At 29.8% G+C, this 40,801-nt stretch carries 36 protein-coding genes and 1 pseudogene; 33 read left to right on the top strand and 4 right to left on the bottom strand.

Features of this window, described 5'->3' with window-relative positions; translation table 11 throughout:
- The coding region (locus IAA47_09645) for a reactive intermediate/imine deaminase (protein ID MBU3843224.1) at positions 1-165 on the top strand (165 nt) is incomplete at its 5' end.
- Positions 166-264: 99 nt separating this feature from the next.
- Here the strand turns inward: IAA47_09645 and IAA47_09640 are convergent.
- Positions 265-2,229 (bottom strand): isoamylase, encoded by a 1,965-nt coding sequence (locus IAA47_09640; GenBank protein MBU3843223.1) that lies wholly within the window; start codon positions 2,227-2,229, stop codon positions 265-267.
- A 130-nt stretch (positions 2,230-2,359) separates the two neighbouring features.
- Here IAA47_09640 and IAA47_09635 point away from each other — a divergent pair, with 130 nt between their 5' ends.
- The 21 genes and pseudogenes from IAA47_09635 to IAA47_09535 all read left to right on the top strand — a co-directional run bounded on the left by IAA47_09635 (position 2,360) and on the right by IAA47_09535 (position 25,545).
- A complete protein-coding gene (locus tag IAA47_09635) occupies positions 2,360-2,809 on the top strand; it encodes a CAP domain-containing protein (GenBank protein MBU3843222.1) in 450 nt (149 codons plus the stop codon).
- A gap of 87 nt (positions 2,810-2,896) precedes the next feature.
- Positions 2,897-3,217, top strand: coding sequence for an HU family DNA-binding protein (locus IAA47_09630; GenBank protein ID MBU3843221.1), 321 nt, complete (start codon positions 2,897-2,899; stop codon positions 3,215-3,217).
- Positions 3,218-3,441: 224 nt separating this feature from the next.
- Positions 3,442-4,992 carry a putative glycoside hydrolase gene (locus tag IAA47_09625; GenBank protein ID MBU3843220.1) on the top strand — a complete coding sequence of 517 codons (1,551 nt, stop codon included), beginning with the start codon at positions 3,442-3,444 and terminating at the stop codon, positions 4,990-4,992.
- Between the two features lie 79 nt (positions 4,993-5,071).
- Positions 5,072-5,929 (top strand): tRNA pseudouridine(55) synthase TruB, encoded by an 858-nt coding sequence (gene truB, locus IAA47_09620; protein MBU3843219.1) that lies wholly within the window; start codon positions 5,072-5,074, stop codon positions 5,927-5,929.
- Positions 5,930-5,949: 20 nt separating this feature from the next.
- Positions 5,950-7,767 (top strand): translational GTPase TypA, encoded by a 1,818-nt coding sequence (typA, locus tag IAA47_09615; protein ID MBU3843218.1) that lies wholly within the window; start codon positions 5,950-5,952, stop codon positions 7,765-7,767.
- Positions 7,745-8,620, top strand: coding sequence for an ankyrin repeat domain-containing protein (locus tag IAA47_09610; GenBank protein MBU3843217.1), 876 nt, complete (start codon positions 7,745-7,747; stop codon positions 8,618-8,620). The genes typA and IAA47_09610 overlap by 23 nt, the downstream gene beginning before the upstream one ends.
- A 55-nt stretch (positions 8,621-8,675) precedes the next feature.
- A complete protein-coding gene (locus tag IAA47_09605) occupies positions 8,676-9,026 on the top strand; it encodes a hypothetical protein (protein MBU3843216.1) in 351 nt (116 codons plus the stop codon).
- A 48-nt stretch (positions 9,027-9,074) separates the two neighbouring features.
- Positions 9,075-9,278: a hypothetical protein gene (locus IAA47_09600; GenBank protein ID MBU3843215.1), complete on the top strand. Its 204-nt coding sequence runs from the start codon at positions 9,075-9,077 to the stop codon at positions 9,276-9,278.
- Between the two features lie 195 nt (positions 9,279-9,473).
- Positions 9,474-10,259, top strand: a complete 786-nt coding sequence (locus IAA47_09595) for a TrmB family transcriptional regulator (GenBank protein ID MBU3843214.1) — start codon at positions 9,474-9,476, stop codon at positions 10,257-10,259.
- Between the two features lie 9 nt (positions 10,260-10,268).
- Positions 10,269-11,780, top strand: coding sequence for a 4-alpha-glucanotransferase (malQ, locus tag IAA47_09590; protein MBU3843213.1), 1,512 nt, complete (start codon positions 10,269-10,271; stop codon positions 11,778-11,780).
- 22 nt (positions 11,781-11,802) lie between these two features.
- A complete protein-coding gene (locus IAA47_09585) occupies positions 11,803-14,184 on the top strand; it encodes a glycogen/starch/alpha-glucan phosphorylase (GenBank protein MBU3843212.1) in 2,382 nt (793 codons plus the stop codon).
- Positions 14,185-14,212: 28 nt separating this feature from the next.
- Positions 14,213-16,060, top strand: a pseudogene (gene glgB / locus IAA47_09580) (1,4-alpha-glucan branching protein GlgB).
- A 125-nt stretch (positions 16,061-16,185) separates the two neighbouring features.
- Positions 16,186-17,331: a glucose-1-phosphate adenylyltransferase gene (locus IAA47_09575; GenBank protein ID MBU3843211.1), complete on the top strand. Its 1,146-nt coding sequence runs from the start codon at positions 16,186-16,188 to the stop codon at positions 17,329-17,331.
- Positions 17,332-17,353: 22 nt separating this feature from the next.
- The gene (gene glgD / locus IAA47_09570) at positions 17,354-18,520 is read left to right on the top strand and encodes a glucose-1-phosphate adenylyltransferase subunit GlgD (protein ID MBU3843210.1); all 1,167 of its coding nucleotides are present in this window, start codon (positions 17,354-17,356) and stop codon (positions 18,518-18,520) included.
- Positions 18,521-18,533: 13 nt separating this feature from the next.
- Positions 18,534-19,913, top strand: a complete 1,380-nt coding sequence (locus IAA47_09565; GenBank protein MBU3843209.1) for a glycogen synthase — start codon at positions 18,534-18,536, stop codon at positions 19,911-19,913.
- 195 nt (positions 19,914-20,108) lie between these two features.
- On the top strand, positions 20,109-20,987 hold the full coding sequence (locus tag IAA47_09560) for a mechanosensitive ion channel (GenBank protein MBU3843208.1): 879 nt from the start codon (positions 20,109-20,111) through the stop codon (positions 20,985-20,987).
- Positions 20,988-21,004: 17 nt separating this feature from the next.
- On the top strand, positions 21,005-21,475 hold the full coding sequence (locus IAA47_09555) for a thermonuclease family protein (GenBank protein ID MBU3843207.1): 471 nt from the start codon (positions 21,005-21,007) through the stop codon (positions 21,473-21,475).
- 11 nt (positions 21,476-21,486) lie between these two features.
- Positions 21,487-22,977, top strand: a complete 1,491-nt coding sequence (locus tag IAA47_09550) for a carboxypeptidase M32 (GenBank protein ID MBU3843206.1) — start codon at positions 21,487-21,489, stop codon at positions 22,975-22,977.
- A gap of 11 nt (positions 22,978-22,988) precedes the next feature.
- On the top strand, positions 22,989-24,806 hold the full coding sequence (locus IAA47_09545; GenBank protein ID MBU3843205.1) for a DUF2207 domain-containing protein: 1,818 nt from the start codon (positions 22,989-22,991) through the stop codon (positions 24,804-24,806).
- A 22-nt stretch (positions 24,807-24,828) separates the two neighbouring features.
- Positions 24,829-25,380, top strand: coding sequence for a LemA family protein (locus tag IAA47_09540; GenBank protein MBU3843204.1), 552 nt, complete (start codon positions 24,829-24,831; stop codon positions 25,378-25,380).
- A 12-nt stretch (positions 25,381-25,392) separates the two neighbouring features.
- A complete protein-coding gene (locus IAA47_09535) occupies positions 25,393-25,545 on the top strand; it encodes a hypothetical protein (GenBank protein MBU3843203.1) in 153 nt (50 codons plus the stop codon).
- A 59-nt stretch (positions 25,546-25,604) separates the two neighbouring features.
- Here IAA47_09535 and IAA47_09530 read toward each other — a convergent pair whose 3' ends face one another.
- The 3 genes from IAA47_09530 to IAA47_09520 all read right to left on the bottom strand — a co-directional run bounded on the left by IAA47_09530 (position 25,605) and on the right by IAA47_09520 (position 28,094).
- Positions 25,605-26,546 (bottom strand): TDT family transporter, encoded by a 942-nt coding sequence (locus IAA47_09530; protein MBU3843202.1) that lies wholly within the window; start codon positions 26,544-26,546, stop codon positions 25,605-25,607.
- Between the two features lie 221 nt (positions 26,547-26,767).
- Positions 26,768-27,457: a TIGR02206 family membrane protein gene (locus tag IAA47_09525; protein MBU3843201.1), complete on the bottom strand. Its 690-nt coding sequence runs from the start codon at positions 27,455-27,457 to the stop codon at positions 26,768-26,770.
- 13 nt (positions 27,458-27,470) lie between these two features.
- Positions 27,471-28,094, bottom strand: a complete 624-nt coding sequence (locus tag IAA47_09520; protein ID MBU3843200.1) for a ribonuclease H family protein — start codon at positions 28,092-28,094, stop codon at positions 27,471-27,473.
- A gap of 154 nt (positions 28,095-28,248) precedes the next feature.
- Between IAA47_09520 and rpmE the strand changes: the two genes are divergently transcribed.
- The 11 genes from rpmE to IAA47_09465 all read left to right on the top strand — a co-directional run bounded on the left by rpmE (position 28,249) and on the right by IAA47_09465 (position 40,694).
- Positions 28,249-28,461, top strand: a complete 213-nt coding sequence (gene rpmE / locus IAA47_09515) for a 50S ribosomal protein L31 (GenBank protein MBU3843199.1) — start codon at positions 28,249-28,251, stop codon at positions 28,459-28,461.
- A gap of 127 nt (positions 28,462-28,588) precedes the next feature.
- Positions 28,589-29,212, top strand: coding sequence for a uracil phosphoribosyltransferase (gene upp / locus IAA47_09510; protein ID MBU3843198.1), 624 nt, complete (start codon positions 28,589-28,591; stop codon positions 29,210-29,212).
- A 107-nt stretch (positions 29,213-29,319) separates the two neighbouring features.
- Positions 29,320-29,958: a CoA pyrophosphatase gene (locus IAA47_09505; protein ID MBU3843197.1), complete on the top strand. Its 639-nt coding sequence runs from the start codon at positions 29,320-29,322 to the stop codon at positions 29,956-29,958.
- A gap of 73 nt (positions 29,959-30,031) precedes the next feature.
- Positions 30,032-30,523 (top strand): D-glycero-beta-D-manno-heptose 1-phosphate adenylyltransferase, encoded by a 492-nt coding sequence (gene rfaE2 / locus IAA47_09500; GenBank protein ID MBU3843196.1) that lies wholly within the window; start codon positions 30,032-30,034, stop codon positions 30,521-30,523.
- Positions 30,516-30,980 (top strand): tRNA (adenosine(37)-N6)-threonylcarbamoyltransferase complex ATPase subunit type 1 TsaE, encoded by a 465-nt coding sequence (gene tsaE, locus IAA47_09495; protein MBU3843195.1) that lies wholly within the window; start codon positions 30,516-30,518, stop codon positions 30,978-30,980. Before rfaE2 ends, tsaE begins: the two co-directional genes overlap by 8 nt.
- Complete coding sequence (tsaB, locus tag IAA47_09490; protein ID MBU3843194.1) at positions 30,961-31,662, top strand: tRNA (adenosine(37)-N6)-threonylcarbamoyltransferase complex dimerization subunit type 1 TsaB; 702 nt, start codon at positions 30,961-30,963, stop codon at positions 31,660-31,662. The genes tsaE and tsaB overlap by 20 nt, the downstream gene beginning before the upstream one ends.
- Before the next feature lie 58 nt (positions 31,663-31,720).
- Positions 31,721-33,046 carry an FAD-dependent oxidoreductase gene (locus IAA47_09485; GenBank protein MBU3843193.1) on the top strand — a complete coding sequence of 442 codons (1,326 nt, stop codon included), beginning with the start codon at positions 31,721-31,723 and terminating at the stop codon, positions 33,044-33,046.
- Positions 33,047-33,136: 90 nt separating this feature from the next.
- Positions 33,137-33,454, top strand: coding sequence for a conjugal transfer protein TraF (traF, locus tag IAA47_09480; protein MBU3843192.1), 318 nt, complete (start codon positions 33,137-33,139; stop codon positions 33,452-33,454).
- Positions 33,455-33,597: 143 nt separating this feature from the next.
- On the top strand, positions 33,598-37,356 hold the full coding sequence (locus IAA47_09475; GenBank protein ID MBU3843191.1) for a hypothetical protein: 3,759 nt from the start codon (positions 33,598-33,600) through the stop codon (positions 37,354-37,356).
- A 37-nt stretch (positions 37,357-37,393) separates the two neighbouring features.
- Complete coding sequence (gene thrS, locus IAA47_09470; protein MBU3843190.1) at positions 37,394-39,307, top strand: threonine--tRNA ligase; 1,914 nt, start codon at positions 37,394-37,396, stop codon at positions 39,305-39,307.
- Between the two features lie 106 nt (positions 39,308-39,413).
- Positions 39,414-40,694: a CCA tRNA nucleotidyltransferase gene (locus tag IAA47_09465; GenBank protein ID MBU3843189.1), complete on the top strand. Its 1,281-nt coding sequence runs from the start codon at positions 39,414-39,416 to the stop codon at positions 40,692-40,694.
- The last annotated feature ends 107 nt before the right edge of the window (positions 40,695-40,801 follow it).

Genomic DNA, 40,801 nt, shown 5'->3' with positions numbered 1-40,801 from the left:
GTAGTAAAAGCAGGAGTATTTATAAAAGATATGAATGATTTTGCAGCAATAAACGAAGTATACAATGAGTATTTAGGGGATGTAAAACCAGCAAGAGCTTGTGTAGAAGTAGCAAGATTACCAAAAGATGTAAAAGTTGAAATAGAAGTTATAGCTGTAAAATAGTTATAAAAATAAAAAACTCAAGAGTTCACACTCTTGAGTTTTTTTAACTACTCAGCTATAATTTTAGTAGCTGAGTAGTTAAATTTGGTAATTAAATAATTATTTACTTATTAAAATGATAGAACTTCTTGATTTAACAAGATATGTATTTTTTTCTAAAGGAGGAGTTTCCGTTGAAAAATTCTCTTTATCTTCTTTAAATGTATCAACTAATGGATACCATTTTTTACCTTTTTCTAATTTAGGAAGTTCAAACTGTAAGTCACCAAAATATGAGTTTAGAGCAATATAAAATTTAGTATCAGTTTGAATATCTTTTAATTCAAAAGCAATGCTTAAAGAGTGATACGAAAAATCAGGGGAATTTAGTTTAATTCCATGAAGAATAACATCGCTAGTTTTACAATCATCACATTCCCAATATGTATCTTTTTTAAAAATAGAGTAATTTTTTCTTAATTTAATCATATTTTTAACAAACACTATAATATCTTCAAATTCTTTTGCCCTTTCCCAGTCAAACCAAGTAGTTTCATTATCTTGGCAGTAAGCATTATTGTTACCGCTTTGGGTTCTTCCACATTCATCTCCCATTAAGAACATAGGTACACCTTGGGAAATCATTAAAATAAGAAAGAAATTTTTTATTTGTCTTTTTCTTAAAGATAAGATATCTAAACTTTTAGATTCTCCTTCCTCTCCCCAGTTATATGAATTATTATGATTTTCACCATCTCTGTTATTTTCCCCATTACTAATATTGTGTTTTGTATTATAACTTACTAAATCATAGAGAGTGAAACCATCATGACAACTTATAAAATTTATACTACTATATGGTGAACGATTATCTCTTTTAAAAATATCAGGACTTCCAAATATTCTTTTTAAAAGTTCTGGAATCTGCCCAAAATCTCCTTTAATAAATTTTCTCACAACATCTCTATACTTTCCATTCCATTCGCTCCAGCCAGCAGGCATATCTCCAACATAGTATCCACCTAAATCCCAACTTTCAGAAATGAGTTTACAATGAGAAAGGATAGGGTCTTGAGCTATATCACTGAGTACCGAATGAGCTCCCCATTGTCCATTTTCATCTCTTCCAAGTATAGGAGCTAAGTCAAATCTAAATCCATCTACTCCCATATCTAAATACCAATATCTCAATGAGTTTATTATGATATCTTTTCCTATAACACTATTACAATTAAAAGTATTTCCGCAACCAGAATAGTTTTTGTAATTAATACCATCATCTTCTAAAATATAAAAATCTTTATTGCTCATAGCTTTAAAGTTATAAAGATATCCTCCTACTCCACTTTCAGCAGTATGATTATAAACGACATCAAGTATAACTTCAATTCCGTTGTTATGAAGCTCTTTTATTAATTCTTTTAATTCAATAATTTCACTAATGCTATCTAAATTTTTACTAGTGGCAAATTTTTTAGTAGGAGCAAAAAAACTTATTGGATTATAACCCCAGATATTTTCTAACGGCTTATTATTTCCGTCAAATCTTCCAGTATATTCATCCCATTCATAGATAGGTAAAAGCTCTACAGCTGTAATTCCTAAATCTTTTAAATAGGGTATCTTTTCTAAAAAGCCTTTATATTTACCAGGAAATTTAACATAGGAATTTAGATTTTGTGTGAATAATTTAACATGAACTTCATATATTATAGTTTCACTTAAAGGGGTGTTTAGATGTCTTTCTTTGAAAAGTTCTTGTTTAACAGCAATAGATTTTTTCTTAGAACAATTTTTATGGTTTGTATAAGATAGAGCATAGGGATCTAAAAGTTCAGGAGAATCCTCTATATTCCATGTATAGATAAGTCCTTCTTTAGCTTTTCTCAAGAAAATATGCCAAATATCACCGGTCTTATTTAAATTTTCATCCAATTTTAATGAAAAAGTAGGCTCTGTATTATGAGCAAAATCATATATATTTAAAGTTACATTTTTTTTATTTTTACAATAGATACCAAAATTAATTCCAGTTTCAAGTACAGTAGCACCTAATACGGGAAATCCTAAATCAACACTAAACATAATCTCTCCTTTTCAAGCAATATTTTATAGTTAAATTATATAATGTAAGGAATTAAAAGTCAATTAAAGAGGTGGGCATTAAAGTAAAAAAATGGTATAATTTAGTTAAAAATAGAAAGAGGTGAAAAAAATGAGAAAGTTATTGGGTATATTTATAGTTTTTATTTTGTTTATAGCAGAAGCAAAGGGAGCAGAGTATCAAGAGATAATATTAAAATTGGTAAATGAAGCAAGAATAGAGAATGGGCTAACTCCTTTAAAAATAAATGAAGAGCTAAATAATATTGCTATAATGAAGGCAAAAGATATGGCTGAAGAGGAGATTTTATCCCATAATAGCAAGAGATATGGAATGACATTTAATATTATAAAGAAAAAAGGAATAAAATTTAGTGCTGCTGGGGAAAATATAGCTAGATGGCATGATACACCTGAATTTGTAGTGGAGAGATGGTTAAATTCAAAAGGTCATAGAGATAATATTTTAAATTCAAATTATGATGAAACTGGAATAGGAATGGCTAAAGATAAAGATGGAAAAAATTATTGGGTAGAGTTATTTATAAAAAAGAAAAATTAAAAAAATAATAAAAACTATTGTTTTTATTACAAAAACATGCTATTTTAATAGTAAGGGTAATAAATCAATAACTGGGAGTGATTTCAGATGACAAAAAAGGAATTTGTAGAATTATTTGGAGCTAAGGCAGAACTAAAAACAAAGGCTGAAGCAGAGAGATTAACAAAGGTATTCTTAGATACATTAGAAGAGGTGTTAGTAAAGGGAGATAGCATTTCATTCATAGGGTTTGGAAAGTTTGAAACAAGTGAAAGAGCAGAGAGAACTTGTATAAATCCACAAACTAAAAAACCAATGAAAGTTGCTGCAAGAAAGGTTGCAAAATTTAAAGCGGGTAAAAATCTTTTAGAAAAAATGAATCCAGTAGTAGAGAAAAAAGCAACAAAAGGAAAGAAAAAATCTAAATAAGAATATATAGTTAAAGGAGAAAAACTTACTGTGTAAAGGTATTAAAAATCAATACCTAAAAGTAAATTTTTCTCCTTTTATTATATTTTATATAAAAAATCTCTCTTTGTTTAAAAAATATATAAGTTAAATTTGCTATATTATAAATTCAAACTAGATATTTTTTATAAAATAGTATAAAATATTCAAGTATGAATGAAAAATAACAGAACAAGGGAGGTAGTATGAACGGAAATAATAAATTTATAGTAAGTATATTGGGAATAATAGCTCTGTATATAATTACTATTACAACAACAGTAGGAATTACTAAAGAGATTGGAAAAACAAATGTAACTTCGGAGATTAAAGTTAAAGAGGTGGCAATTGAGAGAGAAAAAGAACAGGAACAAGTATTGCCGTTAAAAGAGATAAAGGTAGCTGAAAAACCATCGAAAAAAAATTATGCATATACAATAAATTATAAAACTCCAATATATTCAGAGCCAAACTCTAATACACAGAAGGATAGTTTGAAAAAAGCTGTTAGAGTAGAGGTTTTAGAGGAAAAAGTTATTGAAACACCTAAAGAGGTAAAAGTAAAAAAAGATGATGGTACTTATGAAGTAGAAACAAATATAGAGAAAAGTTTTTGGAAAAGAGTAGTATACGGAAAGAATAATGAAAATAGAGAGGGATGGATTAGAACAGGAAGTTTAACTGAAGATATTCATAAGGTTATTCCAAGTAATTTAAAAAATATAGATTTTACACCAGTTCCTAAGAAAGAGTATCCAAATAATCCAAAAGTTGATGTAAAAGGAATATATCTTACTGTTAATACTGCTGCTTCAAGTAAAAGAATGGATGAATTGATTGATTTAGCTAAGAGAACAGGTATTAACGCCTTTGTTATAGATGTAAAAGAGGACTTTGGAAAGATGTTATTTAGAACAGATGCTGAATTAAAGTATCTAGGAAAGAATGATAAAAAATATCCAATAGCAGATATCAATGCTTTTATGAAAAAACTTAAGGATAATAATATATATACGATAGCAAGAATAGTATCTTTTAAAGACCCAACATATGCAGGAAAGCACCCAGATAAAGCTATTATAAAAAGAGCAACTGGTAAGCCATTTACAAATAGTGATGGGGTAATTTGGGTTTCACCACACGACAGATATCTTTGGGAATACAATGTGGCTGTAGCAAAGGAAGCAGCTAAGGTTGGATTCAATGAGATACAGTTTGATTATGTAAGATTCCCAGCTTCAAATGGAGGAAAATTAGATAAAGAATTAGACTATAGAAATTTTAATGGAGAGTCAAAACCAGAGACAATTCAAAAGTATTTAAAGTATGCTAGAAAAGAGTTAGAGCCATTAGAGGTATACATATCAGCAGATATTTATGGACAAGTAGCTAGCTCTGGAGATGATATGGGGCTTGGACAGTACTGGGAAGTGATAAGCAATGAAGTAGATATGATATCACCAATGGCATATCCAAGTCATTATGGAAAAGGTGTATATGGAATAGCTGTACCAGATGCTGAACCATATAAAACTATATATTATACAACACTAGATGGAGTAAATAGAAACCATAACTTAACTTACCCATCACAAATAAGACCATGGTTACAAGCATTTACAGCTAAATGGGTAAAAGGATATATTCCATATGGTAAAAAAGAGATAGAAGCTCAAGTAAAGGCTTTAGAGGATTTAGGAATACATGAGTATCTACTTTGGAGTCCAAGCAACAGATATGGAATTGTGGAAAAATAGTTGGAAGTAGAAAAAACTATTTAAAAAATTAGGATTATATGATACAATATACAATAGTTCTAATATGGGAGTTGAGATCTTGGAAGGAATTATTAATGTAAATAAACCTAGTGGAATTACATCTTTTGATGTAATAAGAGTACTGAGAAAAGTATTGAAAGAGAAAAGAATAGGACATACAGGAACTTTAGATCCTCTAGCCGAAGGTGTTTTAGTAGTTTGTTTAGGTAGGGCAACAAGACTAGTTCAAGATATAGAGGGGTATTCAAAAGTTTATGTAGCAGGATTTGAACTGGGATATAGAACAGATACTTATGACATAGAGGGAAAAACTGTAGAGAGTTCAGATAAAAAAAGTGCTACAAAAGAGGAGCTAGAAGAGGTTTTAAAATGTTTTATAGGGGATATAAAACAGATTCCACCTATGTATTCTGCACTTAAAGTAGATGGACAGAAACTCTATGATTTAGCAAGAAAAGGGATCGAGATAGAGAGAGAGGCAAGAGATATACATATTGACTTTATTGAGATTTTAGATTTTGATGGAGTAAAGGGAAAAATTAGATGTGGTGTATCTAAAGGAACATATATTCGTTCTCTAATAAATGATATGGGAAGAGAGTTGGGGACTTTTGCAACTATGAACTCATTAGTTAGAGAGAGAGTTGGAGATTCAAAGATAGAAGATGCTTTCTCACTCGAAAATATAGAAAAATTATACAATGAAGGAAAGTTAGATTTTCTTCAAAGTGTTGAAGAGTTTTTCTTATATCCTGATATAGAGATAGACAGTGGAAAAAATCTTACTCTATTTTTAAATGGAAATACTATCAGACAACAAGCTGATAATGGAAGATATAGAATTTACTGTGAAGGTAAGTTCTTAGGTTTAGCAAATGTAAATAACAACTTATTAAAAGGGTATAAATATTTTTAACCCTGAAGGAAGGAAGAATAATGAAAATAAAAAACATAGCAATTATTGCCCATGTTGACCACGGTAAGACAACACTTGTGGACTGTCTTTTAAGACAAGGGGGAGCATTTGGTTCTCATGAGTTAGAGAAAGTTGAAGAGAGAGTAATGGACTCTAACGACATTGAAAGAGAAAGAGGAATAACTATTTTCTCTAAGAATGCTTCTGTAAGATACAAGGATTATAAAATCAATATTGTAGACACTCCAGGACATGCTGACTTTGGAGGAGAAGTACAAAGAATTATGAAAATGGTTGACTCAGTTGTACTTCTAGTAGATGCTTTTGAGGGACCAATGCCTCAAACTAAATACGTTTTAAAGAAAGCTTTAGAACAAGGACATAGACCAATAGTAGTTGTAAATAAAGTAGATAAACCAAATGCAAGACCAGAAGATGTATTATATATGGTTTATGAGTTATTTATTGAGTTAAATGCAAATGATTTACAACTTGAATTCCCAGTTGTATATGCTTCAGGAAAAGGTGGATTTGCTAAGAGAAGTCTAGAAGAGGAAAGTAATGATATGACTCCACTATTTGAAACTATTCTTGAGCATGTTGAGGATCCAGAAGGAGACGACAACAAGCCTATGCAATTCTTAATAACAAATATTGCATATGATAATTATGTTGGTAAGTTAGCTGTTGGAAGAATTCATAACGGTATAGTTAGAAGAAATCAAGAAGTTATGCTTATAAAAAGAGATGGAAAAATGATAAAAGGAAAGATCTCTGTACTTTATGGGTATGAAGGATTAAAAAGAGTAGAGATTCAAGAGGCTCACGCTGGAGATATAGTGTGTATAGCTGGAATAGACAATATAGATATCGGAGAAACTTTAGCAGATGTAAACGAGCCAATAGCTCTTCCATTAATAGATATTGACGAGCCAACACTAGCTATGACATTTATGGTAAATGACTCTCCATTTGCAGGAAAAGAGGGTAAATTTGTAACGTCTAGACATATTTGGGAAAGACTTCAAAAAGAGTTACAAACAAACGTAAGTATGAAGGTAGAAGCAACAGACACTCCAGATGCCTTTGTTGTAAAAGGAAGAGGAGAACTTCAACTTTCTATATTACTTGAAAATATGAGAAGAGAAGGATTTGAAATTCAAGTTTCAAAACCAAGAGTTCTTATGAAAGAGGAAGATGGAAAGAAACTTGAGCCAATTGAAATGGCTTTAATAGATGTTGATGATAGCTATACAGGTGTAGTTATTGAAAAAATGGGTATCAGAAAGGGAGAAATGGTATCTATGATACCAGGTACTGATGGATATACTCGTTTAGAGTTTAAAGTACCAGCAAGAGGACTTATAGGATTTAGAAATGAGTTCTTAACAGATACTAAAGGAACAGGAATATTAAACCACTCATTCTACGATTATGAGCCACATAAAGGTGAGATACCTACAAGAAGTAGAGGAGTATTAATTGCAACAGAGCCAGGAGTAACTGTAGCTTATGCATTAAATAACATTCAAGATAGAGGAACACTGTTCTTAGATCCGGGAATACCTGTATACGAAGGAATGATAGTTGGAGAACACAGTAGAGAAAATGACTTAGTAGTAAATGTATGTAAGACTAAAAAACTTACAAATATGAGAGCTGCAGGAAGTGATGATGCTGTAAAATTAGCTCCACCTAGAAGATTTACTCTAGAGCAAGCCCTTGATTATATAGCAGATGATGAGCTTGTAGAAGTAACTCCTGAAAATATCAGATTAAGAAAGAAATATCTGAAAGAGGGAGAGAGAAGAAAATATGAAAAGAGAAATGAAGAGTAATATTTTTAGAATAATAAGTTTAATAGTTATAGTATCAGTATTTAGTGGGTGCACTCTTTTTCAGAAGAAGGAGAGTGCATCTCCTACAATAGAGCAAGTTTATAGTAGTATTTTAATGGATGATAACTATAGATTGAATAAATATTTGATTGATGGATTTCCAGTAGATTATGAAGATGATATGGGAAGAAATTTGTTAACAGTAGCATTAATGAATAATAGTGTAAACTCTGTACAAGTTCTTTTAAATAGAGGAGTAAATACTGAAAAGAGGGATATACTAGGAAAAACTCCTATATTTTATGTAAGAAGTTTGGAAACACTAAAAAAATTGTGTGAAGATGGAGCTAACTTAAATGTCTATGATAATCAAAATGAGCCATTGTTAGTGTATTTTATAAAAAATAAACCTCTTGCATATTCAAAATATGTTGTAACACAAAAGGTTGATTTTTATTTAAAAGATAAAAATGGTTGGGATGCATTGTTTTGGGCTGGAATTAATGGTGATTCAGCTCTTATAGAAAGAATGAGTGAAAGAGGGGCAAATTTTTTAGAAGTTGATGAAAGAGGAAATTATCCTATTTACTATACATATGATGATAAAAAGATTTTAGAACTTTTGAAAATAAAGGGATATGAGCTAAAGAGAGTAAATAAGGAAAAGGAAAATATTTTAGGTGAGGTATATTTAAGAGCTGTAGCTAATGGATTTATCCCAGTTGTTCAGAAACTTTTAGAGTTAGGAGTAAATCCTAATTATATGTCATATGGAGACTCAGCTATCTCTATAGCTAAAGATAATGAAAATCAAGAGATGTTAGAGTTTCTAAATAGTAAAGGAATAAAATAGGAATTGACAAAATTCTAAAAGATTGTAAAATATAAAAATAAGGGGGGATGCTAGAATGAGATTGAAGAAAGTATCTTTATTATTAATTTTTATATTTTCAATAGTATTAACTAATATATTTTATTCTAGAAATTTACCACCTTTATTTGAGCACAGAAATAATCAAAATATTATTATTTTGGCTGATACTGCTTCTAATTCTCCTGAGATAGTTCCTTTTGAAATTTCAATAAATGATAATACTCATATAGTAGAACAACTGAGAGATGTTATACCAAATTTTATTGGAGTAGTTTCAATTGTTATGCTGAGTATTAAAAATGAAAAAAAGAGTTTTAGTTTCAAGAAGGAGCGAGGCTTAACAGGAATTATAATTTGGGATAGAAAAAGAGTGTTGTTAAATTGAAAAAACTTCATTTTATAGAGAATGAAAATTATAAAATGGAGGATAAAGATGTTAACAGCAAAAGAAAAATTAGAGCTAGAAGAATTAGAAAAAATAAATAAAAGTTTTAATATAAAAGATAATAGGGAGCTAGAGGATAACTATGAGTATGATAATAGATTAGGTGCTTTATTAGTACTAGTCTCTTATTGTGGTATAGGAGTTTTTATCCTGTATAAAGTGGCAGAATTATTACTTAAGAATTTGATTTAAATAAAAAACCATATTTGATATTTTTAATATCAGATGTGGTTTTTTTTAAAATTTATTTTGACTATACTTTTGATTGTAAAATAAAAAAAATGTTTGTAAAAAATATAAATAAACTTGAAATTAAACGATATAAGGAGTATAATTGTAGCTAAGAAATAGTAGTTCGATAAAAAACTACTAACGTGGGGGATAAAAGTGGAGAAAATTATAAATAGATTAATGGAGGTAGGTTTTCTAAAAACAGAAGCGATTATCTATATTACTCTTTTAAAATTAGGAAGGACTAATGGTTATAAATTGGCTAAGGAATTAGAGTTATCAAAATCTACAATATATCAAACTTTAGAAAATATGTATAAAAATGGATATATTTTGATGATTCCAAATAGTAGTAAGGAGTATGAGGCAAAAAATCCGGAGCTCTTATTTGAAGAGTTAGAAAAGAGATACTTTGAAAATTCTATAAACTTAAAAAAAGATTTGAGTAGAGTTACTAATACTAATAAAAAGGAGTATTTCTATAAATTAGAGGGAGAGGAAAATATAAAAACAACTTTATTAAATATAATTTCCAATACCAAGAAAGAACTTTATATAAATACAGATTTTAATTTAGAAGAGATAAGAGAAGAGTTAAAAATTGCAATAGATAGAGGGGTAAGAATAATAGTCTTCTGTTTTAATAAATTGGATAATATGGGATTGAGAATGGAGATCTACCATAAGAGTAACAAAATAGAAAGCTTCAAAAATTCAAGTAGGATAATGTTAGTTTCCGATTTAAATAAAGGATTGATTGTAACAAAAATAGGGGATAAAGTAAGTGGTATATTAACAGATAATCAGATTTTTATAAATATAATATCAGAGCATATACATAGTGATATATATATGGCAAAATTAGCTAAAATTTATGAAGATACTTTTGAAGAAAAAATAAGAATAAATACATTTCATGAAAAAAGGAATCTAATAAAATAGGGAGGAACAATGGGAGAAAGAAAAAGTGGGATACTGATGCATATATCATCATTACCTAGTGAGTATGGAATAGGGGATTTTGGAAAGAAGGCCTATGAGTTTGTAGATTTTTTAAATGAAACTGGACAAAAGTTATGGCAGATACTTCCAATGGGACCAACTGGATATGGAGATTCTCCATATCAATCTTATTCAGCTTTTGCTGGAAACTATCTTTTTATAGATATGGAAGAATTTGTAAGAGATGAATATATAAAAGATAGTGATTTGGATAAACTTAGAGGTCTAAATTATGATGATAATTTGGATTATGGACAGGTAAAAATTGAAAAAGAAAGATTATTAGAAGAGATTTTAGAAAAATTTTTAATAAAAATTGAAAATGATAAAGAATTAGAGGAAGATTATAGAAAATTTGTATTAAAAAATAGATATTGGTTGGAAAATTATGCTCTATATATGGTATTAAAAGATCATTTTAATGGATTACCATGGCAAAAATGGAGTAAAATATATAAAAACAAAATAGAAAATAAATTTGAAAAAAATGTGATTAATGAAAAAAAACTTGAATATTATAGATTTTTACAATATACTTTCTATAAGCAATGGAAAAAATTAAAGGATTATGCAAATGGAAAGGGTATAAAGATAATAGGGGACATACCAATCTTTGCTGCTACAGATAGTGCAGATACTTGGAGCAATTCAGAGATATTCCAATATACAAAATCAAAGACGCCAAAAAGGGTTGCTGGATGTCCACCAGATTATTTCAGTAAGACAGGACAACTTTGGGGAAATATTCTATACGATTGGAAAGTGTTAAAGAAACAAAATTATAAATGGTGGGTTGATAGAGTAAAGTTTTGCTTTGAAATCTATGATATAGTAAGAATAGATCATTTCAGAGGCTTTGAATCATATTGGAGTATAAAATATGGAGCTAAAACCGCCATAAAGGGTAAATGGGAAAAAGGACCCGGAATAGAGTTATTTAGAACAATAGAAAGAAAGATAGGGAAACTTCCCATAATAGCTGAGGATTTAGGATTATTAACACCTCAAGTCAAGAGGTTATTAAGAAAAAGTGAGTACCCTGGAATGAAAATTTTGGAATTTGCTTTTGGAGAGAAGGAGAATGATTATCAACCTCATAGATATGATGAAAATTGTGTAGCATATACAGGAACACATGATAATGATACTATTGTTGGATGGTATGAGAAATTAGATATGGAAACAAAAAATAGATGTGATGAGTATCTAAAAAAATGGTTGATAGAAAAGGGAAGAAATTTTTGGAATCCGATTGAGTGGAGATGTATAGATACCTTGTGGAGTTCGAAGGCTGATATGGTTCTAATACAGATGCAAGATCTATTAGGACAAGGCAGTGAAGCTAGAATGAATACACCATCAACAGTTGGAATAAATTGGAAGTGGAGACTGAAAGAAAAAGATATAACTGAAGATATAAAAAATAGATTAAAAGAAGTAACAACAACATTCAATAGATAAAAAATATTAAGAGGTAAGAAAGATGAGAGTAGAAAAAGAGGTATTAAGAAAACAAATTGAAAAAAATTTGAAGGTAAGTTTTGGGAAAGAGTTGAATGAAGCTAAAGATTTTGAAATCTATAGAGCTTTAGGGCAAGCTATAATGGAGAATATAGCTGATAACTGGTATGACACAGGAAAGCTTTATGAGAAGCAAAAACAAGCTTTTTATCTATCAGCTGAGTTTTTAATGGGAAGAGCTTTAGGAAATAACTTAATTAACTTAGGAATGTTAGGAGAGGTAAGAGAGTTATTTGAGGAGTTAGGAATAGATTACAATAAGGTAGAGGATGCAGAAGAGGATTCAGCTTTAGGAAATGGAGGATTAGGAAGACTAGCTGCTTGTTTCTTAGATTCATTAGCTACACTTAATTTACCAGGAAAAGGATATGGAATAAGATATAGAAATGGAATCTTTAATCAAGAGTTCAGAGATGGATATCAAATAGAAAAGCCAGAAACTTGGTTAAAATATGGAGATGTATGGTCAGTAATGAGACCAGATGATGAGGTAATAGTAGCATTTGGAGATGGAAGTGTTAGAGCTGTACCATATGATATGCCGATAATTGGTTATGGAACAAATAATATAAATACTTTAAGACTTTGGGAAGCACATTCATTAGTAGATTTAGATTTAGCAAAATTTAATCAACAAGATTATCTACATGCAACTCAACAAAAGACTTTAGCTGAAGATATTTCAAGAGTATTATATCCAAATGACTCTACAGATGAGGGGAAAAAATTAAGATTAAAACAACAATACTTCTTTGTATCTGCTTCTTTACAAGATATAGTTAAAAGATATAAGAAAGTTCATGGAAATGATTTTGATAAATTTGAAGAATTTACAGCTATTCAATTAAATGATACACATCCAGTAATTGCAATTCCTGAATTAATGAGAATATTTGTAGATATAGAGGGGATATCTTGGGAAAAAGCATGGAGCATAGTAGAAAAAACATTTGCATATACTAACCATACAATATTAGCAGAAGCTCTAGAAAAATGGTGGGTAGGATTATATGAGCAAGTAGTACCAAGAATTTATCAAATAACTCAAGGAATAGATAATCAATTAAAAGGATTATTAGAAGAGAGATTTCCTAATGATGTAAATAGACAAAATAGAATGAGAATAATAAACGGAAATATGATACATATGGCTTGGTTAGCTATTTATGGAAGTCATAAAGTAAATGGAGTTGCTGCACTTCATACAGAGATATTAAAAAATAAAGAGTTAAAAGATTGGTATGAACTATATCCAGAAAAATTCTTAAATAAAACAAATGGTATCACTCAAAGAAGATGGTTATTACAATCAAATCCACAATTAGCAAACTTAATTACAGAGTTGATAGGAGATTCTTGGATAACAGATCTTAGTGAATTAAAAAAATTAGAGGCATATTTAGACGATGAAAAAGTTTTAAAAAGAATTTTGGATATTAAACATGAGAAAAAGGTAGAATTGGCAGAATTTTTGAAGAAAACTCAAGGAATAGAGATAGATCCAGATTCAATATTTGATGTACAGATTAAAAGACTACATGAGTATAAGAGACAGCTATTAAATATATTCCAAATAATAGGGTTATATAATAAGTTAAAATTAAATCCAAATATGAATTTTACACCTGTTACTTATATATTTGGTGCTAAAGCTGCCCCAGGATATTTCATAGCTAAAGGAATAATAAGACTTATAAATGAAGTAGCTCAAATGATAAATAAAGATCCAGATGTAAATTCAAAGTTAAAAGTTGTATTTGTTGAAAACTATAGAGTTTCTGTAGCTCAAAAATTATTCCCAGCAGCAGATATATCTGAGCAAATATCTACAGCAGGGAAGGAAGCTTCTGGAACAGGAAATATGAAATTTATGTTAAATGGAGCACTTACATTAGGAACAATGGATGGAGCAAACGTAGAGATAGTTGAAGAAGCTGGAAAAGAGAATAACTATATATTTGGTTTAACTGTAAAAGAAGTTGAGGAAATGAGAAATAGCGGATATGATCCTCATGTTCCATATAATTCAGTAGAAGGACTTAAAAAGATTGTAGATTCTCTAGTAGATGGAACATTTAGTGATTTAGGAAATGGAGTTTATGGCAACATTCATAGATCACTTATGGAGACTGCTCCATGGCATCAGGCAGATCAATACTTTGTATTAGAAGATTATGAAGCGTATAGAAGAACTCAACAAATAATTAATAAAGAGTATACTTTTAGAATGGATTGGGCAAGAAAACAGTTAAAAAATATAGCTAATGCTGGAAAATTCTCATCGGATAGAACAATAAAAGAGTATGCAGAGGAGATTTGGAATATCACTCCAGTAAAACTATAAGAGTTTTTTATATGAGGAGGGGAAACGATTGGAAAAAGAGTTGGATAGATATCTCTTCCATAAAGGGGAGAGCAGAGAAGCTTATAAATATATGGGAGCACACTTTGAAGATGATGGAGTTATCTTCAGGGTGTGGGCACCTAATGCTAGAGCTATTTCAGTAGTAGGGGATTTTAATAATTGGACTGGAGATAATTACTTTATGAAGAAGATTAATCCAGAAGGAATTTGGGAGTTAAAAATATCTGGATTAAAGAAGATGGACCTATATAAATTTAGAGTTGAACAAGCAGATGGAAATGTAGTTTTTAAAGCTGATCCATATGCCTTTTATTCAGAGCTAAGACCGAATACAGCTTCAGTTATATATGATATACCACAGTTCAAATGGACAGATACTAGATGGATGAACAAGAGAATAACAGGTTTAAATAAACCTATGAATATTTATGAAGTTCATCTAGGTTCATGGAAAAAAGGTGAAAATGGAGAATTTCTAAACTATAAAGAGATTGCAGAGAAATTGTGTGAGTATGTGAAGGATATGAATTATACTCATATTGAGATTATGCCAATAACAGAGCATCCCTTAGATGCTTCTTGGGGATATCAAAGTACTGGATATTATTCTGTAACTAGTAGATATGGAACCCCTGAAGATTTTATGTATTTTGTAAATCATATGCACAGGCACAATATAGGGGTAATTCTAGATTGGGTACCTGGTCATTTCTGTAAGGATAGTCATGGACTATATAGATTTGATGGAACAGCTACTTATGAGTATGCAGATGAAAGAATAGGAGAGAATAAGGAGTGGGGAACTTGTAACTTTGATTTAACGAGATATGAAGTTCAAAGTTTTCTGATCTCTAATGTGAATTTTTGGTTTAAGGAATTTCATCTAGATGGAATAAGGATAGATGCTGTGGCTAATATGTTATATCTTCCTAATGTAGATGGACTTACAAATGCTTATGGAGGAAAGGAAAATCTTGGAGCGGTAAATTTCTTCAAGAAATTCAACAGTGTAATTCATGAAGATTATCCGAATTGTTTAATTATGGCAGAGGACTCTACAGCTTGGCCAAATGTAACAAAACATGCAGTAGATGGTGGTTTGGGATTTGATAACAAATGGAATATGGGCTGGATGAATGATACTTTAAAATATTTTGAAGAGGATCCTCTTTATAGAAAGGATCATCATGGAAAGCTTACGTTTTCTTTTATGTATGCTTTTTCAGAGAACTATGTGTTACCACTTTCACATGATGAGGTAGTTCACGGAAAAAAATCAATAGTTAATAAGATGCCAGGATTTTTTGGAGCACAGTTAGCTAATGTAAGAGCTTTATACTCATATCAGATGCTACATCCCGGAAAAAAACTGAATTTTATGGGGAATGAATTTGCACAAGGATTGGAATGGAGATTCTATGAGCAATTGGAATGGCAACTCTTGAATAGTGAAGAAAATAAAAAAATACAAGATTATTGTAGGGCTCTAAATAAGCTGTATTTAAAGGAGAATGCTCTTTGGGAAGATAGTTGGGATACATTTGAATGGATAGAGCACGAAAATAATAATGGAAATACAATATCTTTTTTAAGAAAAACAAAAGATGGAAGTGAAAAAGTAATAGGGCTATTTAATTTTTCTGGAGAGAATAAAATAGGTTATAGAATAGGAGTTCCAGAAAATAAAATATATAGAGTGATTCTTAACAGCGATGATGAAAAATATGGAGGAACTAACTTTAGTAAGAGAAAGAGATATAAACCAGTTATAGAGGTATGGAATGGAAGGCCTCAACATATTCAGGTGGATATAGGAGCAAACTCTGTAATTTTTCTTAAAGCTGAAGAGAGAAAAGTAAAAGAGGGGAGTGAAGATAAAAAAGAAGCGGAAGCTTTAAAAGTAGGTAATAACAAAGGGAAAAAAGAAAAAGCAAAAGAGAGATCTTAAGATAAAATAGTAATATATTTGGGAGGATAGGTATGAAGAAGAAACATATAATAGCCATGTTATTGGCAGGAGGACAAGGAAGTCGTTTAAAAAAACTTACAGAAAAAATAGCTAAACCAGCAGTTTCTTTTGGAGGTAAGTATAGAATAATAGACTTTACGTTGAGCAACTGCTCTAACTCAGGAATAGATACAGTTGGAGTATTAACTCAGTATGAACCTCATATTTTAAATGAACATATTGGAAATGGATCACCATGGGATTTAGATAGAATGAATGGTGGAGTAACAGTATTACAACCTCATACGAAGAAAAATGATGAAGGTGGTTGGTATAAAGGGACAGCAAATGCTATATACCAAAATATTTCATTCATAGACAAGTATGATCCAGACCATGTATTAATCTTATCAGGAGATCATATCTATAAAATGGATTATGATAAGATGTTGAAATTCCATGAGGAAAAAGATGCAGATGTAACAATTGGAGTATTTAACGTACCTTTAAAAGATGCACCAAGTTTTGGAATAATGAATACTAATGAAGATTTTTCAATATATGAATTTGAAGAAAAACCAAAAAATCCAAAAAGTACACTAGCTTCAATGGGAATATATATATTTAAATGGAGTGTTTTAAAGAAATATCTAATAGAAGATGAGTTAGATCCTAATTCAAGTAATGATTTTGGAAAAAATATTATACCAAACCTATTAAATGATAAAATGAAACTTTATGCATACCCATTTGAAGGATATTGGAAAGATGTTGGAACAATAGAAAGCTTCTGGGATGCTCATATGGATCTATTAAAAGACGATAATGAATTAAATCTATTTGATAAAAGTTGGAGAATCAATACACGTCAAGGGGTTTATCCACCTTTATATGTAAGTGATGATGCAAAAGTAATAACTTCTCTTGTAGAAAAAGGATGTGAAATAGAGGGAGAAGTTAAGAATTCAGTTATTTTTCCAGGGGTAAAAATAGGAAAAAATAGTAAAGTCTATAACTCTGTAATAATGGCGGATACAGTAATCGAAGAAAATGTAATTATCAACAAAGCTATTTTAGCTAATGATGTAAGAATAGAGAAAAATACTGTAGTTAGGGATAATGAGGAGATTGTTGTAATCGGACAGGGAGAAATAATAAAGAGTAATGCTATAAAATAGGTTTAATAAAGGGGAGGAAAATATGCTAAATAATTACATGGCTATAATATTTTTAGATGAAAATTTAGATAATATAAGATCACTTACAAAGATGAGACCACTTGCATCAGTTCCAGTAGGAGGGACATATAGAATAATAGATTTTCCATTGTCAAATCTTGTAAATGCAGGAATAAGAAATGTTGGTATTTTTGCTGGAAACGAGGATCTAAACTCACTTACAGACCATATAGGAAGAGGAACGGAGTGGGATTTAGATAGAAAAAAAGATGGAATATTTATGTTTAAACAAATGGCAGATTCTACATATACAACTAATATAAAAAGAGTTAAGAAAAATATGGAATATTTTTTCCGTAGTAAGCAAGAAAATATAGTTGTTTTAAGTTCACATATGGTTTGTAACTTAGATATTAAAGATGTGGTAAAACATCATGAGGCTAGTGGAAGAGATATAACATTAGTTTATAAAAATGTAAATAACGCAAATGAGAGATTCGATAATTGTGATAGTGTTAAAATTGGAGAAAATGGAGAGGTTTTAGGAATAGGACAAAATCTTTTCTTTAAAAAGGATGAAAATATATCTCTAGAAGCTTTTGTTATGAGTAAAGAACTTTTAATAAAAATGATATGTGATGGAATACAAGATGGAGTTTACTATACAGTAAGAGATCTAGTAACAAGAAATGTAGGAAGAGTTTCGGTAAATGGTTATGAATTCAAAGGGTACTTATCTTGTATTAACTCAACAAAAGAGTATTTTGATTTTAATATGGATCTTTTAAAGAAAGAAGTTAGAGACGATTTATTTAATCCAGAAAGAAGTATATATACTAAGACAAAGGATACACCACCATCACTATTTAGAGAGAGTGCGGAAGTTAATAATAGCTTAATAGCCAATGGATGTATGTTAGGAGGAGTTGTAAAAAACTCTGTTTTGGCTAGAGGTGCAGTAGTTGAAGCTGGAGCTATAGTTGAGGATTGTATACTATTACAAGATAGTGTTGTAAAAGCTGGGGCTGTTTTGAAAAATATCATTGTAGATAAAAATAATGTTATAAATTCAAATGAAAAACTAAGTGCTTCTAGAAATTATCCGTTAGTAATAGAAAAAAATATAAAATGGGATGATAAGCACTATAAAAATTTATTAGCTTATTTAGAAGGAGCTAGAAAAAACTAAGAGGAGGAGAGATATGAAGGTACTTTTTGCTACTGGAGAAGCTTGGCCATTTATAAAGACTGGTGGATTAGGAGATGTAGCTTACTCACTACCTAAGGCATTAAAAGCAAAGGGAATAGATGCAAGAGTAATTCTACCTAAATATGGGCAGATACCAGAGAAATACAGAAATAACATGAAGCATCTTGGGCATAAAAAAATCTGGGCATCTCACTATGATGCTTATGTAGGAATAGAGAGTTATGAACTAGAAGGAGTAACATATTATTTTGTTGATAATATGCAATATTTTACAAGGTCTAAAATATATGGTGAGTTAGATGATTGTGAAAGATTTGTTTTTTTCACAAAGGCAGTAGTAGAAACTTTTGATATTACAGGTTTTACTCCAGATATTATTCATTGTAATGATTGGCATACTGCTCTTACTCCAATATATCTTTTAGAGAGAGGATTTACAAATATAAGGACAGTATTTACAATTCATAACTTAAGATTCCAAGGGTTTTTTCCAAATCAAGAGTTGGAAGAAACTTTAGAGATTGACAGATGGAAGTATTATCAAGAGGACGGATTAAAATACTATGATATGATATCTTTCTTAAAAGGTGGAGTAGTATATTCAGATTATGTAACTACAGTAAGTAAATCTTATGCTGAGGAGATAAAAACTCCGGAGTATGGAGAGGGAATAGATGGACTTTTTAGAAAGTTTGATAGTAAATTAGTAGGAATAGTAAATGGAATAGATGGGAATGTATTTAAATTAAATAATACTCCTAAAGAAGAGTTAAAGGCTAAACTACAAAAAAGATTAGGTTTAGAAGTAAATCCAAGTATACCATTAGTAGCTATAATCTCAAGATTGGATAGACAAAAGGGTATAGATATGATAACACAGACTTTTGATAGAATGATGAATCTTGGAATCCAATTTGTACTCCTTGGAAGCGGAGAGGCACATTATGAGAACTTCTTTAGATGGAAAGAGAGTCAGTACCCAGGTAGAGTTTGCTCTTATATAGGGTTTAATCAACCACTTTCTATAGAGGTGTATGAAGGGGCTGATATTTTCTTAATGCCATCTCTTTTTGAACCATGTGGACTATCACAAATGATAGCTATGAGATATGGAACTATCCCTCTTGTAAGAGAAACTGGAGGATTGAAAGATACTGTAACTCCATACAATGAATTTACTGGAGAGGGAGATGGATTTGGGTTTAAAGAACCAAATGGAGATGTAATGTTAAAGATACTTTCATATGCTATCTCAATCTATAAAGATAAATCTCAATGGAATGGAATTATAAAAAATGCTAAGGCTAGAGATAATAGTTGGGATAAATCGGCAGATAAATATATTGAAATATATAAAAAAATAACAGTATAATAAAGGAATATAAATGGGAGTTGCAAATAAAAAAGTTATTTGTAACTCCCAGTATTATTATCTAAGGAAATTATAAATTTTTTAATAAAAGAGGGAGCTTTTATTATTTTAATATGTGATAAATAGAATTAAATAAAAATTGTTTCTAAAAATAAATATGCTATAATATAAAAAAAGAAACAAAGGAGAAAAGAGATGGAAAAATTTTTAAATGAAGTTGTTTTAAAATTAGCCGATAAAAATATTTTTGTAAACTTTACGGTAGAATTAATATTTTTTGCTTTAAAATTAGTATTTTGTATCTTCCTATATTATATAGTAATAAAGACAATAAAAAAGATTACACCACTATTTAGTTTAAAAAAGAAAAAAGAGGAAATTGTAGTAGATAAATCTTTAAAAAGTTTTATAAGATCTATATTAAATATAGGATTACATGCTTTATTGATAACTATTTGTTTACTTATAATGGGAGTTAAGGAGAGTAGTTTATTAGCATTTTTTGGAACAATGGGAATAGGTGTTGGTCTTGCTTTAAAAGATAACCTATCTAACTTTGCTGGTGGAATAATTATTTTAATCTTTAAAGTGTATAAAGTAGGAGATGAGGTAAATATAGATGAAGAAGAAGGATATATTTATGATATAGATATTTTTTCAACGACTTTAAGAGCACATAACAACGATTTAATAGTTATACCAAATGGAATAATAATATCAAATAAGATAATCAACTATACAAAGACACCAACTAGAAGATTAAAATTTATAATAGGTATAGCTTATGATGCGGATATAGATATAGCAAGAAAAGCTCTAGAAGAGATGTTAAGAAGTAATCCACTTGTATTAAAGGATCCAGATGTATATTCACATGTAGAGTCTTATGGAGATAGCTCTATAAATATAGCATTGAAAGGATGGACTACAAACGATCACTATTGGACAGTGTATAAACAAACTTTAAATAATATTAAAAAGGCTTTAGATGGAGTAAATGTTGAAATTCCATTCCCACAAATGGATTTAAGCATAAAAAATCCAAAAATAGATATTAATCTAAAGAAAGATTAGGAGAGAAATTAAAAGAGATGAAGAAAATTTTTACAATAATATTGAGCTTAATTCTTTCAATCTTTTCCTATGCTCTAGATGCTTATGTAGAGAAGGTATCTGATGGAGATAGCTTTGTTGTAAAAGCTAATGGAAAAAAAATGAGAGTTAGAATGTATGGGATAGATGCTCCAGAATTAAAGCAAAAATATGGAGCAGAATCAAAGAAATATTTAGAAAGTTTGATACTTAAGAAGACTGTAGAATTAAAAGTCTTATATGAGGACAAGTATAAGAGAAAAGTAGCTAGAGTTTATTTTAATAACAAAGAGATAAGTTTAGAGATGTTAAGAAGTGGAAATGCTTGGTTTTATGAGTATCATGCAGGTAAAGAGAAAAGTTATAGAAAGGCTTATGAAGAAGCTAAGAAGGAGAAAAGAGGATTGTGGAAGGATAAAAATCTAGAAAATCCTAGAGATTATAGATTAAAAAATAAAAGAGAAGAGTAAGAGGGTAAAAAATGGAAGAGATACTTAAAAAATTTAGAGAGAAGATAAAAGAAAAAAAGATGATCGAGGGAGCTTTAGCAGTATTACAGTGGGATTTAGAAACTACTACTCCAAAAAAGGGAAAAGATTATTTAGCTGAAATAGTTGGGTATCTAAGTATGAAAGAGTATATTTTGACAACGTCAAAGGAGTTTGAAGAGTGTGTAGAGTTCCTTAGTAAGAACTTAGAGAAGTTAAATGAGATAGAGAGAAAAGAGATCGAGGAACTAAAAGAGGATATAGAAAAGATGAAGAGGATCCCAGCTCAAGAGTACCAAGCTTACTCTGAATTAGTAGCTAGAACTCAAGGTGTCTGGGAAGAAGCGAAAGCAGAGAACAATTATGAAAAGTATAAGAAAAATTTAGCTAAGATATTTGAATATACTATTAAATTTGCAAACTATCATAAAAAAGATGAAAAAAATCTATATGATGTAATTTTACAAGAGTATGAAAAGGGAATGACAAGTGAAAAACTAGATGAGTTTTTTTCACTTTTAAAATCAGAGATAGTACCACTATTGAAAAAAGTTAAAGAGGCTGGAAATCCTGATAAAAAACTTCTTCAAAAAGTAGATATTGAGAAACAAAAACAGTTCAATAGATTTATAGGAGAGTATTTAGGATTTGATTTTGATAGAGGAATAGGTGCAGAGAGTGAGCATCCATTTACTATGAATATAACTAAAAATGATGTAAGGCTAACAACTAAGTATATAGAAAATAATCCTATGTCGGCAGTATTTAGTACTATCCATGAGACTGGACATGGAATATATGAGCAACAGATAGGGGATAACTTACAAGATACTATCTTAGGAACAGGTGGTTCTATGGGGATACATGAGTCTCAATCAAGATTTTATGAGAACATAATAGGAAGAGATTTTCATTTTTGGAATCACATATATAAAAGAGCTCAAGAGAGTTTTCAATTTTTAAAAGAGGTAAAGCTAGAAGATTTCTATAGAGAGATAAATTTGGTTGAACCGTCACTTATTAGAGTTGAAGCAGATGAATTAACTTATTCATTACATATTATGGTAAGATATGAGATAGAAAAGGGAATAGTAGATGGAACTATAGATGTAGATAATTTACCTAAAGTATGGAAAGAGAAGATGAAAGAGTATCTAGGAGTAGTACCAGAAACTGATAGTGAAGGAGTTATGCAAGATGTACATTGGGCAGCTGGGCTTGTAGGATATTTTCCATCTTATGCCTTAGGAAGTGCTTATTCAGCACAGATATATAACACTATGTTAAAAGAGTTAAATATAGTGGAGATATTAGAAAGAGGAGAGTTGGATAAGATAAGAGAGTGGCTTGGTGAGAAAATTCATAAATATGGAAAGTTAAAAACTACTTCTGAAATTATAAAAGAGGTTACAGGAGAGGAGTTAAATCCGAAATACTATATTGAATATTTAAAAGAGAAATATAGTAAAATATATAATATTTAGTGGGGTGGAGTATGTTAAAAAAACTACTTATATTATCTATACTCATTTTCACAACTATCTTTGGAAGTCCAGCTTATAATATTGAAAAATTAGATATAGTAGCTAATATTGAAAGAGATGGAAGTCTTGATGTAGAGGAGAGAGTTATTTATGATATAGATAAGATAAATGGTATACTTTACAATATAGATGCTTTAGGATATGGGAAACTTGAAAATTTACAAGTTTTTTATGAGGATAATGGAAGTTTAAAAAAAGCTGAGAACAGTGTAGCTCTAGCAGAGGGAAACTATAGTGTGAGCACAAGTGAGGGAGTGTATAAAATAAAACTTTATGCACCTAGTCAAAATGAGAAGAGGGAGTTTGTATTTACGTATACTCTGACAAGAGGGGTTACTGTTTATAGAGATATAGCTCAATTAAATAGGAAAATGGTAGGAAAGGATTGGCAAAGTCCAATAAAAACAATAGGAGTAACTATAAATTTGCCAGAGAGTGTAGATAAAAATGATATATATGCATTTGGACATGGACCACTTACAGGAAATATTGAGATATTGAATAGAAAAACTGTAAGATATACCTTGAATAACTACTATCCAGGAGAATTCTTAGAGGTAAATTTACTTTTTCCTAAAAATATTTTAACTGATTTTAATCCCTTATTAATGAAGAATAAAACTGCTCTAAAAGAGATATTGGATATGGAGGGAAGATTAGCTAAAGAAGCTAATGAAGTAAGGAAGAAGGCAGTAGTTGGATTATATGTTGGAAGAGCTGTATTTGGTGTTGCTATGGTTTGGTGGGTATTTTTAGCAATCTATATCTATCAAAAAAATAGCAAAAGATACAAGGTAGAAAATGAATATGGGGAGTATTTTAGAGAGTTACCAGATAATTATTCTCCAGCAGTAGCAGGAACTTTAATTTCTAAAAGATTGTATCCGGATAGTAGAGAGCTTTTTGCAACTCTATTAGATCTAGTCAGAAAAGGGTATTTAGAGCTTATAGAGGAAGGGAATAAGACTATTCTTAGACTGAAGGAGAAGACAGAGGGGATTCCAACAGATGAGGAGAAGTTCATCCTAAATTGGTATATAAGAGAGTTAGGAGATGGAGAGAGAGTTATTCTTGAAGAGATAGAAAGAGTAGTAGAAAATAGAGGAAAGGCTAAAGAATTTAATAGTAACTATGAAAGATGGAAAACTATAGTATATACAGATATGTTATCTAAAAATTTGAAAATGGATAAGAGAGATAAGTTTTCAACAACTTTAGGTGTAATTACTGGAATGACATATTTTATAGGTGGAGTTTTTATGATAAACTATTTCCAAAGTTCACTATTTATTTTAATCTCTTTATTAGGATTTATAACGATGCCTTATACTTTTTCAAGAAAAAGAGCAAGTTTAGAAAAGGAGAAGGCTATTTCAAGGTGGAAGGCTTTTAGAAAGTTTTTAGTAGACTATAGTAATTTGGAGGAGGCAAAATTAGCCTCTATTCAACTATGGGAGCATTATTTTGTCTATGCAGTAGCTCTGGGTGTGGCAGATAAGGTAGCTAAAGGGTATAAGAAGATAATGGCTCAAAAGGGAGAAAATTCAGATATAATTATGGGAAATAGTTATAGAGGAAGCTCATTGATGAGTCTATACCTATATAGCAATATGTTTAAAACTATGGAGATAAATACAGAAAGAGTAGCTCAAAGAGCTATTGAGAGTGTAGCTAAATCTTCAAATTCTTCCATCAGTGGAAAAGGTGGTGGATTTAGTGGTGGTTCCTCTGGTGGCGGAGGAGGCCGTAGTGGCGGAGGAGCATTCTAAATTTAGGAATTAGGAGGAAAATATGGTAACTATAATAGTAATTTTAGTTTTAATAGTGTTATTAATTTTAATGGGGATAGTATATCAAAATAAATTTGTAAAATTGCAAGAGAGAGTAAAAAACTCTTGGAGTCAGATAGATGTACAACTTCAAAAAAGATTTGATCTTATACCTAATCTTGTAGAGGTAGTAAAGGGATATGCAAGTCATGAAAAAGAGACATTAGAGAGAGTTATAGCTGCAAGAACTCACTATACAACGGCTGGTACTATAGATGAGAAGATAAAGGCTAGTGGTGAATTAGGAAGTGTACTGAGTAGACTTATGATGGTAACTGAGAGTTATCCAGAGTTAAAGGCAAATGCTAATTTTATGGACTTACAAAATCAACTTAAAGATATAGAGAATAAGATAGGTTTTGCACGTCAATTTTACAATGATACTGTAACAGCTTATAACCAAGCAATTAGAATGATACCAGGAAATATTTTTGCTGGAATATTTAATTTTAAAGAGGAACCATTATTTAAAGTTGAAGCTGAAGTTAGAGAGGTTCCAAAGGTAAAATTTTAGAAGGAGAGAAAAGTGAATTTAGATAATACGACGATTATATCTGTATTAGTAGTAATAATACTATGTTTTGTTTTATATAAAAATTTTAGTCTGATGTTAAAAATAGGGTTTGTTTTATTGGTTACAGGATACCTATATTATCAGTATGGACAAGGAATAATTTAATAATAGTAAAAAAAGAAGAAAATTTTACAAGAGTTAAGTAAGATTTTCTTCTTTTATATTTATGAATTTATTATGTTTTTATTGACAAATATTAACATTTTAATAAATATCCAAGTTATTAGTAGAGTTGCAAAGGTAGTAGCTACTGTAGAAAAAATATACCAAAACTCTCCTCTAGCTAAATCAAATTGCTTAATATATAGTGAATATTTTAGTATAGCAGTAGAGCTAATAGCTAAAGGGAAAGTAAATGAAGCATATACTGGAGTAAAACTCAATCTAAAAATTTTAAACATAGCTATATAGATAAGGGCAGTCATAAATAATCCTAATGGGAAAAGAAAATTTATAATTGCAGGATTAGGATTATTAAAAGCCACTAAATATCCAGCTAGACAAAGGTTAGGTGGAGCTGCCATTATAGCAAATGTAGGTAATCTAGCATCATCAATTCTTTCTACAAAGATAATTCTATATAACATAAATGGAAGCATTATAATATAGAAAAAGAATCCTATATAGAAAAGAGTATGTGCTAAAGTTGGCATATTCATAGATGTAGAATCGACACAAGCAACAACTATTCCAATAGGGGGAACAAACCAACTTGGAACCATATGGTGTAAATTCCAAGAGTTGAATCTATGGTAGATAAAAGATACGGCAAATATAAAGTGTAGAGCTATACATAGAAGCCATAGAGATTTTCCTAAAATAGGAGAAAATACATATAGCAATACAGAAAAATTCATAAGAGCCATATCTAAAGTTGGAATAAAACTTCCTAGTGTAGGGTGTTTTAATTCCTCTTTAAAAGTTTCAAAATGTAGAATATTTTTTATTATAATAGGTAATAATAATAGTAGAGAAATAAAATTACCTATATATAAGGCAACTGGATTTAATATTACAGCTAAAGCCCCACTCACTCCAGATATTCCTAAAGCTAAACCTGTAAATGCAACAGGAAGTTTTTTTAAAGTTTCTTTGATTAGAATCATAATATGCCCTCCTAAGTATAATTAAAATTTCTTATTTACAAGAATATTATAATATTTTTTTATAATAAAGTCTATATAAATATTAGAAAAATTTATAATTCTTTTTTTATATATAATAAAAAATTATTATGATGATTGTAAAGAGATATTGAGAGTGCTTATAAAAATAAAACTCAAGAACATTTTTTATCCTTGAGTTTTACATTGTATTTAATTAACTTTTAGTAAAATTTAGTTTTTCCAAACTTTACTGCTCTACTTCTAAATGGAAGGTATAGTAAATAAGTAAGTATAATATATATCAATTCTACTACAATAATATAATAAGGCCATTCACCAAAGTAGTTTAGAGGTGAAGAAAAACTAGGAACTCTGTTGACATATAAATAATTTGTTCCAAGATGTACATTTAAGAAATAAACACCCAAGCATATAATATTAATAGTAAAAAATGCTGTGAAATACCCCCATATAGCCGGTCTAAAACTAAAATATAGATAGAAATAAGCAACAGCAAAAAGAATATAAAAATGTGTGATGAAAAAACTTACTGTCATAAAATTTGGAAAAGAGTATTTTACATCTGGGGTAGCAACGGCAAAGATTGCTCCAACACTCCAATAAAAACATAATTGAAATAGAGATTTTGAACCACTTAACATCATAATTATAACAAAAATTAAAGTGATATTACAAAGATGAAGGGGTAAAAGCTCAAAAATTTCTTCATTATTGTATAGATGTCTATAGCTTAATTCAGCTAATTTAAGAATAAATATTACGATTGCTGTAATTTTTGCAAAATATCTTTTGTCAAAAAAGTTAGCAATAAAGAGTAAAAATATAAAAAATATAATATTTGAAAAAATTAAGACAAAATGCTCATTACTAAAAAGTTTAAAAGTTTCCATTATCTCTCTCCTCTTATTTATGAAATCCTAGATCAGCTGGATTATAATCTCCAGAAATATATTCTATAGTTCCACCAGCAAGCTCAAATTTTTTTCTAGCTTCAATAACTTTTAAAATTAAATCAACAGTTTCGGTAGAAAGATTATCTTTTTTAAAGATTCCCTTTGACCAAAAATAGATAACTAGGTTGCTATCTCCATATATATTTTTATAGTTTGCTTTAGTAGCAATATCAAGAGCTAGGAAAAGACCTAAAAGTTCACCATAATTATTAGTTTTTTCCTTTCCTAAATGAATATTTCCAAATTCATTAGGTATGTATCCTAAAGAGTTAAACTGTAAGAGAGGGGTTCCATTTACATCTGTAACTCTAGTTTCTACCCCTATTCCTCTACCAGTACCGGCATCAAAATAGATTCCAGTTGGAAGTTCCTTTTGAATATCTTTTTTTATCTCAGCTTTTTTTTCATAATTAGCTCCAGATTCTAACCACTTTTTACACTCTACTTCGCTAGGAAAAGATTTGTATCTAGCTTTTTTTCCATGAACTAAGTTTTTACACTCATCCCAAGTATCAACAATTCCAAAAGTTTTTTCATTTTCTAAGAAATATGCATAAAATTTTTTTGCCACAATTATCCTCCAAAAAATTCTTCATAAGGATATATTACCTTAAAAAATAAAAATTTACAAATTTTTTTAAAAGATATCAAAAAATAGTTGCACAAATTCAAGAATTGTGATAAAATAACTTCGATATTAAGAAAAATTTTTGTAGGAAGGTGAAAATATGAAAAACGGAATTCATCCAAAATATGAAGTTATAACTGTTGAATGTACTTGTGGAGAGAAATTCGAAACTAGATCAACATATTCTAAAGGGAGCGAACTTAAAATAGCTGTATGTTCAAAATGCCATCCATTCTATACTGGAAAAGCTAAGTTCATCGATGCAGCTGGAAGAGTTGACAAATTCAACAAAAAATATAGCATTAAAAAATAGTTTAATGATGAGAAGGGTAGGATTTAATATCCTACTCTTTTGTTTTAAAAAATTACTTAAATAAATATTTTTCTTTTAGAAAAAATATAGTATAATAACTATATAATAAAAATATAAGGAGGAACAAATGGCAGTAATAGAGATTAATCACCCACTAATTCAACATAAATTAACAATAATGAGAAGTATTGAAACGGATACTAAATCATTTAGAGAAAATCTAAATGAGATAGCTAAACTTATGACATATGAAGCAACAAAAAATCTTAAATTACAAGATAAAGAGGTTACTACACCACTTATGGCAACAGTGGGATGTGAACTTCAAGATAGATTAGCTATTGTACCAATTTTAAGAGCTGGACTAGGGATGACAGATGGAATATTAGATCTTATACCAACAGCAAAAATTGGGCATATAGGAGTATATAGAAATGAAGAAACTTTAGAACCAGTATATTATTACTGCAAGCTTCCTGTAGATATAACTTCAAGAAAGGTAATAGTTGTAGATCCTATGCTAGCGACAGGAGGATCCGCTGTTTATGCAATTGATTATTTAAAAAATCAAGGAGTAAAAGATATTATATTTATGTGTCTTGTAGCTGCTCCAGAGGGAATAGCAAAATTGTTAAATAAACATCCAGATGTAGCTATATATACAGCTAAGATAGACCAAGGACTTACAGCAGAGGGATATATATACCCAGGACTTGGAGATTGTGGAGATAGAATATTTGGAACAAAATAGTATCTTTTAAATTAAAAAATAAATAAGTGTAATAAAGAAGAAAGATTCACCTCTAATTAAAGAGAGAAATTTTTCTTCTTTTTTTTAAAAACTACAAAGGTGATGAAGTGGAAAAAAAGTTATTAAATATATTACAAGATGGAGAAAAGAGAATAATTGGTCAAGAGAGATATATAAATTCAGCAGTTTTTATAGGAATACTAACAATGGAGAAAAGTGAGTATATCGTATTGGAAAAAAGAGCTCTTCATATAAGACAGGGAGGGGAGATATCTTTTCCTGGTGGAAAATATGAGGTGAGTGATAAAACAACTGAGAATACAGCTATTAGAGAAACAATAGAGGAATTAGGGGTATCAAAGGAAAAGATAAGGGTATTAGGAAAATTTGGAACGTTGGTAAGCCCTAATGGAATAATATTAGAAGTTTATGCTGGGTATATAGATATAGAGTCTATAGAGGAGTTAAATTATAATAGAAATGAAGTTGAAAGAGTTCTTTTAGTACCAATAGATTTTTTTAGAAACAATATTCCAAGAGTAGAGAAAATAGGAGTAGAAAATAAGCCACTTTTTTCAACAAGTGAGTTAAAGCTACCAGCTAGATATGGGAGTTCATGGTCTGGAAGAGAAAGAGAGGTCTATTTTTATAATTTTCAAGGAGAGATGATTTGGGGACTTACAGCAGAGATTATATATGAGTTTATAGAACTATATACAAAAGAAAGAGTAGAGACAAATTTTTAAACATTTGCAACTCACTATATAAATATGATAAAATATATACAGAAAATAAACTTGCTATATGGGAGGTAGTATTATGATATTGAGTAGAGAGACAGCAGCAAGAGTAATAGAAGAGTTAAAATTACAAGGTAAAAAAGTTGTATTTACAAATGGTTGTTTTGATATTTTACATGTTGGACATTTAAGATATCTAAATGAAGCTAAAAAACAGGGAGATGTTCTTATAGTAGGAGTAAATTCAGATAAGTCTGTAAGGAGTTTAAAAGGTCCTACTAGACCTATAAATAATGAGATAGATAGAGCTGAGATGTTATCTGGATTGAAAGCTGTAGATTTTACACTTATATTTGATGAGTTAACTCCAATAGAAACATTGGAAAAGATAAAGCCATCTATTCATGTTAAAGGTGGAGATTATACAAAAGATCAACTTCCAGAAACAGCAGTAGTTGAAAAAAATGGTGGAGAAGTAAGAATACTATCTTTTGTAGATGGAAAATCAACTACTAATATAGTAAAAAAGATACAATTTAAAGATGAAAAAAAGGGAGGAGAAAATGAATAAAGTTCTCACATTTGAGGAGTTAAATCTGTTAGCGGAGAAGTTGGCAGACTTTTCTAGTGAAAATACAGTTATAGCTCTTATAGGAGATTTAGGAACTGGAAAGACAACATTTTCTCAAAAATTTGCAAAGAGATTAGGTGTTAATGAAAATATTAAAAGCCCAACATTTAACTATGTCTTAGAATATCTTGACGGAAGATTACCACTATATCATTTTGATGTTTATCGTTTAGGTGAAGCGGAGGAAATATATGAGGTAGGGTATGAGGACTATTTAAATAGTGGTGGAGTACTTCTTATAGAATGGGCAAATATTATAGAGAGTGAGTTACCGAAAGAGTATATAGAGGTGAAACTTAACTACCATACTGAAAACACTCGTGAAGTTGAAATAAGATATGTGGGAAATGAAGAGAAAGAGAGGGAGATGTTAAACTATGTTGGTTTTAGCAATTGATACATCTACTAAGATAGGAAGTGTTTCTCTTTATGATGATAAAATAGGAGTCATTGGAGAATTAAATCTTTATATAAAAGTAAATCATTCAGCTGTAATAATGAATATGATAGATAATTTATTTAAGATGACAAAACTTTCGATAAAAGATGTAGATAGGGTGGCTGTATCTGTAGGACCTGGTTCTTTTACAGGAATAAGAATAGGGGTAGCTGTAGCTAAGGGATTGTGCTATGGTACAAAGAAAAGTATAGTTGGAATAAATGAATTAGATCTACTAGTTCAAAATATAGAAGCTGGAGAGGGAATTGTAATCCCACTTTTAGATGCCAGAAAAGAGAGAGTATATTACTCAATTTATGAAAAAAAAGAAGGATTTAAGAGAGTTACAGAGTATAAAGATGGAGAGCTGAAAACTCTTTTAGAAGAGGTTAAAGATAAGAAAGTAATTTTCTGTGGAGATGGAGCTACTGTATATGAGAAAGTAATAAAAGATAGTATGGGAGAAAATGCTATAATTATCTCAAAGGGAAATTCTATTCCAAGAAGTGTTTTAGCAGCTCAATTAGCTGTTGAGATGGAAGAGGAAAATTTATATACTTTAGAGCCATTCTATGTTAATAAATCTCAAGCTGAAAGAGAAAAAGAGGAAAGAGAAGCAAAAGAAAAGAATAGTAAATAAAATATGGTTAAAAAAATCTTGTAGGGAAGGATATTTAGATAATTTAAGAGGTGAAATAATGTTAGTAAAAAAATGGAGATGTACAGTTTGTGATGAGTTATTTGATTATGATAAGAAGCCTGCTACTTGCCCAGTTTGTGGTGTAGGTCAAGAGCTTTTTGAATTAGTAGAGGTAGATGTATCTGCTAACTCTATTGAAAGAGAAGTAGATGTAATTATTATAGGTGGTGGAGTAGCTGCTGTAAATGCTGCCGATACAATAAGTACAAGAAATAAAAAAGCGAGAATAACAATAATCTCGAAGGAAAAGTATCTACCATATTACAGAACAAGACTTACTGAGATATTAGATACAGATATACCAATGGAGAGAATGGAGATAAAGAAACAAAGTTGGTATGATGAAAGAAATATAAAGGTTATGTTAAATGAGGAAGTTACTGCTATTTTGTGTGAAGAGAAAGCAGTTACTATCTCAAATGGAGAAAAATTAAAGTATGATTTCTTAGTTATAGCAAGTGGTGCTAGATGTTTTGTTCCACCTTTTGAAAATAAAGAATTAGCTGGAGTAAAAGTTATAAGAGAGTTAGAAGAGACTCTAGAGATAAAAGAGATAGCTAAAAAATGTAAAAATGTTGTTGTAATAGGAGGAGGGGTTCTTGGATTAGAAGCTGCTTGGGGAATAAAGAACTTAGGAGCTAATGTAACAGTATTAGAGGTTATGCCAAGAGTTTTACCTAAACAATTAGATGAAAAAGGAAGTGCTCTTTTAGAGAGAATGATAAAAACTTCAGGAGTTAATATATTAACTGGAGTAGAGATAAAAGGATTTGCTGGAGATGGAAAAGTAGAGAAAGTTCTTTTAAAAGATGGTAAAGAAATTGAAGCTGAGCTTGTAATAATAAGTGCTGGAATAGCTCCAAATAAAGAGTTTGCTATTTCAAGTGGTATAGAAGTAAATAGAGGAATTATAGTAAATGAAAGAATGGAAACATCTCTTAAAGATGTTTATGCTTGTGGAGATATAGCTGAGTACAATGGAAGAATAATTGGACTTTGGCAAGTAGCTATGGAACAAGGAAAGATAGTTGGAGCAAATATTTGTGGAGATGAAAAAGTTTATACTGAGCAAATACAACCACTAAGTTTTGAAGGAATGAATACACAACTTCTTTCTATTGGTGAGGTAAAATGTCAAGCTGATTGTACAGAGATTGTAGAAGATTATAATGAAACAAGAGATATGTATAAAAAATTCTTCTTTAAAAATGATATATTAAAAGGAGCCCTTTTAATTGGGGATATTTCAAAATCTGTAGCTGTAATAAAAGCTGTTAGAGAAGAGACTAGAAAAAATCAAATTTTAATAAAAATTTATAATTAATACTTGATTTTTTTTAAAATTAAGGTAAAATTATAAGCGAGCAACTTCTAACTACTAAAATTAAGAATTTTCAGAAATTAGGAGGATAAATTGAATACTTTAATAAATTTAGATGATACAAATTTTAGTGAAAGTATTAAAGATGAAAAAGGTCTTATAATTTTAAACTTCATTGCAGATTGGTGTGGACCATGTAAAATAATGACTCCTATTTTAGAAACTATATCTAAAGAGGAAAGTATAAAGATATTTAAGGTAAATGTAGATGAAAATCCAAATTTAGCTACTGAATTTGGAATTACAAGTGTACCTGTTACTATGTTTATGAATGCAGGGAATAAAATTTGTCAAATAAATGGACTAAAATCCAAAGAAGAACTTAGAGAAAAATTATATGAGCTAAGATAATGGAGACTGAGGGTGTTGCATTTAAAAAATTGCAACAGCCCCAGTTTTTATTTTTGTAGGAAAAATGAAAAACCTATGTAAATTATTTTATAAATATGGTATAATTACCTAATAGTATTTAGTTTGGAGAGAGGACTTCAGTTATGAGAGATAAAATAAGGTTAGCGGTAGCATTTATAGTTGTATCACTGACTATATTGGGACTGGATAAGTTACCAGTGATAGGTGATATATCAAGCTCTGGGGTAGAACTAAAAAAAGAGAGAGAGGGTTCTATTCTAGCGGGAACAGATGAAGTTGAAATAGATTTAATTAATAATACAATGAAATCAAAGAATGGTCTAAATCTAAAACAAGGAGATTTAGAGTTAAAAACTTATGATTTAAAAAGAGATATAGAAAAAAATAGAGCCTATATCAATGGAGAGTTACAAACTCTTTTTTCCAATGATATGGGAGATATTAGCTTACAATCTTTAAAAGGTGGAGAAGTAGCTTTAGATGGAAGTGAAGGAACCTTTTATAACAACTACGGATATTTAGAAGTAGGTAAAGTAACAGGTGCAGAAAAACCAAATGATAAAATATATTTTGGTGGAGATAAAGTTGAATATAGAGATAGTAAAATATTTATAAATAATGGTTGGTTGACTACTGATTATAAGATAGCTGATACAAGAGATCCAAATAATGCTGGATACCATTTTTTATCTGAACAAATGATAATTGAGCCAGAGAAACAGATCACTTTAAAAAATAGTGATTTTTATATTGAAGATGAAAGTAAACTTCCATTTAGATTTCCTTGGTTTAGAGCTAATATTAGACAAGGTTCATTGGTACCACTTTTTCCTCAATGGGGAAGTGATGATTATTATGGTTGGAATACTAGCTGGGGATTTTTATATGGAGATAGAGGAGATAAGTATGTAGGAGGATTTGCTCCAAAATTTGCTGATAGAATGGGATTTCTAGTAGGAAGATGGGAAAATTGGTATAAGACTGATAATTTTGGTACTATGAAATTGGATATTGATGATTGGTTAGTTTACTCAAAAGAGGGAAGTTTAAAAAATGGAGCTTCTGTAGGTGAACAGATAGAACATGAAGAGAGAAGTAAAAGATATAGAGTAAATTATATACATGATTATCATGGAGATAAGGGAACACTTTATTTTAACACAATTAATGCCACTTATAATATGATACCTAGATTAGATGATATAGTAATAGATTATGCAAATAAAGGAAAGTTTGGAACTACTGAAGCAGAAGGAGAAAGACCAAATTTAACCAATACAATGAGTTTTTTCAGTATGGATGCTGATTTAAAGAATCTAGGTGAAGATGGAGATATCAGCTTAAAAAGTAGATTAAAATTAACTGATGATAAAAAGACATATGCGTTGATGGTGTATGATGAGGTAGATGATATCTCTTATGGAAGTACAATAGATAATAAGCTATTTAGCCAAGTTGAATTAACAAAGGATAACAACGATTATAAAATTGGTGGATATTACAATTATCTATATGATATGGACCCAGGTTCTACCTTAAACGATACTCAATCAAGAGCTGAAGATTTTGGATTTGAATTTTTAGATAAGGATACAAAAATAGGTTTCTCTTATGATGAAAAAAATGGAGATAGATTTAGAAGATTAGGACTATGGGAAAGAGATCCAAACTTAGATAATTTACTTAGATATAAAAGTATGTATGGGACTAACTTCATAGCAGATTATTCTCCTAGTACAATAAGAGAGTATAGTAAGTATGATACTAAGGATTTAAGAGTATCTTTAGGTGAATATGATTTCTATGGAGATTATAAGATAAAACCTGGATATGATTACTACTCTGAAATTAGAGTGTTAGATTTACAAGATGATCCACTAAGAAAAGATGTTATTAAGGGAAATGCTAGAGATAAACAATATAATAGATTTGAAAATATTATCTATAGCGATTTTGAGCAACAGAGAGGATATGTAAACATATTTGATGAGACTACAAAATTCTCATTTGCTGGTGGACAGACAAAGGAAGAGTTTTGGGATAGAACAGGAATATATACTGCTGATGGATATAGAAAATATGTAAACGAGTCAGATTTTTATGAAGTGAGTGCTGAAAGAAATGAGATAGATTTAGATAATTTTGGAGAGCTTGCTCTATTTGGTGGATTAAGATACGATAAGTATACTAAAGGATACAATCCATACAGCAATAAAGGTAGAGGGAATTATGCAACTGGTGAGGATTCTACAGTAAGAACACAATTGAAATTAAATCATACAATGACTCTATTTAACAATGAGGATAATGTCAATAGAAGTGTTGATTTATCTATGGCTAATAATTTAACATTGTTCTATCAAAGATATGATTATGATTCAGGAAATGTAGATTTTGGCAGTGATACTGATGGCAGAAGTGCTAAATATATCAGATTGAAAAATAAGGACAATATTTACCAAGTTGTAGATTCTGTTAGTACAACAATAGGAAATACAGAAACTATTTATACTGTGGACTATAAAAGAGCAGAAAATCCAGCAACTAAAGAGTTGAATAGTGAAGCTATAAAAAATGACTTAGAGTTTAAAATAGATGGAGATAAATCAGTTGTATTAAATTATGGACAGGATAAAAAATATACTGATGAAACAAGAGATAGAGAAAACTATAACTATTATACTTTTAGAAATTATGGAATAGATTATTATATAGCTCAACATAAGCTATCTTATCAAAATAATACTATTGATTCAAAGGTATGGGATATAGGAAATAGTGATGGTAAATACTATATAAATGGATTTGAGTATGATGCACCGGATAATTCTAAAGAAAGAATTACATTAAATACATACTCATATGAATATAGTTTTGACGAAAACAAACTAGGACTAGATTTTAGTGAAGGTAGAGATAAAAGAAAGAACTATACCACTTTAGAAAAAGAATTAGATGTTAAAAATCAAATTTACGGATTATCGTTCTTAGATGGAGGAGAGGTAGAAAATTACTATAGAGCTACTTATGAAATATATGATCATAGTGAGCCTGGAGCTAAAAATTTAAGTTTAGATGGAACAAAATATAACAGTAGAAACTCTGATATAATCTCATTTAGATATGAATACAGAGATAAGAGATTTACAGATGAGGAACTTAGAAGATATGCTAAAATAGAGTATGATAAAGACTCTACCTCACTTACTCCACAAGAGATATATAGAGTAAGAGATATATTAAGAAATAGAGAAAGAAATCATGTAGATTTTAAACTAAATAGAAGTATTTATGATAATTTTACGGATATGGGAGATTATAAACGTAATTTTAAAGTAAATTTAATGTTACAAAGAAATGAAGCGAGATATAAGAGAACAGGAGATTATTGGGATTCTCTTGAAGAGACTCAATTTAAAATTTTCTATTCCCAAAATAGATTTGGTATAGGATATGAAGTTGAAGAAAACTCTAATTGGAAAAATAGTAAGTGGACAAGAATTGATAGAGAGCATAAATTAAGTCTAGTTACTAAGATAGGAAAACCAAGTGAGGGTTGGATTTTAAAAACTTATGCTAAATTTTATGAAGACTTAACAGACAGAGTAAAAGATGATGAAAGAAGAAGAAAATCATCACTTGATGGTATAGGAATTGAGATAGGAAAAGAGATGGGTTACTATCAATGGTCAGTGGCATTCGAGAAAGAGTATGTATTGAGTGCTAGAGATTATGAGTGGAGAGCAGCTCTTCAATTTACACTACTTACATTCCCAGCTAATCCAATATTTGGATTTGGAGCTGAAACAGACGCTAAACAACATACTGATCCACAACTATATATGTTTGATGGATTAAAAGTAGAAAAGGTAATAGATTAGAAAAAATTGAAAAATTGATGTAATAGGAGGAAGAAAGATGAAAGCAATATTACCAAGCGGAGACGTAAAAGAGTTCGAAGGAGAGGTAAATCTATTTACTATAGCTAAAAGTATAAGTAACTCTCTTGCTAAAAAATCAGTTGCTGCTAAAGTAAATGATGAATTAGTAGATATGTCAACTGTGATAGATGGAGAGGCTAGAGTGGAATTTATCACTCCAGAAACTGAAGAGGGAGAAGAGGTAATAAGACACTCTACTGCACACCTTATGGCACAAGCAGTAGTTAGATTATTTCCAGGAACAAAGGTAGCTATAGGACCAGCTATTGAAAATGGATTCTATTACGATTTTGATCCAAAAGTACAATTTACAGAGGAAGATTTAGCTAAAATAGAAGCTGAAATGAAAAAAATTGTAAAAGAAAATGAAAAAATTGAAAGAATAATGATGACTAGAGAAGAGGCTATAAAGCACTTTGAAGAGCTAGGAGAAGAGTATAAAGTAGAAATTATAAAGGAAATAGCTCAAGGAGAGATGTTATCTTTCTATAAACAAGGTGAGTTTATGGATCTATGTAGAGGACCTCACGTTCCATCTACTTCTTACCTAAAAGCTTTCAAATTAAAATCAGTAGCAGGAGCTTATTGGAGAGGAGACTCTAACAATAAGATGTTACAAAGAATATATGGATTTGCTTTTGCAGATGAAAAAAGATTAAAAGATTACTTAACTCTATTAGAGGAAGCTGAGAAAAGAGACCACAGAAAATTAGGAAAAGAGTTAGATCTATTCTTTATAAGTGAATATGGACCAGGATTCCCAATATTCTTACCAAAGGGAATGGCTATAAGAAATACTCTTATCAATTTATGGAAAAGAGAGCATACTCTTGCTGGATATACAGAGATAATGACTCCAATAATGTTAAATAAAGAGTTATGGGAAACTTCAGGACACTGGTTCAACTATAGAGAGAATATGTATACATCTACAATAGATGAGACAGAATTTGCTATAAAACCAATGAACTGTCCAGGGGGAGTAATTACTTATAAACATCAATTACACTCATATAAAGATTTACCTATTAGATGTGGAGAGTTAGGAACTGTTCATAGACATGAGTTCTCAGGAGCTTTACATGGACTTATGAGAGTTAGAAGCTTTACTCAAGATGATGCTCATATCTTCATGACACCTGATCAAATTGAAAGTGAAATCATTGGAGTAGTAAATCTAATTGATAAATTCTATAGTAAACTATTTGGATTTGAATATCATATAGAATTATCTACAAAACCAGAAAAAGCTATCGGTTCAGATGAGATCTGGGAAAAGGCAGAAGCAGCTTTAGCAGGAGCATTAGATAAAATTGGTAAACCATATAAATTAAATCCAGGAGATGGAGCTTTCTATGGACCAAAATTAGACTTCAAAATTAAAGATGCTATTGGAAGAACTTGGCAATGTGGAACTATCCAATTAGACTTTAACTTACCTGAAAGATTCGATATAAGCTATATAGGTGAAGATGGAGAGAAACATAGACCAGTAATGATACATAGAGTTGTGTATGGTTCAATAGAGAGATTTATAGGAATCTTAATAGAGCACTATGCAGGAGCTTTCCCATTATGGTTAGCACCAACTCAAGTAAAACTATTAACTATCAATGATGATACTGTTCCTTATGCTCAAGAAATTTATAGAGCTTTATTAGAAAGAGGAATCAGAGTTGAATTAGATGATAGAGCTGAGTCTATAGGATATAAAATAAGAGAAGCTAATGGAAAATATAAGATACCAGTTCAATTAATCATTGGTAAAAATGAGGTTGAAAATAGAGAAGTTAATATCAGAAGAAGAGGTTCTCAAGAGCAAACTTCTATGAAACTTGGTGAATTCTTAGATATGATCGTTGAAGAAGCTCAAGTAAAATTTGATAAATAATTTATTTAGTAAATTATGATAAATAAAAAATAATTAGAGCAAGTTTGGCAAGTTTATACTGAGCTATACTTGCTCTTTATTCTTTGGAGTAAAGGGAGGTGAAATATTGAAATTAGATAAAAATATAAAATTAATTTTAAAGATACTACAAGAAAATGGACAGGGCTATATAGTAGGTGGATTTATAAGAGATACTCTTCTAGGATTAGAACCAAAGGATTGTGATTTTGTTACAGATATTGAGTATGATAAATTATTAAATATTTTTAAAGAGTATTATCCTAAAGAGATAGGAAAGCATTTCGGAATTATTCAAATAAAAATAGATGGAGTACATTATGAGATAGCTAAAATGAGGCAAGATAAGGGAATTCCAAAGGAAAGAAAAGAACAGGAGATAGAGTTTACTAAAAATATATATGATGATTTAAAAAGACGTGATTTTACAATTAATGCAATAGCTTATGATGGAAAAGAGTTCTATTATGGAGATGAAAATTCTAAAAAAGATATAGAAGAGAAGATATTAAGGTTTGTAGGAGTGTGTAAAAGAAGAATAGAGGAAGATCCTTTAAGAATCTTGAGATATTTTAGATTTTTATCTACAAAGGATTTGAAATATTTAATTGAAGATATTAAAGAGATTTCAAAATATTCTCAATTGATAAAAGAACTTTCCTCTGAAAGAGTAAGAGAGGAATTAAATAAGATAATGGTAGGGAAAAATGCTCATATTATTTTAGAAATTTTAGCTAATGAGGGTATATTGGAGATAATTATTCCAGAGTGGAAAGAGTATAGAGGAGATAAAGAAAAAAGTGATGATATTTTTCACTTTTTAAGTGAGGCTGATAGTGATCTAATTGTAAGACTTGTAATTCTTTTTCATAACTTAGAACAAATGGTAAAAAAAATAATGATAAGATTACGATATGATAAAAAAAGTATAGAGCTAGTATATAAGCTTATAAAATATCAAGTAATTCCAAAGGAACTTGATGAAGTAATCTTTATTAAAAAAATGATGAATCAATTAGAATATGAGGATATACAGAGGTATTTTAAGGTATTAAAGGCAAAGAAAAAAGCTAATAATTTAGAACAGATAGAGAGATTAGAAAAAATATTCCAAAATATTGTTGAAAAACAACTTCCAGTAAAAATAAAGGATTTAAAAATAACTGGAAAAGATCTACTAGAAAATGGAATAGTGGCAGGAAAAACAGTAGGAGAGATATTAAATTATTTATTAGAAAAAGTCTTAGAGTATCCAGAGTACAACAGTAAAGAAAAATTATTAGAACTAGCTCACAATTATTTAGATATGAAGTTAGTTAAAAAAAATTTCAAAATAAAAACAGAGGTAACTACTCAGGTCTATAATTAAAAAACTAAGACTTTCTTCAAAAAATTTGAAGAAGGTCTTTTTTTGTTGCCAAAAATATGATATACTATTTAAGTACTTTTTTGATTAGGAGGTGAACCATTATGAAA

Source organism: Candidatus Fusobacterium pullicola (assembly GCA_018883725.1).
GTDB lineage: Bacteria > Fusobacteriota > Fusobacteriia > Fusobacteriales > Fusobacteriaceae > Fusobacterium_A > Fusobacterium_A pullicola.
The sequence above is the reverse complement of the archived record's forward strand: the minus strand, read 5'-3'. Positions and strand labels throughout refer to the sequence as shown.

Bases quoted from the DNA above. Each gene is read 5' to 3' on its own strand.
- IAA47_09640 (MBU3843223.1), bottom strand. From the start codon at position 2,229: ATGTTTAGTGTTGATTTAGGATTTCCCGTATTAGGTGCTACTGTACTT.
- IAA47_09635 (MBU3843222.1), top strand. From the start codon at position 2,360: ATGAGAAAGTTATTGGGTATATTTATAGTTTTTATTTTGTTTATAGCA.
- IAA47_09630 (MBU3843221.1), top strand. From the start codon at position 2,897: ATGACAAAAAAGGAATTTGTAGAATTATTTGGAGCTAAGGCAGAACTA.
- IAA47_09625 (MBU3843220.1), top strand. From the start codon at position 3,442: ATGAACGGAAATAATAAATTTATAGTAAGTATATTGGGAATAATAGCT.
- typA (MBU3843218.1), top strand. From the start codon at position 5,950: ATGAAAATAAAAAACATAGCAATTATTGCCCATGTTGACCACGGTAAG.
- IAA47_09610 (MBU3843217.1), top strand. From the start codon at position 7,745: ATGAAAAGAGAAATGAAGAGTAATATTTTTAGAATAATAAGTTTAATA.
- IAA47_09605 (MBU3843216.1), top strand. From the start codon at position 8,676: ATGAGATTGAAGAAAGTATCTTTATTATTAATTTTTATATTTTCAATA.
- IAA47_09600 (MBU3843215.1), top strand. From the start codon at position 9,075: ATGTTAACAGCAAAAGAAAAATTAGAGCTAGAAGAATTAGAAAAAATA.
- malQ (MBU3843213.1), top strand. From the start codon at position 10,269: ATGGGAGAAAGAAAAAGTGGGATACTGATGCATATATCATCATTACCT.
- IAA47_09585 (MBU3843212.1), top strand. From the start codon at position 11,803: ATGAGAGTAGAAAAAGAGGTATTAAGAAAACAAATTGAAAAAAATTTG.
- IAA47_09575 (MBU3843211.1), top strand. From the start codon at position 16,186: ATGAAGAAGAAACATATAATAGCCATGTTATTGGCAGGAGGACAAGGA.
- glgD (MBU3843210.1), top strand. From the start codon at position 17,354: ATGCTAAATAATTACATGGCTATAATATTTTTAGATGAAAATTTAGAT.
- IAA47_09565 (MBU3843209.1), top strand. From the start codon at position 18,534: ATGAAGGTACTTTTTGCTACTGGAGAAGCTTGGCCATTTATAAAGACT.
- IAA47_09560 (MBU3843208.1), top strand. From the start codon at position 20,109: ATGGAAAAATTTTTAAATGAAGTTGTTTTAAAATTAGCCGATAAAAAT.
- IAA47_09555 (MBU3843207.1), top strand. From the start codon at position 21,005: ATGAAGAAAATTTTTACAATAATATTGAGCTTAATTCTTTCAATCTTT.
- IAA47_09550 (MBU3843206.1), top strand. From the start codon at position 21,487: ATGGAAGAGATACTTAAAAAATTTAGAGAGAAGATAAAAGAAAAAAAG.
- IAA47_09545 (MBU3843205.1), top strand. From the start codon at position 22,989: ATGTTAAAAAAACTACTTATATTATCTATACTCATTTTCACAACTATC.
- IAA47_09540 (MBU3843204.1), top strand. From the start codon at position 24,829: ATGGTAACTATAATAGTAATTTTAGTTTTAATAGTGTTATTAATTTTA.
- IAA47_09530 (MBU3843202.1), bottom strand. From the start codon at position 26,546: ATGATTCTAATCAAAGAAACTTTAAAAAAACTTCCTGTTGCATTTACA.
- IAA47_09525 (MBU3843201.1), bottom strand. From the start codon at position 27,457: ATGGAAACTTTTAAACTTTTTAGTAATGAGCATTTTGTCTTAATTTTT.
- rpmE (MBU3843199.1), top strand. From the start codon at position 28,249: ATGAAAAACGGAATTCATCCAAAATATGAAGTTATAACTGTTGAATGT.
- upp (MBU3843198.1), top strand. From the start codon at position 28,589: ATGGCAGTAATAGAGATTAATCACCCACTAATTCAACATAAATTAACA.
- rfaE2 (MBU3843196.1), top strand. From the start codon at position 30,032: ATGATATTGAGTAGAGAGACAGCAGCAAGAGTAATAGAAGAGTTAAAA.
- tsaE (MBU3843195.1), top strand. From the start codon at position 30,516: ATGAATAAAGTTCTCACATTTGAGGAGTTAAATCTGTTAGCGGAGAAG.
- tsaB (MBU3843194.1), top strand. From the start codon at position 30,961: ATGTTGGTTTTAGCAATTGATACATCTACTAAGATAGGAAGTGTTTCT.
- IAA47_09485 (MBU3843193.1), top strand. From the start codon at position 31,721: ATGTTAGTAAAAAAATGGAGATGTACAGTTTGTGATGAGTTATTTGAT.
- IAA47_09475 (MBU3843191.1), top strand. From the start codon at position 33,598: ATGAGAGATAAAATAAGGTTAGCGGTAGCATTTATAGTTGTATCACTG.
- thrS (MBU3843190.1), top strand. From the start codon at position 37,394: ATGAAAGCAATATTACCAAGCGGAGACGTAAAAGAGTTCGAAGGAGAG.